Annotated in this window: 35 protein-coding genes and 2 pseudogenes; 22 read left to right on the forward strand and 15 right to left on the reverse strand. The window is 37.7% G+C overall.

The window, feature by feature from the left end:
* The 3 genes and pseudogenes from H6G25_RS18035 to H6G25_RS18045 all read left to right on the forward strand — a co-directional run.
* Positions 1-155: pseudogene (locus tag H6G25_RS18035) on the forward strand (photosystem II D2 protein (photosystem q(a) protein)); the annotation flags it as partial.
* On the forward strand, positions 139-1521 hold the full coding sequence (gene psbC / locus H6G25_RS18040) for a photosystem II reaction center protein CP43 (protein WP_190393683.1): 1383 nt from the start codon (positions 139-141) through the stop codon (positions 1519-1521). The pseudogene H6G25_RS18035 and the gene psbC, both read left to right, overlap by 17 nt.
* A 160-nt stretch (positions 1522-1681) precedes the next feature.
* Positions 1682-2677 carry a hypothetical protein gene (locus tag H6G25_RS18045; protein WP_190393684.1) on the forward strand — a complete coding sequence of 332 codons (996 nt, stop codon included), beginning with the start codon at positions 1682-1684 and terminating at the stop codon, positions 2675-2677.
* A 401-nt stretch (positions 2678-3078) separates the two neighbouring features.
* Here H6G25_RS18045 and lptC read toward each other — a convergent pair whose 3' ends face one another.
* From lptC to metG, 3 genes are all read right to left on the reverse strand, one after another.
* Positions 3079-4299, reverse strand: coding sequence for an LPS export ABC transporter periplasmic protein LptC (gene lptC / locus H6G25_RS18050; protein ID WP_190393685.1), 1221 nt, complete (start codon positions 4297-4299; stop codon positions 3079-3081).
* Between the two features lie 24 nt (positions 4300-4323).
* Positions 4324-4953 (reverse strand): NYN domain-containing protein, encoded by a 630-nt coding sequence (locus H6G25_RS18055; RefSeq protein WP_190393686.1) that lies wholly within the window; start codon positions 4951-4953, stop codon positions 4324-4326.
* A 216-nt stretch (positions 4954-5169) separates the two neighbouring features.
* Positions 5170-6765 (reverse strand): methionine--tRNA ligase, encoded by a 1596-nt coding sequence (metG, locus tag H6G25_RS18060; protein ID WP_190393687.1) that lies wholly within the window; start codon positions 6763-6765, stop codon positions 5170-5172.
* A gap of 794 nt (positions 6766-7559) precedes the next feature.
* On the opposite strand from metG, the gene H6G25_RS18065 reads away from it, so the two are divergent.
* Positions 7560-8375: an alpha/beta hydrolase gene (locus H6G25_RS18065; RefSeq protein ID WP_190393688.1), complete on the forward strand. Its 816-nt coding sequence runs from the start codon at positions 7560-7562 to the stop codon at positions 8373-8375.
* 343 nt (positions 8376-8718) lie between these two features.
* Here H6G25_RS18065 and H6G25_RS18070 read toward each other — a convergent pair whose 3' ends face one another.
* Entirely contained in the window at positions 8719-9108 is a 390-nt protein-coding gene (locus tag H6G25_RS18070) for a DUF1815 family protein (protein ID WP_190393689.1), read from the reverse strand.
* Positions 9109-9549: 441 nt separating this feature from the next.
* Positions 9550-9636 (reverse strand): annotated as a pseudogene (locus H6G25_RS18075) (IS200/IS605 family transposase); the annotation flags it as partial.
* A gap of 617 nt (positions 9637-10253) precedes the next feature.
* Here H6G25_RS18075 and dapB point away from each other — a divergent pair.
* The 3 genes from dapB to nifJ all read left to right on the forward strand — a co-directional run bounded on the left by dapB (position 10254) and on the right by nifJ (position 15668).
* Complete coding sequence (gene dapB, locus H6G25_RS18080) at positions 10254-11090, forward strand: 4-hydroxy-tetrahydrodipicolinate reductase (protein ID WP_190393690.1); 837 nt, start codon at positions 10254-10256, stop codon at positions 11088-11090.
* A 92-nt stretch (positions 11091-11182) separates the two neighbouring features.
* Positions 11183-11878 (forward strand): phosphate ABC transporter permease, encoded by a 696-nt coding sequence (locus tag H6G25_RS18085; RefSeq protein WP_190393691.1) that lies wholly within the window; start codon positions 11183-11185, stop codon positions 11876-11878.
* A 181-nt stretch (positions 11879-12059) separates the two neighbouring features.
* On the forward strand, positions 12060-15668 hold the full coding sequence (gene nifJ, locus H6G25_RS18090; RefSeq protein ID WP_190393692.1) for a pyruvate:ferredoxin (flavodoxin) oxidoreductase: 3609 nt from the start codon (positions 12060-12062) through the stop codon (positions 15666-15668).
* Between the two features lie 276 nt (positions 15669-15944).
* Here nifJ and H6G25_RS21365 read toward each other — a convergent pair whose 3' ends face one another.
* A complete protein-coding gene (locus tag H6G25_RS21365; protein WP_242035017.1) occupies positions 15945-16235 on the reverse strand; it encodes a putative toxin-antitoxin system toxin component, PIN family in 291 nt (96 codons plus the stop codon).
* A complete protein-coding gene (locus tag H6G25_RS18100) occupies positions 16213-16449 on the reverse strand; it encodes a hypothetical protein (protein WP_190393693.1) in 237 nt (78 codons plus the stop codon). Before H6G25_RS18100 ends, H6G25_RS21365 begins: the two co-directional genes overlap by 23 nt.
* Positions 16450-16620: 171 nt before the next feature.
* On the opposite strand from H6G25_RS18100, the gene H6G25_RS18105 reads away from it, so the two are divergent.
* Positions 16621-17202, forward strand: coding sequence for a Uma2 family endonuclease (locus H6G25_RS18105; RefSeq protein WP_190393694.1), 582 nt, complete (start codon positions 16621-16623; stop codon positions 17200-17202).
* 232 nt (positions 17203-17434) lie between these two features.
* Here H6G25_RS18105 and H6G25_RS18110 read toward each other — a convergent pair whose 3' ends face one another.
* Genes H6G25_RS18110 through H6G25_RS18120 form a run of 3 tightly spaced genes read right to left on the reverse strand, consistent with a single transcriptional unit; the run spans position 17435 to position 20953 of the window.
* A complete protein-coding gene (locus H6G25_RS18110) occupies positions 17435-18220 on the reverse strand; it encodes an Rpn family recombination-promoting nuclease/putative transposase (RefSeq protein WP_190393695.1) in 786 nt (261 codons plus the stop codon).
* Between the two features lie 46 nt (positions 18221-18266).
* Positions 18267-20483: a tetratricopeptide repeat protein gene (locus H6G25_RS18115; protein WP_190393696.1), complete on the reverse strand. Its 2217-nt coding sequence runs from the start codon at positions 20481-20483 to the stop codon at positions 18267-18269.
* Positions 20484-20524: 41 nt separating this feature from the next.
* Positions 20525-20953 (reverse strand): hypothetical protein, encoded by a 429-nt coding sequence (locus tag H6G25_RS18120; protein WP_190393697.1) that lies wholly within the window; start codon positions 20951-20953, stop codon positions 20525-20527.
* Between the two features lie 242 nt (positions 20954-21195).
* Between H6G25_RS18120 and H6G25_RS18125 the strand changes: the two genes are divergently transcribed.
* Together H6G25_RS18125 and H6G25_RS18130 are read left to right on the forward strand one after the other, a co-directional pair.
* Positions 21196-21492, forward strand: a complete 297-nt coding sequence (locus tag H6G25_RS18125) for a hypothetical protein (RefSeq protein ID WP_028082402.1) — start codon at positions 21196-21198, stop codon at positions 21490-21492.
* 5 nt (positions 21493-21497) lie between these two features.
* On the forward strand, positions 21498-21902 hold the full coding sequence (locus H6G25_RS18130) for a type II toxin-antitoxin system VapC family toxin (protein ID WP_190393698.1): 405 nt from the start codon (positions 21498-21500) through the stop codon (positions 21900-21902).
* A gap of 90 nt (positions 21903-21992) precedes the next feature.
* Here H6G25_RS18130 and H6G25_RS18135 read toward each other — a convergent pair whose 3' ends face one another.
* Entirely contained in the window at positions 21993-23426 is a 1434-nt protein-coding gene (locus tag H6G25_RS18135; RefSeq protein WP_347239219.1) for a DUF697 domain-containing protein, read from the reverse strand.
* 626 nt (positions 23427-24052) lie between these two features.
* On the opposite strand from H6G25_RS18135, the gene H6G25_RS18140 reads away from it, so the two are divergent.
* The 9 genes from H6G25_RS18140 (at position 24053) to H6G25_RS18180 (ending at position 29881) form a co-directional block, all read left to right on the forward strand.
* Positions 24053-24298 (forward strand): hypothetical protein, encoded by a 246-nt coding sequence (locus tag H6G25_RS18140; RefSeq protein WP_190393699.1) that lies wholly within the window; start codon positions 24053-24055, stop codon positions 24296-24298.
* Positions 24299-24335: 37 nt separating this feature from the next.
* Complete coding sequence (locus H6G25_RS18145) at positions 24336-24770, forward strand: nitrogen fixation protein (protein WP_174782609.1); 435 nt, start codon at positions 24336-24338, stop codon at positions 24768-24770.
* A 160-nt stretch (positions 24771-24930) separates the two neighbouring features.
* The gene (locus tag H6G25_RS18150) at positions 24931-25257 is read left to right on the forward strand and encodes a Nif11-like leader peptide family natural product precursor (protein WP_242035018.1); all 327 of its coding nucleotides are present in this window, start codon (positions 24931-24933) and stop codon (positions 25255-25257) included.
* Positions 25258-25436: 179 nt separating this feature from the next.
* Entirely contained in the window at positions 25437-25796 is a 360-nt protein-coding gene (locus H6G25_RS18155; protein WP_190393700.1) for a Nif11-like leader peptide family natural product precursor, read from the forward strand.
* 185 nt (positions 25797-25981) lie between these two features.
* A complete protein-coding gene (locus H6G25_RS18160; RefSeq protein WP_190393701.1) occupies positions 25982-26344 on the forward strand; it encodes a Nif11-like leader peptide family natural product precursor in 363 nt (120 codons plus the stop codon).
* Positions 26345-26445: 101 nt separating this feature from the next.
* Positions 26446-27705, forward strand: a complete 1260-nt coding sequence (locus H6G25_RS18165; RefSeq protein ID WP_190393702.1) for a nif11-class peptide radical SAM maturase 3 — start codon at positions 26446-26448, stop codon at positions 27703-27705.
* Positions 27706-27721: 16 nt separating this feature from the next.
* Positions 27722-27925 carry a hypothetical protein gene (locus tag H6G25_RS18170; RefSeq protein ID WP_190393703.1) on the forward strand — a complete coding sequence of 68 codons (204 nt, stop codon included), beginning with the start codon at positions 27722-27724 and terminating at the stop codon, positions 27923-27925.
* A gap of 286 nt (positions 27926-28211) precedes the next feature.
* Positions 28212-29219 carry a DUF4351 domain-containing protein gene (locus H6G25_RS18175; protein WP_190393704.1) on the forward strand — a complete coding sequence of 336 codons (1008 nt, stop codon included), beginning with the start codon at positions 28212-28214 and terminating at the stop codon, positions 29217-29219.
* A 494-nt stretch (positions 29220-29713) separates the two neighbouring features.
* Positions 29714-29881, forward strand: a complete 168-nt coding sequence (locus H6G25_RS18180) for a hypothetical protein (RefSeq protein WP_190393705.1) — start codon at positions 29714-29716, stop codon at positions 29879-29881.
* A gap of 183 nt (positions 29882-30064) precedes the next feature.
* Here H6G25_RS18180 and H6G25_RS18185 read toward each other — a convergent pair whose 3' ends face one another.
* Positions 30065-30802 carry a peptidylprolyl isomerase gene (locus H6G25_RS18185; RefSeq protein ID WP_190393706.1) on the reverse strand — a complete coding sequence of 246 codons (738 nt, stop codon included), beginning with the start codon at positions 30800-30802 and terminating at the stop codon, positions 30065-30067.
* Positions 30803-31398: 596 nt separating this feature from the next.
* Between H6G25_RS18185 and H6G25_RS18190 the strand changes: the two genes are divergently transcribed.
* A complete protein-coding gene (locus H6G25_RS18190; RefSeq protein ID WP_190393707.1) occupies positions 31399-32490 on the forward strand; it encodes a T3SS effector HopA1 family protein in 1092 nt (363 codons plus the stop codon).
* Between the two features lie 198 nt (positions 32491-32688).
* On the opposite strand, the gene ppc is transcribed toward H6G25_RS18190, so the two are convergent.
* On the reverse strand, positions 32689-35700 hold the full coding sequence (gene ppc, locus H6G25_RS18195; RefSeq protein WP_190393713.1) for a phosphoenolpyruvate carboxylase: 3012 nt from the start codon (positions 35698-35700) through the stop codon (positions 32689-32691).
* Between the two features lie 605 nt (positions 35701-36305).
* Between ppc and H6G25_RS18200 the strand changes: the two genes are divergently transcribed.
* Positions 36306-39512: a glycoside hydrolase family 15 protein gene (locus H6G25_RS18200; protein ID WP_190393708.1), complete on the forward strand. Its 3207-nt coding sequence runs from the start codon at positions 36306-36308 to the stop codon at positions 39510-39512.
* 158 nt (positions 39513-39670) lie between these two features.
* Here the strand turns inward: H6G25_RS18200 and H6G25_RS18205 are convergent, their stop codons facing one another.
* Positions 39671-41947, reverse strand: a complete 2277-nt coding sequence (locus H6G25_RS18205; RefSeq protein ID WP_190393709.1) for a DUF1796 family putative cysteine peptidase — start codon at positions 41945-41947, stop codon at positions 39671-39673.
* Positions 41948-42183: 236 nt separating this feature from the next.
* Between H6G25_RS18205 and H6G25_RS18210 the strand changes: the two genes are divergently transcribed.
* Positions 42184-45216 carry a valine--tRNA ligase gene (locus tag H6G25_RS18210; RefSeq protein WP_190393710.1) on the forward strand — a complete coding sequence of 1011 codons (3033 nt, stop codon included), beginning with the start codon at positions 42184-42186 and terminating at the stop codon, positions 45214-45216.
* 147 nt (positions 45217-45363) lie between these two features.
* Here the strand turns inward: H6G25_RS18210 and H6G25_RS18215 are convergent, their stop codons facing one another.
* Positions 45364-47355: an AarF/ABC1/UbiB kinase family protein gene (locus H6G25_RS18215; RefSeq protein ID WP_190393711.1), complete on the reverse strand. Its 1992-nt coding sequence runs from the start codon at positions 47353-47355 to the stop codon at positions 45364-45366.
* Between the last annotated feature and the right edge of the window lie 816 nt (positions 47356-48171).

Genomic DNA, 48171 nt, shown 5'->3' on the forward strand with positions numbered 1-48171 from the left:
AATTACGGGCAGCAGAAGACCCAGAGTTTGAAACTTTCTATACCAAAAACATTTTGCTGAACGAGGGTATCCGCGCTTGGATGGCTCCTCAAGATCAACCCCACGAACAATTTATATTCCCCGAGGAGGTATTACCACGTGGTAACGCTCTCTAATAGAGTCATTAGTGGTGGACGCGACCAAGAATCCAGCGGTTTTGCTTGGTGGTCTGGTAACGCGCGTTTAATCAACTTATCTGGTAAACTACTTGGCGCTCACGTAGCCCATGCTGGTTTGATTGTCTTCTGGGCTGGAGCAATGACCTTATTTGAAGTTGCTCACTTCGTTCCCGAAAAGCCCATGTACGAACAGGGCTTGATTCTTCTCCCTCACCTAGCCACACTTGGTTGGGGCGTTGGCGCTGGTGGTGAAGTTATTGACACCTTCCCCTATTTCGTCTCTGGTGTACTTCACCTTATTTCCTCCGCCGTTTTAGGTTTTGGTGGTATTTATCATGCCGTTCGCGGTCCTGAAACCTTAGAAGAATATTCTTCTTTCTTTGGTTATGACTGGAAAGACAAGAACAAGATGACCAACATCATCGGCTTCCACCTGATTATCTTAGGTTGTGGTGCGTTGTTGTTAGTGCTGAAGGCTATGTTCTTCGGTGGAGTTTATGATACCTGGGCTCCAGGTGGTGGTGATGTGCGTGTGATTACTAACCCCACACTCAACCCAGCTATTATCTTTGGTTATCTGATTAAAGCTCCCTTCGGTGGCGAAGGCTGGATTATCAGCGTTGATAACATGGAAGATGTTATTGGCGGTCACATCTGGATTGCTTTAATTTGTATTTCCGGTGGTATTTGGCATATCTTCACCAAGCCTTTCGCTTGGGCGCGTCGTGCTTTTATTTGGTCTGGTGAAGCTTACCTTTCCTATAGCTTAGGCGCTCTTTCTATGATGGGCTTTATCGCCTCCGTCATGGTTTGGTATAACAACACTGCATACCCCAGCGAATTCTTTGGTCCTACTGGTCCTGAAGCTTCTCAAGCACAAGCTTTAACCTTCTTGATTCGTGACCAACGCTTAGGTGCTAACGTCGGTTCTGCTCAAGGTCCTACCGGTCTAGGTAAATACTTGATGCGCTCTCCTACAGGTGAAATCATCTTTGGTGGTGAAACCATGCGCTTCTGGGATTTCAAGGGTCCTTGGTTAGAGCCTCTCCGTGGTCCTAACGGTCTTGACTTAGAAAAAATCAAGAACGACATTCAGCCTTGGCAAGCTCGTCGTGCTGCTGAATACATGACACACGCTCCACTGGGTTCTTTGAACTCTGTAGGTGGTGTGGCTACCGAAATTAACTCCTTTAACTATGTGTCTCCACGCGCTTGGTTAGCTTGTTCACACTTCGTTTTAGGATTCTTCTTCCTTGTTGGTCACTTGTGGCACGCAGGCCGCGCCCGCGCTGCTTCTGGTGGTTTTGAGAAAGGTATTAACCGAGAAACAGAACCAGTAATGTTTATGAATGACCTTGATTAGGTTGTTTTCATCTTCATTTAATCACTGACAATATCATACTTTTTATAGCTCTTGTGTCACAGCAAGAGCTTTTTTTATATTTTTTTGATATTTTTTTTGGTATTTTACACATTTGATATAATATGTAACGTAACAAATAAATTTTACTAAAGGTCAGATAATGAACAGGTTCAAATTCGGTACGTCTGTATTGACAGTCGCGGCTGGTTTAGCAATGGGAACATCAATGAATCAGATGGTCATTGCTGAAGAAGTTGTTGCAGAATCAGTTACCCAGCCAGCAGTCACAAATGAGGTTATTGCCACATCAATTACTCCTGAAAAAACTGAGACTCTTCCTCAACCAGGAACTTTCACTCATAATGCTAGTGATTTACTGGCCAAAAAACCACTGGATTTAGGTGTATTTTGTAAAAATTATCCTTTAAATTCCCGCTGTACTAATCAACCTGTCACCATACCCGCAACAAAACCGGAAGAAGTTAAACCTAAACCTACGGAGGAAAAGAGCGAAGTTCCAGCAAAAACTAGCGGTTGGGCAATTACACCTGAAATTAGTACATTAGGTATTGGTGCAACAGTCACCAAATCCATAACACCTAATATTAATGCTAAAGTCGGGATTAATGGCTTAGGCACAAGTAGAGATATTAACCTGTCTGATGTTGATTATAATGCCAAACTCAACCTGTTCAATGTATCCACCCTGGCTGAATACTATCCTTGGAAAAATGCCGGTTTCCGTTTGACTGGAGGCTTGGTATTTCAGGACAATAATATAGAAGGAACTGGCAAAGCCAAAAATGGTGGAACAATTAATATCAATGGTGTGGATTATAATACCACAAATGTTCTTACTTCAGTGAAAGCCAAGGTTTCTTTCGGCAATAGTGTCGCACCGTATATTGGTATTGGTTGGGGTAATGCTGTCAAACCTGGTAAACGTTGGGGATTTTCCACAAATTTGGGTGTAATGTTTCCCGGCTCTCCAAAAGTAGAAATAACACCTGGTTTTGGTCCAGTGGCATTGGCAACACCCACTTTACAGCAGGAAATTAATCGTAACATCGAAGCGGAAAGGAAAAAACAAGAAAGCGATCTTAATTGGTTAAATGTTTATCCTGTTTTTTCCCTTGGTGTTTCTTATCAATTTTAGATAAAGATTTGGGGTGTGTCAGTTGTTGAAAATCTGTTTTAAAATCTGGTTACTATTACAGACTTATCAGATTTGATGCACCCTAAAAGGTGAATTGACAATTTATCTTTTGCAAGATGGGGAATATTTGGAATCTGAGAGAAGTTTAGTATTTCCTAGTTTATAAATTCGGGATTTACCACAAATAATTGAGCAAAATCGGCCAAATGGTAGAAGGGCAATTAGAAAGTCAGTCAGGGAATGGGTGAGCATTCAGAAAAATATGGAAAAATGAAAAAAATTTGAATATCTTTAGTTAATTTTGACAACAATGATGTATTATAATACTAATCAATATACGCTTGTTTTGTGTTTAGGATAGATTTTTATATGAGAAGATGATTTCTCTCTCGACTTCCTGATCACCTATTTTCCTGGGGAACAATTTCTGTCACTACCTTCTGTCCAGAATTACCACCTTTAACAACAATATTTTCTGTGTCTAAATTACCGACGGCTGTTTCTCCTTGAAAAGTTAATTTTGGTTCAAACTGGTGATAAATTACATTTCCTTGGGCTTCTAACAATTTTTTATTTATATACCAAGTCAATTGATTGGATTTTAAAGACTGACGATGCTCACCAACCGCATTCACATTACCTGTGAGATACACCGTATTTTCTGGTATTTTAATTTTTCCTTGATTAGCTGTGACAGTTAGATTCTCAGCAGCTTTGAAGATACGAATGGGAGAATTTGTTGTAATATTTTCTTGCTTAATATTCCATGTTATAGAATTACTTGTAATTTGCATTAATGGATCTATGAACTCTAATTTAGTCTGTGGTTGAAGAATTGCAATTTGAGTTTTTAAGTTAATTTCGCCAGCATTACCTTGACTGCGCCCAGAGATTTTGTTATCTTTATATTGTTCTATTTGAATGGGGCGATCGCTAAATAATTTTTCCTGGTTAATCTGCCATATTAAATGCTCAGTTCGCATTTGTAAATGTGGATCTTTAGATGTTGCGACTACTCTCCCTGAAAATTCTACCCTTTGTTCACGGGTTTTTACCTTGGCCTCCTGGGCGGTGACTTGTAATTGTTTATGGCTACCATTTAACTGATTACGGACAATTAATAAATCTTCTTGAGGTCGCCATTCTAACTCATTACCATTCAAAACAATACCATTACGGGGATCCGTAGCCACAATTTTACCTTGAAGAAAAAGTTGCTTACCATCTTGCTTGATGTCAGCCTTTTCTGCTTTAATTTGGTAAATAACTTTTCCATCTTGGTAGAGTTCCCCTTCAGGACTTTCGGCCTGACCCATTTGTTTGTCTGTAGTATATTTTGCTTCTTTGGCTTTAACCTTCCAAATTGGCCTACCTACCTCATCAAATTGTTCTAAAGCCACACCAAAAAAAGTTAACTTAGTTTCATCCTCCTTTGGAGATGAAATATTAGTTTTTGACGGGGTAGATGTGGATGGTTGACCGCAAGCAGATAACCATAAAGTCAAGCACAATGTCAAAGGCAGGTACAACCAATTTTTTGATAATCTAAACTGTGAAAATGAATAGACCTGGGGAGAATGACCTTTGCTTCCCCTGTGACTGTTTTGAATCTTGTCTTCCATTCTCCCTACTTTGTGAATACTGCATTATTCTGGAATTTCTAGGTGTCTGTTACTGTCTCTAGGATCGTCCAAAAACCCCATACTAGACAATGGCCGATATGGATAACTTTGACGAGGATTTTTTTGAATGTCCTCCTTGATGGCTTCTAAATCAATATAGCGATCGCTAACATTAATTAAACTATCACTGGTCATAGAGCGCAAGCTTACCACCTCTACTCTAACACCTCTATAGCTGACAGAATTAACAGCATAGGCTAAATCGCCATCACCGCTAACTAAAACTGCGGTATCATAGGAATCTACCAAGGCCATCATATCAACGGCTATTTCTACATCTAAATTTGCTTTTTTAGAACCATCTGGTAATTGTACCAAATCCTTAGCAATGACTCTATAACCATTGCGACGCATCCACAACAAAAATCCTTGTTGCTTCTCGTTTGTCCTGTCTACTCCTGTATAGAAAAAAGCCCGTAATAGCCTTGATCCCCCAGTTAAACGGCACAATAACTTAGTATAATCAATTTCGATTCCTAGTTGTAGCGCTGCATAAAATAAGTTTGAGCCGTCAATAAAGATGGCCACCCGTCCCCGATTTTCTAAAACTTGTTCTGGCGTAAATACCGAGTCGTTTTCAAAATTATTCAACATTGTTGTCATACCTTGTGTTGTTATCCCTGTTATGATAGAAATCTCTAACTACCTAATTGTTAGAATTGCTTATGATAAGTCTCCGGGGAAAATACACTAGAAGTAATAAAATCAGCAGCAAAACCACATTAATTATCTACTTCCTTAATTAGCTATCAGCTAAATGTAAAACCCCGAATTTTCTTGAAGGAATTAGCAGTTCCCAAAATTAATCTTTTATTTTGATGTTTCTATCCGTTTAAAAACTGGTTTAGGAGTTCCTAATAGTTGTTGATCGGATAATATTCCCCATGTGGAATGGGTGCTAAAAGGGGCTAAAATTGCACTTTTTTTTTGTTCATTAAAATTAATCCCCCAGCCTAATTGCTGATAAATATCACTGCTGATATTAGGAATAATTGGGGAGAGGAGATAAGCCGCTAGTCTCACAGATTCCAAAACCGCATATAACACCACTTCCACTTCTTCCTGTTTACCTTGTTTATATAATGACCAAGGAGCTTGATCATCAATAAACTTGTTACTGGCTTGTACCAGAGACAAAGTATAGTGACAGGCTTCGTTGAAAGCTAAAGCTGTATATGCTTGTTTCACCTTTGCTCCCAATTCTAACCCCATCGCTTTTAAAGGATTTTCAGCCGGAATAGCTGATTGGTTGATGGATGGTACTTGACTAGAGCAGTATTTCTTCACCATATTTAAAGTGCGATTTAACAAATTACCTAAATCATTCGCCAAATCTGCATTCAAAACATTAATGAACCTTATTTCATTAAAATCGCCATCCTTCCCAAATTCGATTTCCTTAAGGAAGTAATAACGAATGGCATCACTACCATAATTTTCAACCAAAATGATAGGATCAAGGGTATTACCCAGAGTTTTACCCATTTTTTGACCGTCTTTAGTTAAAAAACCATGTCCAAATACCCTGTCTGGTAAAGGTAAACCCGCTGACATCAGCATTGCAGGCCAGTAAACAGCATGAAAGCGTAAAATATCTTTACCAATCAAGTGAAGATTAATTGGCCACCATGTTTGTAAAGCATTAGCTAGGGTTGGTTCTGCCTCTGGTTCTAACAATGCTGTTACATAACCCAGCAAAGCATCAAACCACACATACAATGTATGTTTAGAGTCAACAGGTACGGGAAAACCCCAATCAAGATTTACCCGGGAAATCGAAAAATCTTGTAACCCTTGAGCGACAAAATTGAAAACTTCATTCCTTCTGCTGACAGGTTGGATAAAATCTGGGTGGGATTGGTAAAACTCCTCTAGCTGGGTTTGATATTTAGACAAGCGGAAGAAATAGTTCTGCTCGTCTCGCCACTCTACTTGTTTGTTAGTATGGATGGGACAGTGTTTATCTTCGAGCAAATCCCGTTCTTCCTTAAATTCTTCACAGGAGACACAGTACCAACCTTTTTGTTCTCCTTGGTAGATGTCACCATTTTTCCAAACTCGCTGAAAGAACTCATTGACTATCGCCTGGTGACGAGGTACACTCGTACGACTAAAGCGATCATATTGAATATCAAGTGCATCCCATAATCTGGTAAAGCTGGGGACAATTTCATCACAAAAATCCTGCGGTGCTTTTCCTAAACTGGCTGCTGAACGCTGGATTTTTTGTCCGTGTTCATCTGTACCTGTAATTAGTAAAACTTGATTTCCCTGTAAGCGTTGAAATCTGGCTATGACATCTGCTGCTATGGTTGTATAAGCACTGCCAATATGGGGAACATCGTTGACATAATATAGCGGTGTTGTCAGTGCAAAAGTATTTTCTGTTTTATTCATTAGATTCATGGATAATAAAAGCAAATTATTAATCAGTCAGTTTTCTCTTTTAACCATCTAGATTATCTAGACAAAACTAAGCAATTATATAATATTGCTACTGTTTTTTCAAATTTCTTCTAAGAGGCAACAAATTTACGGACTGAAGAATAATTATTCAATTACTTCTATAAATTCATCTGATTTATTGACCAGTTAAGTAAGTTGGCGTTAAACAATCAATATATGTAACGAAATGTAAATCTACAACAAATACCTTAGGAATAGGTTATTTCATGGTTTTTACAAAACTAAATGTATATTGATTTGATCATGCCGACTTACTTAGAGAAACTAGTTACTAATAATCATGATAAAACTTGTTTATTTCATTGGTAGTCACAGAAAATACACTAATCTAAGTTCCAGCGTTGAATACCCTTTAATCTTTGATTTAACCTGCATCTTTCACAATTTTCATGAAATATTTACTAAATAACAGCGTCACTTAATCAACAGCTTATTTAAACTGATTTTTAAATTTTTAATTGTTGATTTTTAATTCCGCCATGTAATATGCCATATTGTGTGTAATGCCAGGGTGACACCATTGTTGATGGGGAGGATTTAACGCTTTTGCATACTTATATATGATGAAGACAAATCGCCATAAATTCTGTAATCATGGTTTCATAGTGAATTGTTTTTTGTCTGGAAAAGTTGATTTTAGACAGGGAGGAAAAGATCAAAATTACTTCCTAATCCCCATCTGGATAACGGAAACGGTAAAATTAAAGATAGAATATACGAAAAAAAGCACCAAAATGCCAGCAGTTGACCTCAAACCTTGTTTTTTGACTCCAAAACCAGTACAATCAGATGCTCCTTTATTTATTTATTTACCGGGAATGGATGGGACTGGTCAATTGTTAAAAACCCAAATCCCTGAATTATCACTAGGTTTAGATATTCGTTGCTTGGCTATATCCAAAAACTATCTTGGTACTTGGGATGTTTTGTCCAGAAATGTTTTAGATTTGATTCATGGCGAACTGGAAAAAAGCCGTCAACGGCCAATATATCTCTGTGGAGAATCCTTTGGTGGTTGTTTAGCAATGAAAGTAGCAACCCAATCACCGCATTTATTTAAGCGTATTATCTTAATTAATCCCGCTTCTGCTTTTTTGCAAGACCCTTGGTTTAGTTGGATATCCCGGCTTACTCAGTTTGTCCCATCACTATTATTTAATGTTGGTTCATTGGGTTTGTTACCATTCCTGGCTTCATTAGAACGCATTTCTGAAGGCGATCGCCAAATACTTCTTGCAGCCATGCGTTCTATTCCGCCAGAAACTATAAACTGGCGCTTGTCACTGTTGCGAGATTTTCAAGTTGACAAAAAAGATTTACAACAGCTAACACAACCAATTTTACTGATTGGTAGTGGTAGCGATCGCTTATTACCTTCCGTCAATGAAATCGCAAGATTGGCTAGGATTCTACCAAATACCAAGATATTTATCCTCCCAAATAGCGGCCATGCTTGTTTATTAGAGAAAAATGTGAATCTCTATCAAATTCTCAAAGATAACGGTTTTTTAGAGGCTAACATAAATAGCGATTGGTTTGTTGGCTTGTGAAGTCCATAGGATCGCCGCTCCGACATACCTCCCCATCAATCAGTCCGAGGATTCCTTAACATTTCTAGGACTTACGCACAAGTCACGGAATAATGAACCACGAAGGAACGAAGAGAACGAAGAAAAGAGGGTTTGAGAGATATTTTGCGTAAGTCCTGATTTCATTGGGTTGTGCTATCGAAATAGTATTATGATCCCTCAATGTTCGCTTGTACCCATTTTACCACAAAGCCGTCCTAGAAGGACGGGGCTTGTATCCCATATTTTGGGTCGGAATGTTCATAAGTCATTCTCTAAGGTGGTAGGAAATAGTAACTGGAAACCCAATTTGAGTTTCACGTTGCTAGGAGTGGGTTTTTGCTCTTCCCGATATCTTCTGTAAAATGCGCTTACTTATTACGGGTGAATATTTAGTATCTCCAAGCCTTTGCATAGACTGCTTAATCAGGTTGGCCAGTTCTTCTAATTGGTTAATCGCTTCCGCGCCTTCCAGTTTCATTAATTCACGATCATCACGCATTTCTGTCCAAGTAATCCCATAATCTGATACTAAAAAGCGAATTAGATGATTCTCTCCTAAGCTCACCATAAAAGATGCACTATTCATCTGATTGCCACAAGTATAGCAGGAAGCGGGATAACCATACCGTTCTAGTACAGTCGCCAGAGCTTGCAGGTTCATGACTAAATCTTGCACAAATTCTCTATGTTCGTTTGCTAGTCTTAAAAACATTTTTGGCCTCCAAATACCATATTCCTTGGACTTTCTTTTATATTTTCTTTAGATTTTCTCACGCACTGGCATTATAGGATATTTTTTGATAATATTCAGTTCTCGGTGAGTTCATTAATTATTGACCCTGTTTAGGTTAGTGGATAACGATTTCTGAAGAAGTATCAGGTTATTCAATTTCCCCAGGTACTCCGAACGGACATACATCAGTTACTAGTGTTATGAAGTACAGGTATTAATGATAAAACTCTTGTGGTGTGGGCATCTTACGCGCTAATAGTATATCTCAGATGGCTAGGCCACAGGAGCTATCAGGCGAAATTCGCCGTAATTACAAGGGTTTACATTGTGGACTCCGTTTTTTGCCCTAATTTTACTTGATCAAACCGAGATACTTCTTTTAGTCTAACTTAAATTCACTGATAGTCAAGTTGGTTAAAACTAGGATGGCTTTTCCTGATTCTTAATATACTCCTTTAATATTTCTAGTGGCGCACCGCCTACCGAAATAGCAAAATAACTGGGACTTCATAGAAATTATTCGGCGTTGCTGAATGTGGGATGAAAATGATTTTTGATGATTTCAAAACCCTTGTAGAGACGTTCTTCATGTAGGGATTCTCGTCTCTACACCTAAATTCATACCTGGTTTCAGCAACGCCGGAATTCTTTATGGGGGGGTTTTTATATGCATCTTCTCCATATCTGCGACTAGATACGCCTTTTAACGCATTTACTCTGATAAACAGATAACGTCTATTTTCCCTGCTTGTTTCCTTACCTCCATTACCAATAAATAAATTTGGTATCTTAAAAATATAGGCTGAGGTTAGGGCAAAGTTAAATACGATAATTGTTATTCTTAATACCGTATTTGATGAAAACAAGTAGTTTAACACAATAAAACCAAACTGTGTAAAAAAACGTAAAATCGCTGAAAACTTCATTTGACTCTTGCATAAGTGCCTCTTGTCTCAAACAACTGTGCTATAACAACGATTTTTAACGCCAACCTACTGAATCCATTCAGTTTTAATTTCTGAGTCAAAATTATAATATGGCATTTATTATGATGCCCATGATTATAAGACTGGGATTCATGAGACAATTTCCTTGTTGAATTTAAAATAATAATTGTTAAATCTATGAGCAATCAAGCTTCTATCCCAGTTATTGTTAATGGTGCGGCTGGTAAAATGGGACGTGAGGTCATCAAAGCAGTAGCCCAAGCATCTGATTTGACTTTACTGGGTGCAATTGACACTACTCCCCAACATCAAGGTAAAGACGCTGGAGAACTAGCGGGTTTAAGTGAACCCTTAGAAGTACCAATTAGCAATCAATTAGAACCTATGTTGGCCTATGTGGCTGGGGAAAGACAGATGCAGCCAGGTGTACTAGTTGATTTCACTCATCCTGATGTAGTATATAACAATATTCGCAGTGCGATCGCCTATGGAATTCGTCCAGTTGTGGGAACTACAGGTTTAAGTCCCGCACAAATTCAAGAATTAAGTGATTTTGCTGAAAAAGCCAGTACCGGTTGTTTGATTATTCCCAACTTTTCCATTGGTATGGTATTACTACAAGAAGCGGCTGTTAGAGCTTCTCAGTATTTTGATCATGTAGAAATTATCGAACTCCATCATAACCAAAAAGCTGATGCTCCCAGTGGTACAGCCATTCAAACTGCTCAACTTTTGGCAGAAATGGGTAAAACCTTCAATACTGCTATGGTGGAAGAAACGGAGAAAATACCAGGAGCTAGAGGCAGTTTAGCAGACGAAGGGATTAGAATTCATAGTGTGCGCTTACCAGGACTAATTGCCCACCAAGAGGTGATTTTTGGTGCCGCTGGGCAGATTTATACCTTACGTCATGATACCAGCGATCGCGCCTGTTATATGCCAGGAGTATTATTAGCCATACGCAAAGTTAACCAGCTAAAATCTTTAGTATATGGACTAGAAAAAATACTATAAAACACTCAGCAATCATCTGTGAGAAATTTTCGATTGGCGATTTTTCCAGTCCAAAATCTAAAATCTAAAATTCAAAATCCCAAATCTAAAATATGATCGTTCCCCTAACTCGGCAAAAATTTGAACAAATTATTCCCCTAATTGCCTCTGGACCACAATATAAATACTATTGGGGGAAGTTTAGTAATTTTTTGCAGCGGCTATTAATTTCTGTAGTTACCATGGCTGTACTACTGCTGATACAATTTTTGTTTAGATTAGAATTTGGGTTAATCTTCTTTTTTGGGGTATTTGGTGCTTTCTTTTGGCTATGGTATCCCATATTACAAGCAAGTATCCGCAATGGAAAATGCCGCCGTTACAAATACAGTGGATTTTTCCGGGGAAGAGTGCTAGATTGGTGGATTACAGATCGGTTAATGGGCAAACAGGAAACTGTCAACAGTAAAGGTGAGTTAGTAATTATTGAAAACCGCGAAAAGCGGATTAATCTAGAAATAGGAGACGACACAGGATTTAGTGTTGAATTTGAAGCTCCACTACGTCCTGCCCACAAAGCCATTACTCGTGGTCAAATCGCTGAAATGGTGGTAATGTCAAATCGTGCTGATTTAAGCACAATTGAAGAATTTAGTGATATATACATTCCTAGTCGTGACCTCTGGGTAAGTGATTATCCATATCTCCGCCGAGACTTATTTAATGAAGTTAGTATGCGTTTACGTGCAAACCAAGAAAGAAGACCTCGCCGTCGTCCAGGAAGACAAGGGGGGGTAGAGAATAGGTAATTGGTAATAGGTAATTAGTCCTTATATATCCGTTTCCTTGGGGTGTGATTGTTTGTTTAATCAATAAAACTGTAGAAAATATCACAAATTGACTTCCTAACTTTAGCTATTTCTAATGCTTATCTTTTTGGTTTCTTTGCATACAGTTGAAACAACCACAAAAGACTCAGGAAGAAAAATCATGAACAAATATTATGCCACAATTGATGGTAACGAAGCTGTTGCCCGTGTAGCCTACAAATTAAACGAAGTTATCGCTATTTATCCTATCACCCCATCTTCAAATATGGGTGAATGGGCTGATAGTTGGATGTCCGAAAATAAACCAAATCTTTGGGGTACAGTTCCCAGCGTCACCCAAATGCAAAGCGAAGGAGGGGCTGCTGCTGCCGTCCATGGGGCATTACAAACGGGGGCATTAAGTACAACTTTCACCGCTTCCCAGGGATTATTATTAATGATTCCTAACTTGTACAAAATTGCCGGAGAATTAACTAGTTTTGTCCTTCATGTTTCTGCCCGTTCCTTAGCTACCCATGCGTTATCTATTTTCGGTGATCATAGTGATGTTATGGCTGCTAGGGCGACTGGTTTCGCTTTTTTGTGTTCGGCTTCTGTCCAGGAAAGTCATGATTTTGCCTTAATTTCTCATGCTGCAACTTTAGAAACAAGAGTGCCATTTTTACACTTTTTTGATGGGTTTAGAACTTCCCATGAAGTGCAGAAAGTTGAATTATTAACAGATGAAAATTTACAGGAATTTATTTCTTTAAAATCAATCTTAGCACATCGTCAAAGATGCTTAACTCCAGATCATCCAGTATTACGAGGAACGGCACAAAATCCTGATGTTTACTTTCAATCTCGTGAAGGTGCAAACCCTTATTATCATGTTTGTGCCGATATTGTTGAAAAGATTATGGATAAATTTGGGAAACGCACAGGTAGATATTACAAACTCTATGAATATCATGGTGTACCAGACGCGGAAAGAGTAATTATTATCATGGGTTCTGGTTGTGAAACTGTCCATGAAACTGTAGATTATCTCAACAACGCAGGGGAAAAAGTTGGAGTTATTAAAGTGCGACTTTTCCGCCCTTTTGATATTGCTAGATTTATAGAAGCATTACCCAATAGTGTCAAATCTATTGCAGTTTTGGATAGAACTAAAGAAGCCGGCAGTGCAGGAGAACCATTATATTTAGATGTGGTGACAGCTATTTATGAAGGCTGGAAAAAAACTACATTTCCAAAAATTGTTGGGGGGAGATATGGACTTTCTTCTAAAGAATTTACGCCCGCAATGGTCAAGAGTATTTTTGATAATCTTAGCCAAATTAAACCCAAGAATCATTTTACAATTGGGATTAATGATGATGTTAGTTTCACCTCTTTAAATTTTGATGCCAATTTCTCTACAGAACCGGATCATGTAGTTCGGGCAATGTTCTATGGTTTGGGTTCAGATGGTACAGTGGGTGCAAATAAGAACTCTATCAAAATCATCGGTGAAGGCACAGAAAATAACGCCCAAGGTTACTTTGTTTATGATTCCAAAAAATCCGGTTCAATGACAGTTTCTCACCTGCGTTTCGGACCTGAAAAAATTCGTTCAACCTACCTCATAGACAAGGCTAATTTTATCGGTTGTCACCATTGGGGATTTGTGGAAAGTATTGATATTTTAAAAGCTGCTGCACCAGGGGCGATTTTATTGTTAAATAGTCCTTATGATGTAGATACAGTTTGGGAAAATCTCCCCTTAAAAGTAAAACAGCAAATTCTCGCCAAAAATCTCAAAGTTTACACTATTAATGCCAGTCAAGTGGCGAAAAATAGTGGTATGGGGCATAGAATTAACACTATTATGCAGGTCTGTTTCTTTGCTTTGGCGGGAGTATTGCCAGAAAAAGAAGCAATTGCTAAAATCAAACAGTCCATAGAGAAAACTTATGGCAAAAAAGGTGTGGAAGTTGTCCAGAAGAATTTAAAAGCTGTAGACAACACCCTAGAAAATCTCCATGAAATCGAAATTCCTCTGGTGGAAATAGGTAATAAGGAAAATTACCAATTAGCAATTACCAAACCCCAATTTGTCGAGAATGTTCTCAGTAAAATTATGGTCTGGGAAGGTGATGATTTACCTGTGAGTGCTTTACCCGCTGACGGAACTTTTCCCAGTGGGACTGCAAAATGGGAAAAACGTAACGTGGCGGCAGAAATACCAGTTTGGGATAGTGATGTCTGCGTTCAGTGTGGTAAATGTGTGATGGTTTGTCCCCACGCGGCTATTCGCGCTAAAGCCTATCCAGTTAATGAATTAGTCAACGCACCGACAACTTTTAAATCAACTAACGCCAAAGATAAGAGTTTTGCTAACCAGAAATTCACTATTCAGGTAGCCCCAGAAGACTGTACAGGCTGCGAAATTTGTGTTAGCGTCTGTCCTGCCAAAAACAAAGCCGAACCCACCCGCAAGGCGATTAACATGAGTCCACAATTACCCTTGCGGGAACAAGAACGAGAAAATTGGCATTTCTTTTTGAGTTTACCAAATCCTGACCGGAAAACTTTGAAAGTAAACCAAATTCGACAACAACAATTACAAGAACCATTGTTTGAGTTTTCCGGTGCTTGTGCTGGTTGTGGAGAAACCCCCTACCTTAAATTATTAACACAATTATTTGGCGATCGCTCACTCATTGCCAACGCCACCGGTTGTTCTTCCATTTATGGGGGAAATTTACCCACAACTCCCTGGAGTCAAAATGATCAAGGAAGAGGTCCGGCTTGGTCTAATAGTTTATTTGAAGATAACGCCGAATTTGGTTTTGGTTATCGTTTATCCATAGACAAACAAGCGGAATTTGCCGCAGAATTATTATCACAATTAAGTAATGAAATTGGCGATAATTTAGTTAATGCCATTCTCAAGGCCGAACAAAAAACCGAAGCTGATATTTGGGACCAGCGGGAAAGAATTGTCATCCTCAAACACAAATTAGATCAAATATTGAACAATGTAGAGACGTTCCATGGAACGTCTCTACAATTAAATGAAACATCTCTACAACCGAACAACAAAACCTCTCTAGAAAAGACGAAAATCCAAAATCTAAAATCCTTAGCTGATTATTTAGTTAAGAAAAGTGTGTGGATAGTTGGGGGTGATGGTTGGGCGTATGATATAGATTTTGGAGGAATTGATCATATAATTTCCACAGGTCGCAATGTGAACATTTTGGTCATGGACACAGAAGTTTATTCTAATACCGGAGGACAATCTTCTAAAGCCACACCCAAAGCCGCAGTAGCTAAATATGCGACTGGAGGTAAACCTGCACCCAAGAAAGATTTAGGTTTAATGGCCATGACTTATGGTAATGTTTATGTTGCCAGCGTCGCTTTAGGTGCGCGAGATGAACATACACTCAAAGCATTTTTAGAAGCGGAAGCTTTTGATGGTCCATCAATCATAATTGCCTATAGTCATTGTATTGCTCACGGGATTGATATGACCACTGGTTTACAACAGCAAAAGGCGTTAGTAGACTCAGGAAGATGGTTATTATATCGCTATAATCCGGCATTACAAGACCAGGGTAAAAATCCCCTCCAATTGGATATGAAAGCGCCTTCTGAATCGGTGGAAAAGTCAATGTATCAGGAGAACCGCTTTAAAATGTTGACGAAGAGTAAACCGGAGGTGGCGAAATTGTTGCTAGAACAAGCGCAAGCAGAAGTTAATGCTAGATGGGAAATGTATCAATATTTAGCGAATAGGTAAATCTTCATTGTAGGTTGGGTTGACGCAAGGAAACCCAACATTACCAACATCAATTGTATAATTTCTGTAAAAGTTCTTGATAAGTGACAATTTCAGTATTTTCAAATTTTGCAATCACTAATAAATCTTGATCACCTGTGACTAAAAAGCATCACTATCTTTTGCTAATCCTAAAAGATAATTATCTTTCGCATCTCGACAAATAAACAGGACTTACGCAAAATAGAACGAAAGTAGGGGTAATTCATGAATTACCCCTACGAAATAATCAGGGTTTCAGTTACATCTTGCGTAAGTCCTAATAAAAAATTCTGATGTTGTATTTATAAATACACCAATAGTGCTTAAAAGTTGAATTAATTCGTGAACTTTGTGAGACGGGAAATATTTTTGTAATTTAGGACGTTGAGTGACTAAAGTAATTTCTTCTAATATTTGCTCAGAAATTATTAATTGAATTGCTTCTTCAACTAAAAGGTTTTTTAATTCTTTCAATTCCTTACCAATCAAAAAACTAATCCAAAGATTAGTATCAATAATTATCTTAACTGTTATTTTTTCCAGCATAAATTTGAGAACGGACAATTTCCACTTCTTCTGTAATTTCTTCTAATGACAATTCATCAGTTTGAAATATTTCTAATAACTCTGTTAATTTATTATTCAATGTTTCTTTTTCTAACTCTTTACTAAGTAATAATTTTTCGGAATTAGAAAGTTGTTTAACTAAGCTAAGAATTTGATCAAATGTCAAGGGAAGTTGATAGGTATTTTGTAACATAGTGTCAATTCTCCTTTTCTGATATAATATATTATTCACCAATTTTTATGATTATACTGGTGTTAGCTTGCAGTTTTCACCGATATCATCTAAAATAATATAAAATTTACAACCTGAAAAATGTATCTACTGTAGTTATCATCAAAATATGAGATAGCAAAAAAATAAACTATGCAAACTCAACAACGTTACTACACTACTGAAGAATATTTAGCACAAGAAGAACTTGCAGAATTTCGCAGCGAGTACCGAAATGGAGAAATAGTACCAATGACAGGGGGGTCTCTTAATCATAACCAAATTGCCGGCAATGTTTATGCCTTTTTGAAATTTGCACTGCGGGGTAAAAGTTGCAAACCATACATCGGTGATTTGCGATTATGGATTCCGCGTTATCATCAATATACTTATCCAGATATTTTAGTGATTGATGGTGAACCACTTTTTCAACCGCAACGTAAAGATACTATTCTTAATCCTTGTTTAATTGTTGAGGTTCTGTCTAAATCTACACAAAATCACGACCGCACTGATAAATTTCGTTATTATCGCTCAATTCCTGATTTTCAAGAATATGTGTTAATTAGCCAATATGAAATCAGCATAGAACATTATAAAAAAGCCGAAGATGATGCTTGGTTATTTCGTGCTTATGAATCTGATCAAGATAAAATCTTTTTAGGTGCTATAAATTTAGAAATTCCACTGTTAGATATTTATGAAGATGTGAATTTTAAGTTACAGGAGGATTGATAAAAATGATTTTTAAAGATTTGGATATAAAGGATTGATATTTTCATTAATCAAATATTTAATGATCATTTCCTCATACTTTCGCTTGTCTTTCTATTTTAAGTTGACGGAGTTTTTCTGATACTGGTGGGGGATTAAGGCGATCGCTCATCTTCGTTCGTTGTGAGGTATACATGATTCCTACGGAGAGCGATCGCACCCTTTACTGAAAAATCACTACAAATGCTCAGTTTTACAATGATTGAATTTCTTGTTGTAAAGCTCGAACTTGTTCAACAGATAATTCAGTAACTTCAGCAATTTGCTCTAAATTCATGCCGATTCGTAATAAATTTATAGCCAATTTTCTTGTTGTTTCAGCCCTACCTTTAGCTTTACCTTTGGCTTCACCTTCTTCGAGGATGTCTTGATAAATTACTGATTCGCGCATAATCTCACTCCTGAAAATTTTCTTGATCACATTTCTATTTAACACCAACCCAGCTAAAATACTGCTGGCAGCAGCTATATCCCTTTGTTGTTGTTGATCTTTAATTTTTTCGACTGCTTGTGCTACTTGGCTCAATACCATTCTAGGATCTTCTGTCTGACTTAGCACGGCAAATGGTAATAAACCGGGCGCGGTCATAAATTGTTCTGTTGGTTGTTCCCATAGACGGATTACTTCAAACTCATGGTGGGTTTTGTTTAATCTGAAACTATTCTCATGGACTAATTCAGAATCTGTTTTTCTCAAATAAATCACTACTTGGCGCATCTCTTTGTCAGGAAAACGCCGATAACCTCTAACTCGATAATCTAACATCCTAAAGGGTATATTTTTATTACCATCGGTCTGAAACTCAATATGTAATATTAAGTTCTCTGATTGTAATAAAATCAACGAATCAGCGCGAATTGGTTCGTTTGATAATTTTGTTGGACTCAGTTCTATTAATTCAACTGGTGAACCTAGTAACCATGTGGCTAAGTCTGCTTGGAAGTTTTCGGCGAGATATTTACAGATGTTGTCATACATTTGATTTAACAGCCTTGAATTTACATTAAATTTCTATCAGATATGTTTACAGTTTATGTGATCGCCGAAACCAACCCCGTACCCAACGCCACAACTGCCGCAACCAACCCCAAAACCCACGCGGAGAAACTACAGGCTTTTGTGGTTGAGAAAGACCCTCAATTGCATTGTTACAATCTTGCACATCGGTATCAAGTCCCATTGTCTGAAATAGTTCCCGCGCATTGCGATAAGCCCCCAGTGCATCTTGTTCCCTATCCACTTTTTCTAAGGACAGACCTAAATTAAACCAAGCATTTGCTTCTCCCCGAACATCCCCTATCTCCCTTTTTATATCCAAAGACTGCTCATAAAATATAATTGCCGTTTGGTAGTCTCCCAGAGATTTGTGAATTTCGCCTAAATTGTTTAAGCAACTACCTTCATCTAATCTAGCACCTGTTTCCCTGGATATTTCCAAAGACTGCTGATAGAAATTATCTGCCTGTTCGTATTGTTTCAATAAGTTGTAAGCATTTCCTAAACCAAGGTAGCAACTACCTTCACCTAATCTATCGCCTCCTATTTCCCTTTTTATTTCCAAAGATTCCTCGAATAACTTAATTGCCTCTTCGTGATAGTTGGGAGAGTTGTGTTCTTCACCTAAAGAGTTGTAAACGTTGCCTAAGACATTTAAGCAAATACTTTTATTTAAATAAATATTTTTATTTAGAGTATTAACCGGAATATTCGCTATTTTCAAACACTGCTGGTATAACTCAATTGCTTTTTGGTAATCCATCCGTGAGTATTGGTAAAAATTTCCTAAACTGATTAACAGATTAGTTTCTCCTAGAAAATAGCCTATTTTTCGAGCTATTTCTAAACCTTCTTTGCATAACTCTAACCCTTGTTTGTATTTACCGAAAACCAAGTAAGCATTGCCTAATTGAATGACAGAATCTAAATAATTACAGTTGTTTATATTCCCAATTTCTTTCCATTTACTTACCAACTGCCCATATAATTCCACTTGGTTGGCATAATAACCCCGCAAAGTCAAAAAATCATTGCAATGGCGAATTGCCTCAAATGCTGAATCATAATCTGCTAATTGGTAAAAATGATAAAAGATTTCTAAATATTCCTGAATATCATCTTTAGTTTGCCAAGGTTGTTGTTTAGCAATTGACTGATAATAATTAATAGCTTGTTGATGTGCTTCTGTCTGATCACCGGCTTTATATCGCGCATATACCAAAACCACAGGCTGAAACTCAAACCATCTGCCATCATCAATCAATTTTTCTGATAAAAAAGAACGCTTGACAAGATTTCTTAATTCTCTCTCAATCTCTGTTTCTGAACTTCCTGGACATACAGCTACCGCAGCTTTACTATTTACCGCACCACGATAAACACTAATATTTTGTAATAGAGACTTTTGCAACTCATTCAAACGCCCAAAACTGGCATCTAATACCAACACCATCCCCACATTTTCCCGACGGTGCTGGCCAACTACTTTTTTATCCGTCAATAATTGCTGCAAATTTCCCAAACCTAAATTTTCCAATCTTTTTAAATGTGGGTCTTGGGGATATTCTTCTATTAATAAATCTGCCACAAATCGCAACAGCAAAGGATAACCATCTACTAATTTGACAAATTCCTCTAAATTTCCTTGAATACCTAAAGCTGTTAATAGTGCTACCCCATCTGCAATTTTTAAACCTGATAAGGGTAGCCATTGAAATCTTTTCGGTAATTCTGGTCTTTCTCTAGTGGTGACAATTACTTTACTTTTAACCCCACACTCTACCCAAGTTGTAAAAAAGTCCTCATAAAATTGACTTCCCCAAGTTCCATCAGTTTGTAAGAGACTTTCTAAGTTATCAATGATCAATAAAAATTCATCGGATTGTAAACATTTCACCAAAGTTTGTACTAATTGTGTTTCTTGTTCTGGGACTTTATAACCAAAATCTTGTAAAACTTGAGTAGCCACATCAGTAAAAATAGCCCCATAACTCACATCAGCCCAAAAACGTTTTGTAAAACCCTTTATTTCTTCATCTTGATAAATCTTAGTGGCTAACATTGATTTACCAGTACCACCAATACCTTCAATGCCAATGAGAGAAATATTTTGATTATTTAACCATTGTTTTAAATTGGCAATTTCTGCTGTTCTTCCTTGCCAATTAGCCAAATTTCTGCTAGGGTTTCCCGCTTTGAGAATCCCCGGTGATTCTGGTTTGGTGCTGCTTTCTATTAACGCCAATATTTCTTGCTGTGCAGCACCAAAAACAGCAATATTGGCAGTTACTTTGGGCTATTAATTCTCCTCATATCATAAGTTGGGTTATTAACATCCCGTCCTGTATTAAATTGTGTACTCTCATCATAAGCTTGAGCATTAACACTAGAAGAACTATCATCAGATTTTTGTGTTTGTAAAATCTTAGTTATTTCTTTAGCTAATTCTGTATCTGCTTCTAAAATCTCCCTTATTTGTACCCGGAAAGCTGCTTGTAAATCATCATCATCTGGGTTTTGTTGAGCCTTCGTAGCAGCTTTTTTAGCTTCTTCCTTAGCTTCTACCTTCGGCCATAACTTATCCCAAATCATTTTAGCCCGATTCCAAACATCCTCACCAACTTTCTGGGAAGCACCTTCTGCGGCTTTATTACCCATAGTCAGTAGAAAAGGCAGACAGGGGGTGATTAACTTAACAATTGCAACGATATCCATGAATTTATGCGGTTTAACTACTGTTAGTTATACAGAGTCATGGTAGCACATTCCTAACGGACTCAGGGATAAAACTAAAAAATATTACAGATATAAATACAGATTCAATATGAATATTTTCTAATTATTCACTCGTTAGCAAGAAATTAATATTGGAGTAATAAACAGACATCAGATAAATAAAAAATGCTACAATATATAACATCTATGAATATCATTTACATTTCTCTGGAGGAAATATTATGTTATCAACAGAACTTCAACAAGAATCAATGAAAACAAGAATTGAGAAAATTGTGGCTATTTTAATGGAAGAACGTCCTTTATTTAAGGAAGAACTTAACGCAGAGGAAATGATTCAGCATTTATGTAATTTATTTCAGCAAAACTTACCTATTGATGAGTTTAATAGCATGGAAGATCAGGAATTAAAAAAGCATTGTAGCGGAATTATGGTGTTAGAAGCGGTAGCGGGAACTTTAAATGAATTAACTCCCGAACAAATAGCAATTTTTGATGAAATGATTAAACGGAAATAAAGAACATGGCGTATTTATTAGATACAAACATTGTTTCCTTAGCACTGCGGAATAACTTTAAAGTAACAGCAGAAATAGCGCAATTAAAATCTCAAAGACAAATATTGAGTATCAGTTGCGTTACTTACTTTGAAGTTAAAAGAGGATTATTTGCGGTAAAAGCAACTAAACAATTGGAAAGATTTGATAATTTCTGTAAGGATTATCAAATCATTTTTTTGGACGATTTAGCAATTTTAGAAAAAGCCGCAGAAATTCATGCAAATCTCAGATTAAGAGGATTACCAATCCAAACAGAAGATATTTTAATTGCTGCGACTGCTATCGTTAAAGGGTTTATTCTAGTTTCTCATGATAGTGATTTATTGAGAGTTGAGGAATTAACTTTAGAGAATTGGTTAGAAGAATAGGTTTTATGTACATTTTATTATGAGAAATAGAAATAGATCCCCGATTTCTCTAGGAAGTCGGGGACATGGGTATTCAGTATTTTAAATTAATCAACTTAACCCACAGTTTGGTTTTGCTTCCGGTAATAACCGCTTGACACCTTGCTTGACAAAAGCTTCCAAAACAGCCATTTTCTGATTTTGCTGGAATACAGTTTGTAAAACTTGGCGTAATTTCTCCAGATTTAAGGCATCTCCCGATTCTAAAGCAATTTCTTGCTCTTGGAAATATTCTATTAAGCTTAATCCTGCTACTCTGGTTAGGTAAGCAGCGCTGACTCCCTCTACCATTCCCCCAGCGACAAAGGTAGCAACATTAGTTTTGAGAATACCTGTTACAGCTTTAGTTGAAAGTTCCACCAAACCTAATTTCAACATTAAACTTCCCATAGTTCTGGCTACTTGTTGCCCTTGCTCTAAGGAAATTTTCTGCTGATAAATATTACCCAAGTCTATCACCATTTGCGCCGTAATAGCCGCAGTTGCGAGAATATCCAACGCAGGTACAGGGTTAGCAAAAGCTGCCGCCGCTGCAATCCACTGATATTTTTCTATAATAGGCATAGAATAATCGCGCCTCATAGAATTTAAACAACTTTTAGCTTCAGCTTTCAGCAATAATACCTTACGATTTGTAGTATTATAAACTAGCTGTTCTCCTTGTTGTCCGATAATCTCCCTTAATTGTTGTGTTAGCTGCTGGATATCTGGTGTTTGTTGTTCCATCCATTCCTGAAAAGAACCATCTTCTTGATGTTTTCGCACTTTCACATCTACAGGAGAGGCCGCAGTCCCAACTACATTTGAGCATACCCGCTGTTTTAATGATTGTAGAACCGTAGCGCGTTCTGAAGGTTGATACTGATCCTGTTTGTTGAAAACCAGCAATGTCGGCTGTTTTGCGGTTTTTAACTGTTCCCAAAACTGAAATTCTGAATCTGTCAAATCACCGTTGGTGAGAAATAAGACAAAATCAGATTTCTGGATTTCCGATAAAGTAACGACACCAGAATTTTCACTAAGTGCCGAAAATAAAGCCGCTGTCTCCGTAAAGTGTAAGGACATTCCTGGTAAAATTGAGGCATTTTCCAGAGCTTTAATAACCGTACTTTTACCCACGGATTTTCCACCAATAACCGCAACCGTAATTTCCTTTCTTTCTAATTCTAAAGGAAATTTAGCGATATTTTCCCAGAGAATTGCTAGGTCAGGATGACTGGGTGCTTCTTGGGCAATTTGATTAATTATTACCTCTGTTTGAGCGATCGCCTTGACTACAGATCCTGGGTCTACAAGTATATCATTTAGTTGTTCACCTAATGGGGGCTGATTTTTCCGCAATAACCATAAACCCCCCCCAACAGCCAAAGCGGTCAAAATTCCGAACTCTCCCACTTGAACTATTGAATCATGCCAACTGTCTAACATCCACAGGGAGAACGATAGTCCTAGTCCTCCCACTAATATTGGTCGCTGTAACTTCACAATTTGTGATTCTCCATGCCAGGAAAAGGCTTTTACTTCATTCTAAAACTTTTGTTATCAAAACTAGCTCCTTGAATAACAGTTTAACCGCTTTGACCAAAGTATCAACGGCGAATTAACTTAATTGAAACTAATTAAATTAATCCTTTGGTTTAAATCTTAAAATATACGTAGGGTGGGTTAGCGACAGCGTAACCCACCATCTGATTAATTAGTAATGTAAAATAAATTACATATTTTATGGGATTTAGGCTTACAAGAGCTAATACATATATCTAAATTATTAAATAATTTAGGGATCTATTTATATTTAATTTAATAAGAAAAAGTGACAAAATTCCTACAGTAGTGCAACAATTATGTCCCTTTTTTTGGCTATTTTTAATCCGTGATTGTCTGTTTTTTAGTGATATTTTCAACCTAAAATGGCAAATTTACGGATAATTGTGCGTAAAATGCTGTTATCATCAAGCTATTGAAGGTGAGAAAACTGAAACAATTATGTCACTTTTATTTTGTCTAAATCTCTAGACAGAGGTTTTTATTTTGAATAAGATGTAGTGGGGCAACAAAGAATAACAACCTTAACAAATTAATTCACCTACAGACATCTGAGGCAAATTAACATGAATAATCATCGTCTTGAAATCAACGACCTAATTGATAGTGCTGTTAATAATGCAGTAGCGCGTCGTAATGAGGCTCTAGCATCTGTATCTGATGAAGAAGCTAAAAACGTTTCTGGTGGTAAAGCAGCTATTACCACAAGCGGTAGGATACCCCCCATAATAATATGTGGAATAATCAGGCCTCCTAGCACAATAGGGCTAATCGCAGTCACAACTACACTCCCAACTCCCACTCCCAGATAATGTGGCATAAAAATCCTCTTATTTGGAGGCTAAATGGATGAAGGAAATTGCTGAAAAAACTACACTCTGCCCTAGTGCTAGACCAGAACCAGGGGAAAGTTTTGTTTTCGGTATCATTGGTGGAACAGTAGCAGAACCTCGTGTAGCTTATCTGAAACAGCCTCAACCTATCACAGATGAACTAATAGCTAAAGTTAGTCCTGTGACACCAGCGGAAGTGTTTCGTACAGCTTCAACTTGTGCCACAAATGGTTGTCAACATTTTGATGGGAAAAATTGTGGTTTAGCTACACGAATTGTCGAAAATTTACCGACAGTAGGAGAGGAATTACCTCCCTGTTCTATACGTCGTGATTGTCGTTGGTGGCAACAGGAAGGTAAGGCGGCTTGTATGCGTTGTCCGCAAGTAATTACGGATAATTACAATGCTTCTGAATTGTCAATTCAAGTAGCCACACCAACGGCTCGTTAACTTAATATTTTGCACCATAATCTGATGGGAAAAATAAGATCCTAAAAAGCTGATTATTAGCTAGTATGGGGATTTTCTGCCTACCCTTTTTGAGAAGGTGCAAGATATGAATTTAATATCTGAATTAGGGAATTTTACCAATATCTGAAAGGAGAAAAATATGTCTTTAGAAAATGTCAAATCTTTCTATGAATATCTGGAAGATAATGAAGCTTTCCGCGATCAAATCAAAGCTGCTGAGAATAAAGAAGAGTGTAGCCAAATAGTTAAAGAAGCCGGCTTTGATTTTACTTTAGAAGAATATGAAGAATATACTTATCAACTTTTAGAATCAGCTAATTCTGAAGATGAAATTCAAGATTTAGGTGAAAAGGAATTAGCAGCCGTTTTTGGTGGAATAATTGGAAAACCCAAAACACCCATATATTTACAATGTTACGGATTGCCACCACGAGATACATTATCAGGAGGAATATTTCTTGCCTAGAACTCTATTTCCGAACTGAAAAATTAATTTTTTGGGGGATACAAACAAATCAAATTGATTATCAAATAGGCTAAAAAGCCTGGAGGTTAAGTTTTAGCAATTGACAGAAAAACTTAACCATCTTTCAGCTAAATAATTAAAGCCAAAGATATTTTCTAACTATCTGAAAGGAGAAAAATATGTCTTTAGAAAACGTCAAATCTTTCTACAAACACCTGGCAGATAATGAAGCTTTCCGCGATCAAATCAAAGCTGCTGAGAATAAAGAAGAGTGTAGCCGAATAGTTAAATCAGCCGGCTTTGATTTTACCTTAGAAGAATACGAAGAATACACTTATCAACTTTTAGAATCAGCTAACTCTGAAGATGAAATTCAAGATTTAAGTGAAAAAGAATTAGCAGCCGTTTTTGGTGGAATAACTGGAATAACCAGACCCGTACAACCAAAGTATGGAGGCGTGAGGCCACCACAAAAATGGCCACCTATACAGATGCAGGCGATGTATGGAGTTGTTATTGGTAGACTTCCAAATTGGTGAGGGTAAATGTCCATTTTTGAACTGAAAAATTAAGTTTTTTGGGGATACCAACAAATCAAATTGATCATCAAATAGGCTAAAAAGCCTGGAGGTTAAGTTTTAGCAATTGACAGAAAAACTTAACCATCTTTCAGCTAAATAATTAAAGCCAAAGATATTTTCTAACTATCTGAAAGGAGAAAAATATGTCTTTAGAAAACGTCAAATCTTTCTACAAACACCTGGAAGAGAATGAAGCTTTTCGTGACCAAATCAAAGCTGCTGAGAATAAAGAAGAGTGTAGCCGAATAGTTAAAGAAGCTGGCTTTGATTTCACTTTAGAAGAATACGAAGAATATACTTATCAACTTTTAGAATCAGCTAATTCTGAAGATGAAATTCAAGATCTAGGTGAAAAGGAATTAGCAGCCGTTTTTGGTGGAATAACTGGAAATAATTCAAGAATTAGACCAATAATTCAACCATTATATGGAGTCGTGTGGCCACCACAAGGGAAATGGCCACCTGTACAGGCGATGTATGGAGTTGTTAGAGGTGACACTTTTTAAGGGTAAATGTCCATTTTTGAACTGAAAAATTAAGTTTTTAGGGATGGATAAAAAGCCAATTTATTCATCCTTTACTCACAAAATTGATTGAGGATATTTCCATGACTTATCACCGAATTAGCTATGCAGTGTGGGAAATTACCCTTAAATGTAATCTAGCTTGTCAACATTGTGGTTCTCGCGCTGGACATACCAGGACAAATGAACTTTCTACAGCAGAAGCTCTTAACTTAGTCCAGCAAATGGCCGAAGTAGGAATTACAGAAGTTACTATTATTGGAGGTGAAGCATTTCTTCGTCCCGATTGGTTAGAAATTGCCCAAGCAATTACTCAAGCTGGTATGATTTGTGGTATGACCACCGGGGGTTATGGTATCACCTTAGAGACAGCCCACCGCATGAAAGCAGCAGGGATTCAAGTAGTTTCTGTATCCGTTGATGGTTTAGAAGCTACTCATGACCGGATTCGCGGTAAACAAGGCTCATGGAAATGGGCATTTCAGACCATGAGTAACCTCAAAGAAGCGGGTATTCCCTTTGGTTGTAATACTCAAATTAATCGGCTCTCAGCCCCAGAATTTCCCCAAATTTACGAACATCTCCGCGACGCGGGTATTTTCGCTTGGCAAATTCAATTAACCGTACCTATGGGGAATGCAGCGGATAATAGCGAGATTTTATTACAACCTTATGAACTTTTGGATGTATATCCAATGATTGCTCGTGTTGCAAAACGAGCCAAGCAGGAAGGTGTACAAGTGCAACCGGGAAATAATATTGGCTACTACGGACCCTATGAGCGATTATTGCGCGGGGGGGATGCGTGGTCATTTTGGCAGGGATGTAGCGCCGGACTCTCGGCTTTAGGTATTGAAGCGGACGGTGCTATCAAAGGTTGCCCATCTTTACCGACAACAGCTTATACAGGAGGTAATATCCGCGACCATTCACTGCGGACAATTATTGAAGAAACAGAGGAACTGAGATTTAATCTTGGTGCTGGTACTCCCAAGGGAACAGAACACCTATGGGGTTTTTGCAAAACTTGTGAATTTGCGGAACTTTGTCGTGGTGGTTGTAGTTGGACTGCCCATGTTTTCTTTGATAAGAGAGGTAATAATCCTTACTGTCATCATCGCGCCTTAACCCAAGAAAAAAATGGCATTAGAGAGCGTGTTTTTCGGCAACGTCAAGCCAATGGAAATCCCTTTGATAATGGCGAATTTGCACTAATTGAGGAATCTATTAATACCCCTTGGATAGAAAATGACCCACTGCATTTTACGGCTGAGTTAATTCAATGGCCAAAAGGGTGGGAAAAAGAACCAGAGTTAGGCAAATCTTTAGTTAATTCCCACTAAAATTCTGTTGAGAATCATGAACAATATTTCCCCCGATTCTATCACTTTAGAAGATTCAAATACCTTTGTAAAATCTGAAACTGATTCAGATATTTCACAACCTTTATTACCTCGTTTGAGTTGGGATAATCAGATTACTTATTTGCGACTTATTTTTAGGGCTAAAAGAGCTTTAGACCGAATTGAGAAAGAAGCGGGTATTGTCAGGAGTGAAAGCTGATGAAATCTAACATTTAATTGCAAGCAATTAAATTTACAGCACTTTAATTTTACCACAAACCTGAAAATTTAAAGATTCAGGTTTATTTTATTTATATACCCATCCTAAATAAGACATAAATACCTCTTTTTTCTCTACCTCTGCGTCCTCTGTGTCCTAGTAGGTTCGTTCCCAAAAATCCCTTCACAAACCAGGGAGAATGTCTATATCTATAATTCAGATTATATAACTTTTATTCAGTAACTAAGAATTTGAGGTAAGATAAATAATCATCTGCCATTAATTCATGACCAATATTATTCATAAACGGGCTGATTTTGATAGTCCATGGAAAGAAATTCTCACCGCATATTTTCCCCAAGCAATGCAATTCTTTTTTCCCGAAACCTACGCATTAATTAACTGGGAACGTCCTTATGAATTTCTCGATAAAGAATTTCAACAAATTACCCGTGAAGCCGAACAAGGAAAGAGATATGCTGATCAATTAGTCAAAGTTTGGCAAATTCAGGGTGAACAATTGTGGTTATTAGTCCATGTAGAAATTCAGGGAAAAAAAGAAGATAATTTCGGTCAACGGATATTTACCTACAATTATCGCATTTTTGACAGTTTTGGTCAACCCGCAATCAGCTTGGCGATTTTATGTGACACCAACCGTGAATGGCGACCGAGTAATTACGGTTACAATTATCCCCAGACAAAGTTAAATTTTGAATTTGGTAGCATTAAACTGTTAGATTATGAACAACGGTGGCAAGAGTTAGAAAATAGTAAGAATCCTTTTGCTACAGTGGTTATGGCGCATTTGAAAACCCAGCAAACGCGCTCATATCCCCAAGAACGCAAAATCTGGAAATTCAGTTTAATTCGCAGGTTATACGATTTAGGCTTACAAGAGCAAGATATTCGTAACCTGTATCGCTTTATAGACTGGGTAATGATTTTACCAAAACCATTGGAAAATCAATTGTGGTCGGAGTATAAACAATTCGAGCAGGAGCGAACTATGAGATATATTACCACTGGTGAGCGCATAGGTTACGAGCGGGGAATAGAAGAAGGACGACTTGAAGGTAGACAAGAAGGTAGACAGGAAGGTAGACAGGAAGGTAGACAGGAAGGAGAACGGTTGGTTATTTTAAAACTGCTTAAAAAGCGATTGGGTGAATTATCACCGGAAACGACACAGCTTATTCAATCTCTTTCTGTTAATCAGTTGGAAAATCTAAGCGAGGCTTTACTAGATTTTAGCAGTATGGCGGATTTACTTAATTGGTTGCAATTAAATTAATCCTCTTGTTGAAGTCTTCAAATATACGTAGGGTGGGTTAGCGACAGCGTAACCCACCATCTGATTAGGTATTTATGTTAAATAAATTACATATCTTATATATTTTGTGCTTATAAGAGCTAATACATATATCTAAATTGTTAAATAAGTTAGAGATTTGTTTATATTTAAGTTAATAGGCAAAAGTGACAAAATTCCTACAGTAGTGCAACAATTATGTCCCTTTTTTTAGCTATTTTTAATCCGTAATTGCCTGTTTTTTTAGTGATTTTTTTAACTTAAAATAGCAATTTTACGGATATTTGTGCGTGAAATGCTGTTATCATCAAGCTATTGAAGGTGACAAAACTGAAACAATTATGTCACTTTTATTTTGTCTAAGTCTCTAGACAGAGGTTTTTATTTTGAATAGGATGTAGTCGGGAAATGAAAAAAGTACAACATTTCCTGTTTTCTAGATTTTTTGACTTTTTAAAACCAAGGAGAATACGAAGATGGCTAAGATTCAAATTGCTGACTTGCATAGTGAAAATGTTGTTGAACTGACTGCTGAAGAACAATATTTAATTCAAGGTGGTTTCTTCTGGATACCTTTTTTGATTAAGGCGGCTGCTGCGGCTGTAAGAACGTATAGCGCTGGTCGTACTTTTGGGTGGTGGTAAATTAATAATAATTTCCATCCTGTTTAGTTAAGGATTTTGGTAGGTTGGGTGGAAAGATAGTGAAACTCATAAAATCCTTAAAAATGTCCACTTTTTTCCTCAATCCAACCTACGTAATTTAATTTTCTGATGTAAATGGTGGGTTACGCTGTCGCTAACCCACCCTACATTTTTGTGATTAAATCACTCCAAATTCACATTAATCTCTGTTTGATTAACCTGTTTTTTGATCCAACTTAATAGTAAATCGCTAACAATTTCCTGTCGCAATGTATCATTCAATTCCGGCTGAATAATCTCCTCAACAAAAATTAAATGTACTCCTTTAGAAGTAATTATCGGTTTAATTACCTGTGGGGGTTTGGCACCAAAGACAGCAGCAGATATTTCTGGCTTTAAATCCCGACGATTTAATACTCCTAAATATCCTCCCTGACGACGTAATTCTACATCTTGAATATATTGGTGAGCTACATCATAAAAACTCATTTCTCCTTCTTTGACTGCATAAAAAAGTTCTATTGCTAGATCTTCATCATTAAATACAACTTCATACATGACCACACCAGCATAATTTAACTGATTTTCAAAGAAGAAAGGTTCGATTTGATCAGAAAATAAATGCTTGCTTAACTTACCAGTAACCACACCAGTATAGACTATATCTTCAAAATCATCTATAGATAAACCATGTTTTTCTAACCATTCCCAGGTGTCATTAGCACTGGTCAGGTCATTATTTAATCGCAGAAAATCCGCTGCTTTTTGTAATTCTTCAACTTCTACTTTTATCCCTGCTTCTTCCGCAGCATTTATAATCACTTTTCGGCTGATAATTTGCTCAACTAACTCAGGTATTTTACAGGATAATTTAATTTGTTGTAAAATGTCTGATTGGGTAATGGTGATGCTTGCTGACATAATTTGCTCCCTAAATACATAAATTATACCCCACCCTAACCCTCCCCTTAGCAAGGGGAGGGGAAAGTTTTTAATGTATACAGCACTTCCCGATGTTATGAGGTACAAGAACCCCACCCCCAACCCCCTCCAATATCAAAAGTTTATCCTTTTCTTCCCCCTGCAGCGGGGGGGATTGAGAGGGGTGCAGGGGGCAAATGAAGTATCTCATAAGAGCGGAAACCTCTGTAAATGGCGGGGAGAGGCTTTGAAAATCCCATTTTAGCTAAAAAAATACACATTACCACAGAAAAAGAGAAAAATACGTAAGTGATAACTTCCAATAGATTAAGACCATGCTTAGAACCGACATTCCGCACTTCATTTTAAAGACCTTTCCCGCAATTTTAGAACACCGTCCTGATTTTTTGCAGCGGTACAGTTTACAGGATTTACTTTAATTCAACAGATTCAAGTCAATTGTCATCCTTCAAGTTGCTAAAACTTTATTAAATCGTACTTTACAATCAATACCAACTATTTTTGGATCTGCTGCTGTTGAATTAAATCGTTTTCATAGTTCCGCTGTTTCAGTCGTTCTGTTCCTCATAAAGATTATGCAATTACTAGAAAATACCGCCACTGGACAATTATTAGAAGTTCTCGAAAATATTGTTGAGAAAGTTGAGATTAAACCGAATTTTTCCATCTGTCATCCTGATTATAAACCCTTGGAATTACCAAGTGCAGTAATTGAACGTTTCCAAAAAATGCCTACCAAAATGCAGCAGAAATATCTGAGTTTACAACTGCGAAGTTTTATTTATGGCATTTATTATAACGGTTCGATGCAAACTGCACTAGCATTAGATGGAGAAGAAAATAACTTAGCTCTAGACTTAGAAAATAATACTGTTTTAGGGGTAGATTTGGGATTTTATGAACAGTTGCACAAAAGTAACTGTGGAGAAGGGTATTTTGATTCTGGTTGGGCTGTAATTAAAGAAGAAATTGATGGTAGTCTAGCAGTAACTAAGGGCGGTTTAAGGTTACATATTCAGCCCGATAAACATTTAAAAAACCTTGAAAAATTGCCTGTAACTGGTGATGTAGTAGCAATTCTTTTACCAAAAAATCGAGTCCAAAATGGTTTTTATATGGCTGTTGGTAATCAGGGATTTGCTCCTATTGATGATAGTAACTCTCACCCTATAACTGTACGAATTTATTTTAATTTAACTCCTCAAGGTGCGGTAGAGGTGATGGGTAATTTAACACAGGGATTGAATAATTTAGCAATTCCTTTTAGTTTCAAAGTTTTGTATAATCCTCAAGATTATGGACGACATGATTCAGGAGTTTTGTATTTTGATAAAAGGGATTATCAAGCAGTTAGGCAAGTTTTGCAGGTTGTTTATCAAGAAAATAAAGTACATTTTCATTCAGAAATTCCTCTATTTACAATGCTGCTTGCACCAGGGTTAGGTTTAGCTGAAGAACCAGATCAAAAGTTTGCTGAAAAAGAAAGTTTTGGTATGAATCGTTGTCAAATTGTGGCCAATGGCTTATTAAAAGCTTGGTATCAAGGAGATAATTCAATTCAGGGAAGAATGCAAGCTATTTGTGAGCAATTTTCTACTTTGGGAATTGATTTACAACGAGTTTATTTGAATGCTAATTCTGATGATATTTATCATGTTTTGGACTAACTTCTTCGTTTTCTCGTTCCCAGTCTCCGACTGGGAATGCTACCTAGAGGCTCTGCCTCCATAACTTAGTATCAATGAAGGCAGAGCATTAAGTAATTCCTTTCCATACTCTGTATGGGAAGGAGAGCTTTTGTTTCGCGCAAAGGAGCAAAGGAAGAAATAGAATGAAAATTTCTGTCTCTTCCTTATTGTATTGTATCAACCAGTATTTCTCATTCCGGCTGCAATACCGTTAATGGTTAATAATGCACCTCTGAGTAATTCTCCTTTGCTGTAACGAGAGTGAATTACACCAGTTGTAGGTGCATTTTTCGACTGACGTAGGCGTTTTAAGAGGGAAACTTGGATAAATCCTAAAGGGACAATTGTGCCATTTCTTAATTGTACAGAACGTTGTAAAATTGGATCACCATCTAAGAGTTTTTCGTGTCCGGTGATTTTTAAAACTAAATCTCTAGTGAGGAAAAATTCCCGAGAAATTTGTTCAAACACATTCTCAAATCTAGTTTTGTCTTCAGGGTTAGATAATTCATTGACATAATGACGTGCCATTTCCATGTCCACTTTTGCTAAAGTCATTTCTGCTTTAGAAATCACCATTTTAAAGAATGGCCACTTGAGGTAAAAATAGCGCAGTAATTTCAAATGTTGTTCTGGTTCTTCGTCCAGAAATTTTTGTAAAGCTGTACCAATTCCATACCAAGAAGGTAATAAGAAGCGGGTTTGTGTCCAACTAAATACCCATGGGATAGCTCGTAAACTGCTTAAATCTTTTTTACCAGATGGACGACGGGCCGGACGAGAACTAATTTGTAATTGGCTGATTTCTTCTATGGGTGTAACCTGGTGAAAGAAGTCAATAAAATCAGGTTGCTCATAAATTAGGTTACGATAGTGCTGACGAGAAGCATGAGCTAATTCTTCCATGATCTCATTCCAAGGTTCAATATCATCAAACCCTGTCCCCAATAAACTCGCTTGAATTACTGCTGTGGTGATAGTCTCTAAGTGATATAAGGCTAAATCTAATAAGGAGTATTTAGAAGCTAATACTTCCCCTTGTTCGGTGATTTTGATCCGGCCGCTAATACTGTTACCCGGTTGGGCTAAAATTGCTTCATAAGCAGGACCGCCACCGCGACCTACAGACCCCCCGCGTCCGTGGAAAATCCGCAGATTTACACCATAACTTTCAGCAATTTTCTGGAGTGATTTTTGGGCTTTATGAATTTCCCAGTTACTACTTAAAAAACCAGAGTCTTTATTACTATCAGAATACCCTAGCATTACCTCCTGTAAGTTAGGACTGAGTGTAGCAATAGATGGATTTGTTTGTGCTTCTGTATTGTTAATTGCAGCGTAGCCTCCAGCCAGCATAGCACGATACAAAGGCAGTTCAAACAGTTGTCGCATTACACTTCTGGAACGTTGTAAATCTTCTACGGTTTCAAATAGAGGCACAACGCGAATTGTCCCCACCGCAAGTACAGGGTCAAATAAGGTTGATTCTTTGGCTAATAGTAAAACTTCTAGTACGTCGCTGACTTCCCGGCACATACTAATAATATAAGTTTGACAGATATTGATACCAAATTCCTGTTGCAGCGATCGCAAAATGCGGAAGGTTTGAATAACATCATTGGTTTTTTCGGAAAATGGTAATTCAGCGGGAATCAATGGTCTACGAGTTTGCAATTCTGCGGTTAACCAAGCTATTCTCTGTTCTTCGGATAATTCATGGTAAGATTGCGGTAAAAGCTGCAAATATTCCAGAATTTCATTAATTGCGTCAGCATGACGAGAAGATTCTTGACGAATATCTAATTGTGTGAGATTAAAGTCAAATATTTCTACTTGACAAATCAGATTTTCTAACTCTCGACAACTTAAACCTGTTTCCCGCAAGTTGCGTTGAATTAATAACAATTCCGCTAAAAATTCTGTACCGGACCGGTACTTATGTGCATCTTCATTTTGCGGCGTTTCTCGATTATATAAGGCTAAATTTCGATCTCGTGTATTTTCTAGTCTTTTCAGTATATAAGATAACTTTAAACGATAAGGCTCTTGACGAAACCTTAAAGCTAAAGAGTCATAAACGCTACTTAACTGTGACTGATCTAACTCCAGAGATTCCAGTAAATCTGGCAATACATCACTCCACTGCATAGACACGCTCAGTAATGTTATCAACTCTTTCACAGATTTAATATACCGGTCTAAAACCATTTTCCGTTGATAACAGGCGGTTTTCCATGTTACTTCTGGTGTCACGGAGGGATTACCATCTCGGTCTGAACCTACCCAAGAACCAAAGGAGCAGAAATTTGTCCCTGGTGGTTGTAACCAGGGAAAAGTTTCCTCTAGGGAGTATTTAAAGCGTTTATATAATTGTGTAATCCCATCAAATAAAACCTCTTGAAAGTAGTGAAGGGCATAGTCTACTTCATCTAAAACCGTCGGTTTGAACTGATGCAACTCATCCGTACGCCACCAGAGACGAATTTCTTCCAGTAACCTCTCTTTGATTTCTGCTGTTTCCCAAGGATAACTACCAGCATGACTTATGCTATCATCCATTTTTTGTAGAAGATGTACCACCTGACGCTGTTTATCTCGGATAGTATGACGGACAATTTCCGTCGGGTGTGCGGTGAAAACCAAGCGGATATCCAGTTGAGAAATCAGGCGTTGAATTTGTTGTGGGGGAACATTCAACTGAAATAATAGGGGAAATAAAGCCGCAAAACTGCCTTTTTGCTGAGTTTCCGGTGTCATTAAATCGCTACCTACTTCTTTCGTAATCAGTACATCTTCCTCCCGTTGGTTAGTAGTATAAATGATACTGGGAAAAAGTTTTTGTTCAGGTTGAATTGCATAGCGGGTTAATTGCTGTTTTTGCTCGTATTCCTGCTCAATAATATTAATTAGCTGAAAATAGAGCGCAAAAGCACGGGCGGCGCGAATAGCCTCATTGATATTCAATTGTTCAATCAATTCTACGGCTGAGGCGGCTTGGTGATGTGTGGCTTGTCCTTCCGGGGAACAGAGATTCCGCAGTTGACGTAATAAATCTACCATTTCCTGACCACATTCTTGCCGGAGAACCGTTTCCCACAATTCCTCTACTACTTGTAGACGGTGACGTAAGAATAATTCCGAGTGTAGCACCGGAGAATCAATATTTTCAGCTTTCATACTTTTGATCATACTCATAAGATACTCAAAATGTCTAATCTACCTTGTTTTGAGTATCCAATATTAAGCTGTTAGCTTTTTTAGGAACTACTCACAGGTTAATTTTACTTTTAACTGCTTTTGGTTTATTTTCAATAGGAAGAGGTAATTTGAATAAACCACTTCGCTAAATGCCTACTCATCATTTTAAGATAAAGTTCGCCTGCACTCAACAGCAAACAGGAGAAAAGCTATTTTCAGAATATTTACCCTGTTGTCACTGACTCAAACCATGGGAACTAGAATACAATACAGGGGACAGGGAACAGGGAACTATGAAATTCCCAAATTGAACCTTTAAAACTCTTACCTTTGCGTCTTTGCGCCTTTGCGTGAGACTAAAATTCATACCCTGAGTCAGCAACGCCGTTTTTTTATTCATTACAGGGAACAGGGAACAGGGGACAGGGAACAGGGAACTATGAAATTCCCGAATTGAACCTTTAAAACTCTTACCTTTGCGTCTTTGCGCCTTTGCGTGAGACTAAAATTCATACCCTGAGTCAGCAACGCCATTTTTTTATTCATTCACCGGACACCAACAAAGTTAAATTTTTTACCAGTTTATCATCAGCATAATGAACATATCTACCACATTAACAACCCGCTTAGACTTTTATTATCAAGAAATCAAAACAATTATTTTAGCGCGTCAAAATCCCATCACTGGTTTATTACCTGCGAGTACCGCTGTAACCGCTCATGGTGATTATACAGATGCTTGGGTGCGAGATAATGTGTATAGTATATTAGCGGTTTGGGGTTTAGCTTTAGCATATCGCAAATTAGATAGTGATGGTGGTCGCACTTATGAACTAGAACATAGCGTAGTCAAATTAATGCGGGGTTTGTTATTCGCTATGATGCGACAAGCTCATAAAGTAGAGAAATTTAAATATACACAATCCTTATTAGATGGACTTCACGCTAAATACAATACATCCACAGGTGATATTGTAGTTGGTGATGATGAATGGGGACATTTACAACTTGACGCTACATCTATTTTCTTGTTAATGTTAGCAGAAATGACCGCCAGTGGATTATCAATTATTTTTACATTAGATGAAGTTAACTTTGTTCAAAATCTAGTTTATTATATTGGTAGAGCTTACCGGACACCAGATTTTGGAATTTGGGAACGGGGTAATAAAATTAATCATGGTAATGCAGAATTAAACGCCAGTTCTTTGGGAATGGCTAAAGCAGCTTTAGAAGCAGTAAATGGACTCAATTTATTTGGTGTTTATGGTAGTCAAACCTCAGTAATTCACGTTTTACCAGATGAAATTGCGAGAGCAAGAATCACCTTAGAATCATTATTACCCAGAGAATCAGGTTCTAAAGAAATTGATGGGGCGTTATTAAGCATTATTAGTTATCCCGCTTTTGCTGTCGAAGATGATAAATTACGAGAGCGAACCTTTAAAGAGATTGTGAGTAAATTAGCCGGAAAATATGGCTGTAAACGCTTTTTAAGAGATGGACATCAAACAGTTTTAGAAGACACCGAACGTTTACATTATGAACCTGGTGAATTGAAAGAATTTGAACATATTGAATGTGAGTGGCCATTATTTTTCACTTATTTAGTTCTTGATGGTTTATTTCGCGGTGAACAAACACAAGTTGAGAAATATCAACAACTTTTAAAATCACTATTGGTAGAACAAAATGGATTACAACTATTACCAGAACTGTATTATATTCCTGAAGAAAATATAGAAGCAGAAAAATTAAATCCCCAAACTCAATTAAGATTACCTAACGAAAATATTCCCTTAGTTTGGGCGCAAAGTCTATATTATTTGGGAGAAATGTTAAGCGAGGGTTTAATTTCCTTGGGAGATATTGATCCTTTAGGTAGACATTTAAGCATAGGGAAAAAACGCAATTCCTTAGTACAAATTGCTTTAATAGCCGAAGATGAAGAATTACAAAATCAGTTAGAAATATATGGAATTGAAACCCAAACACCTAACCAATTAGCACCGATTCAAGTTAGAAAATCTGAAGAACTTTCGCAAATTTACACCCAAATTGGTAGAAATGATCAATTAGGTTTAACAGGTCGTCCCCTGCGAAGACTGAGAAGTTTAACGACATCAAGATTTTTTAAAATTCAAGATCAAACAGTTGTATTTTTACCATCATTTTTAGATTCTCAGCAATTTTATCTAACTCTTGATTATCACTTTTTAGTAGATCAAATTAGAGGAGAATTAGCTTATATTCAAAAATATTGGAGTGATTTAGGTCGTCCGACTTTGACCTTAATGATTACTCGGACAATGCTAGAAACTGGTGCAGAAGCACTATTAGAATTAATGCAAGAACTCAAAGATGGTATTTGTCATGGAGTGCAGGTAAAATTAGGAAAATTAAATCAATTAATGCTGACAGCCGCAATTCAAAAAATTGATTTTTTGTCAGATATAACATTATCTCAATCATCAGTAATTAATCAAAAAATTCGTTGTAATTATCTGACTTCCCATTTAGAAAAAAGTTGGTCCTTGGGACATACTCAAGAATTTAAAATGGAATGCGAAACCAACTTAAATTTATTATTACAATATTTGCGTTCATCGGAAAATATTTATGAGCAGATTGAATTACTGCAAACATTAAGTCGCTTACAGGGTTTAGAATTTAATACAGGTTATGGAGGTCCAAATCATAAAGTCACTGTAGCTGATTTACTGGATGAAGTTTACAACAAAGCCGGCGATTTAGGGATTTGGGCGGTGGTACGACGGGCTGCGGGTTTACGTCAAATGCTTGATATTGGCTTATCAGACGCGGTAACGAGTATTTTGGTACAAGGAAAGCAAATTGCAGTCGGGAGGGCTTATAGTCAGGCTTCTTTGATGGTTGTTCCCATGTCTGCAAATGAAATTGCTGAGAAAATCAATAACTTCTGTCGTGAGGATATCCGCGACCGGGTTTTAACACAAGAAATTCTCATTTATCTTGGTGTTTTAATCAAATCTGAACCAAAATTATTTCGCGGTTTTATCACATTAAGAGTCGGTTATCTGATTCTTTTAATTACTAGCGAAATAGCTAGAGAATTTAATCTCACCCAAGATGAAGCTTATGAAAAATTAATGGAGTTATCACCTTTTGAAGTGAAAATGCGTTTGCGTCAAGTGTTAACCGGATATAGTGGTGTAAGTAATTTATTGCGTCAACAGGAATCATTGCACGTCAAACAAAAAGAAAGTGATATCGCTTGGGTTGTGTTACCTGTAAATAGTGAAGAAATAGAAGTTCCTCCCCATGGTTGGCGCAGATTTCGTCAAGCAGAAGGCGCATTAAATCGTGTACCCAAGAACTTTTTTAAACAAGTTTGGCTATTAATGCAGCATTGCAAAGGTGTAGTTATTGGTGATAAATTAGAACGACGGAATCGTTTAGAAAGTGAAATTATGCTTTCAGAAATGACCGCAGGAGAAAGAAATTTTGCTTTATTGGTTGAACATTTACTGAATAAAATTGAAGCCCCTGAATATCGTCAAGTCAATGTAGAAGCCCTGATGGAATTGGCTACAATCGTGGCTAATAACCCGAACTTGCAAATTGAAGAATATATCGTTTTAGATGTGTTAATCGGTCACGCAGTGCGGTTAGCGTGGTTAGAAAATCATCCCCATCGTCAAGATAATTATGATGAAGATAAAGCTCATGCCTGGCCATCATTTTATAATAGTTCTCCTCAAGATTGCGCTAATTATATTTTGAAGGCCTTTAGATTCTTAACGGAGTTTGTGAAAGATATTTGATATGATTAAATAGGGCTTGCTGAAAAAGTTGTCTGTGAGAGGATGTTTGAAAAGTTTTTAATAGACATCTCCGAAAAATATTGTAGAGACGTTCCTCATGCAGGGATTCTCGTCTCTACACCTAAATTCATACCTGGTTTCAGCAACGCCGTATTTAGTTAGTTCTTCGGCGGATTTGGTGGACACCAAAACAGGTTTTTACTCGACACACCCAAAGATTCTAAAATCCCCCGCATTACATCTGTACAGTACATCCAATGCCCCAAATCATCATACATTCGATCAGGATTAAACTCAAAATTGTAATGCAATACATGAGGCAGATTTGAGAACTCATCAGAAGATTGGGGAGAAAGAATCAACAATTGAAACGGCTTACCTTGACATTGTTTTTCCAGTTTATTAAGTAAATCAATTACTCCACCTCGGTCAGCAATACCCGTACGGACAAAAAGCACCTCGTCACAGTGCTGGAGTGCGTACCAAAATCTTTCAGAACGTGCCGTATAACGAACCCGCATCCTTTCATAAACGGGAGACATATCATTAACAGGGTCTTCCGTATCTTCGACTTCATGGGCAAAAGATAATCCCCCCCATTTACTGTGGTAAATTCTGCGTTCCTCGGAATTGTAATGCAGCAAATGAGGATTCCACATATCATAAAAACCATTTTCAATGATATCTGCAATATCTGCAATTTTGGTAGTGCGAGTCAAATCAAAAGGAAAAGCCGGACCGTCGTATTCCATCTTATACAATAACATTCGCACCGCACAGCGATCGCCCAAAGGCAGAATCGCCACCCGACTAATTTCTGCTAATTTGCATTTATATTGCAAAAATACCGCTGATTTGGGTGGTGCTTTTACCCGACTTTCCAAGCCATCCTGACCAATCATCATTGTCCGAAAAGGTGCATCAGGATAAAAAGGATCTTCGTATACACCTGACGGCATAGCTTTTAATGCTTTGCGTATCTCTGGCCACATCGGCTGGATATTGTATTCATTATCTGATTCGTTGATAATCCAGATGTGATATTCATCTTGTTGTAAAATTCCCAGATGCCCATCATAAAACAAAACTTGGGAGTTATTCGGAGCAAAGAGATGGAAAGCGGCGTGATATTCCAGGTCAGCACCAGGGGGAATATTAACAGTTGTGGAAATAGTTCCATTCTCTTGCACAGCAAAGAAAGGCAGTATTCCTTTCTCGGCATTTAGGGATAACAACTTAGCAATGTAAATACCTGGGATTAATCCCGCCTGATTTTGCAGACCAGTTTGTAATTCTTGCCAATAGGGAGCGATAGTATAATTATATTTTGATGGATTTCTAACCCGCAAACTCTTCTCCTCCATAGAGGCACAGACATAGAAACCTGCATTATCAAGGTAGATAGGAACTTCGTTCGGTTGCCAAAAGCGTTGTTTTTCTTTTGTTAATTCGTCTTTGTCAATTTGGAACAGGCTTAGGTCTATTGCCTCATACATTAGCCGATGCCCGATGGTATTAGGATGAGACGGGTCAAAAGATGTCCCCTCTTGCCAACGTCCATGACCGTTATCTACTGCTGCTAACCAATCCAAAATCGGTACACCCCAATTTAACATTCGGTTGTGGGTATCCTTCAACAGCCAATCATGTTCGGGGGAATAATCACCATGGGGATATACTCCCCCTAAAATTGGACGTGCGCCCAGTGTCCGGGTCATTTTTACCAACTGCTGCAAACCACTTTCAAACCGTCGCTGTACTGCCCTTCTTTCGTGAGGAGAACAATAGGCTAACCCTTCGTTACCCAACGATAAAGCAATAATTACTACATCTGGTTTTTCTGGGGTAACTACTGAGGCAAATCTGGCGATGGTTCTACTGACATTTGCGCCTGACTCTGATAAATTTATGACTTGATGCCCATATTTTTGTTGTAAATCCTGTGCTAACAGCCAAGCCCAGCCTTTCAATAACCAAGCTTTATGTCCCAAGGCTACAGAACTGCCAATCACCACAATTTTCAAACTGTCCAGACCGCCCGACTCTTTTTTTAGGGCTTTATTGTCAGTAAAATCTCTGAAATAACCAAAGGCATAAGGTTGTAAATAACCATAAGCACCATCATCGACAACAATAGTACCGGACTGTTCTTCAGGGTTAATTGGTAGCCAGCGGTTTGCACCCATAGCTTCCCATTGTCCATGTCCTTTAGCATCAATGCGTACATACTTATATTCGACTCTTTGGTAATTATTTAAGGCCAAAGACGGCTGAAAATTAATTTCTTGATCTGTCCACCATAAAGGATAGCAATCGCCACTGGTACGGAGATGAACACATTTGGTAATGTCCCACAATCCCAATTCGGGAGTAGAACCGACGATACCAATGGATTCACCAGCTTGTGTATATGCAGTAACCTGGAATTGATACATGGGTTTTTGCTGATGTAGGGATACAATACTTTATGGAAAGGCTGAATCCTTGCAGATACTTTGACAGAATATCACGTATCACACCTAGCGAGGATGAAAAATATGTAGAAAATTACCCAGGTTGTCAATTAATTAACCCTACTGGTCAAATTCGCCAACTCAATCACAAAGATTTTTTAAGCCTGTGGCAAAATTTAGTAAAGTTGTCATAGAATTATTATTCTATTATTCTCAACATGACTGTAACTATTCCTAATCTCCCTAGTCTTTACGAAGCTTTCTCCACAGAAGCCAAATGGCAAAAATTCTGGGAAGATAACCAGGTTTACAAGGCCGACCCCAACCACAAAGGTGAACCCTACTGCGTTGTTATCCCTCCACCTAATGTTACTGGTAGTTTACACATGGGTCACGCCTTTGAAGGAGCTATCATTGACACCCTGGTGCGTTACCACCGCATGAAAGGACGCAATACCCTCTGGTTGCCGGGAACTGACCACGCTAGTATAGCAGTGCAAACGATTCTAGAAAAACAACTCAAGGCCGAGGGGAAAACTCGTCATGATTTGGGACGGGAAAAGTTCCTAGAACGGGCTTGGCAATGGAAGGCGGAATCTGGTGGTACAATTATTAATCAGTTAAAACGGTTAGGGGTATCTGTAGACTGGACTAGGGAACGCTTTACTTTAGATGAGGGTTTATCAAAGGCTGTTTTAGAAGCGTTTATTCGTCTCCATGAAGAGGGTTTAATTCACCGTAGTAACTATTTAGTCAATTGGTGTCCTGCTTCGGGTTCGGCTGTATCTGATTTGGAAGTAGAACCTAAAGAGGTAAATGGTAATTTATGGTACTTCCGTTATCCCCTCAGTGACGGTTCTGGTTTTCTGGAAGTGGCGACAACTCGCCCAGAAACTATGTTAGGTGATACGGGAGTGGCAGTTAACCCCAATGATGATAGGTATAAACATCTGATTGGTAAGACCGTAACTTTACCGATGATGAACCGAGAAATACCCATTATTGGTGATGAATTGGTGGACGCGACCTTTGGGACGGGTTGTGTTAAAGTGACTCCAGCCCATGACCCTAATGATTTTGAAATGGGTAAACGTCATGATTTACCGTTCATTAATATTATGAATAAGGACGGTACACTGAATGAAAATGCGGGGGATTTTCAAGGTCAAGACCGCTTTGTTGCTCGTAAAAACTTGGTCGCTAGGTTAGAAATTGAAGGCGTTTTAGTTAAAGTTGAAGAATATAAACATACAGTACCTTATAGCGATCGCGGTAAAGTCCCTGTTGAACCGCTCCTTTCTACCCAGTGGTTTGTCAAAATCCGCCCTCTGGCTGATAAAACCTTAGATTTCCTCGATACCCAAGATTCCCCGGAAATAGTCCCCCAACGTTGGACTAAAGTTTATCGTGATTGGTTGGTAAATCTACGTGATTGGTGTATTTCTCGTCAATTGTGGTGGGGGCATCAAATCCCCGCTTGGTATGCTATTAGCGAAACTGAAGGGGAAATTACGGATACAACTCCTTATTTTGTCGCCCGGAATGAAGCAGAAGCCTTAGAAAAAGCTAAAATCCAATTTGGGGAAGATGTCCAATTAATACAAGACCCCGATGTTTTAGATACTTGGTTTTCTTCGGGACTGTGGCCATTTTCAACTTTAGGTTGGCCGGAAGAAACGGAAGACCTAGCCACATATTACCCGACTACTACCCTAGTGACTGGTTTTGATATTATCTTTTTCTGGGTAGCAAGAATGACAATGATGGGTACACATTTTACTGGGAAAATGCCCTTTAAAACTGTGTATATTCATGGTTTAGTTCGGGATGAAAATAATAAGAAAATGTCGAAATCTGCAAATAATGGTATTGATCCTTTATTGTTGATTTCCAAATATGGAACGGACGCTTTACGGTACACCTTAATTAAGGAAGTTGCTGGCGCTGGTCAAGATATTCGTTTAGAATATGACCGGAAAAAAGATGAATCTATTTCGGTAGAAGCTTCTCGCAATTTTGCCAATAAATTGTGGAATGCAGCCCGATTTGTAATGATGAATTTGGACGGACAAACTCCAGCCCAATTAGGTCAACCAGTTACCACAGAATTAAGTGATAGGTGGATTCTTTCCCGTTTTAACCAAGTTGTTAAACAAACAAATCATGACATTGATAATTATGGTTTAGGAGAAGCAGCAAAGGGACTTTATGAATTTATTTGGGGTGATTTCTGTGATTGGTATATTGAGTTAGTAAAATCCAGATTACAGAAAGATGCAGACCCTATATCTCGCAAAATTGCCCAACAAATCATCGCTTATGTTTTAGAAGGGATTTTAAAATTATTACATCCCTTTATGCCTCATATTACTGAAGAAATCTGGCAAACTCTCACCCAACAACCAGCGGAAAATCCCCAACTGTTACCTTTACAATCCTATCCTGAACCCGATTATCATCTGATTGATTCAGCATTGGAAACCCAGTTTAATTTATTAATTGACACAATTCGCACAATTCGCAATTTACGAGCAGAAGCAGATATTAAACCAGGGGTAAAAATTACTGCAAATTTGCAAAGTGAAAGCGAAAATGAAAGGTTTATTCTCACTGCGGGACAGGCTTATATTCAGGATTTAGCCAAAGTTGAAACATTGACAATTGTTGATAATAATCCTATTGTGATTCCCGCAGAAACTCCACCAGTTGAAGATAGTAAATATTGGGGTGGAATCACGACCGTTGCTTTAATTATTCTTGGGTTTATCGCTTTGCGAGTAGCTTTATTTGTGGCAAATACTGCGTTAGATATTCCCATTTTTGGCACTAGTTTTGAACTAATTGGTTTGGGTTATGTCGGTTGGTTTGCTTTCCGCTATTTACTCAATGCTGAAACAAGAAAAGAGTTATTTGCAAAATATTTTCCAGCTAGTGAAACACCAACTGAACCACAAGTTTTACCAACAGTAACCGAGAATGAAAAAGAAAATTCCATTGCGGGTGTTGTCGGTACTGTACAGGTAGTAATTCCCTTAAAAGGAGTTGTAGATATTGAAGTTGTGCGAGCTAAATTGGAGAAAGCTTTGCAAAAAGCCCAAGCCGAAGCCCAATCTTTGACTGCTAGATTAAGCAATTCTAAATTTGTGGATAAAGCTCCCGCAGATGTGGTACAAACTGCCAGGGAGACTTTATTAGAAGCACAAAAACAAGCAGAAATTTTACGTCTACGTCTTGAGACATTATCTGGGTGAAGAGACTTCCAATTAAAAAAATACCCAAAAATTTCTTGTGGTGCGGGCCGAAAAGCCCGCTAATAATACAAGGATTGCTGGAGCGAAGATTGGATAGCGAGGCGCTGCTGCAAGCAGTTCATCTTTTTTGTGGAGTTCTCTTAGACATTATTCAGATGCTAATAATTCCCGAATTATCCGAGTTACGGCTTTTTGAGTGACGCGATTAGCAATTTGTTGACCTAAACGCTGCACTCCTGGATTAACCATGATTTGGGCTAATTGCGGGGCTATTTTAGTAGCATCAAAACCTTTAGTTTCTCGCAGAATACCAGCAATGCGTTTAATATATTCTAAGGTTTGTTGTTGTTCAACTGTTGCTGATGGGATTTGATTTACTGCTGTTAATCCTACCCTTTCTCGGAGTATATAGGTGAAGTTATGTAAAGCATTTTTACTAACAGCATCTACACTATTGAAAAATTCATCAACTAATCTATCACGAATAAATGAACCGCGTTCTGAAGCAAGAAATTCTACTCCTTGATTGAGGACTAAGTTAAGATCATATTCCTGGTTGCTGCGGGCATTTTTTAACAAGTTTTCCAAACGATTCCAGCGGAATTTACCATCTTTAAAAAGTAACTCTTTTAATGATGTTCTTAATTCATCTGCGGGGTCTGTTAATAACCGTTTAGCAACATAAGGATAGGCTTCGCTGAGAACTTTGAAGTTGGGATCTATATAAATTGCAATTCCTTCTAAAGTGACAAGAGAACGAATAATTAAAGCGTAATAAGGTGGAACACGGAAAGGATATTCATACATTAAAGCCGATAAATCATCGGTAATACTTTTAATATTCAAATCCGCTACACTTGCACCTTCCGCGTTAGCAAATACCTTAGCAAAAGCCGGAACAATAGGGGTAAGGTCCGTTTCTGGAGTCAGAAATTCTAGCTTTACATAGTCCTTTGCTAAACTATCAAATTCTCGGTTAACAACATGAACAATTGCCTCAATTAAACCATAACGTTGGGCTGGTTTAACTTCGCTCATCATCCCAAAATCAAGATAAGCTAATTTACCATCCATAGTAGCTAACAAGTTACCTGGGTGGGGGTCAGCATGGAAAAATCCATGTTCTAATAATTGACGCAAGGAACACTGAACACCAATTTCAATTAAATACCGCGCATTGATTCCTAAAGCCGCAATTTTTTCTGGTTGAGTTAATTTTAAACCGTTAATCCATTCCATCGTTAAAACCCGACGGTTGGTGTATTCCCAGTAAATTTTTGGTACATAAATATCCTTCATGTTACCATATAACTCAAAAAAGCGTTCGGCATTTTCCCCTTCATGAATATAATCCATTTCTTCAAAAATGCGATCGCCCAATTCATCTAAAATCCCGACTAAATCACTACGCACCCGCTTGACTTTGCGCTGTACCCAACCAGCCAGATTTCGTAAAATATACAAATCTATAGTAATTCGTTCCCGTAAATCTGGACGTTGAACTTTAATCGCTACCTCTTCCCCAGTTTTCAATTTTCCTTTATATACCTGTCCCAAGGAAGCAGCCGCAATGGGTTGAGCAGATAATTCTGCATAAATTTCTCCCGGTGGCGCTCCTAGTTCTTCTTCTATAAACTGGTAAGCTATTTCATTAGGAAAAGCCGGTAATTGATCTTGCAGTTTAGTTAATTCTTCTAAATAAACTGGTGGAACTAAATCTGGTCTGGTAGATAAAGCTTGACCGATTTTAATGTAAGCCGGACCGAGTTTTGTTAATAATTTTCTGAGTTGAATGGCGCGACGTTGTTCATTTTTTACCAAAATTCCCCATTGCTTATCCCACCATAAGCCAAATGCAAAGGAAATTGTTGGTTTAAGAACCGTCAAAATCCGCCCTAAAACTTGCAGAAATCGTCCACTATATTGTTCTTGTATTTCCACAGGATCATACAGCACTGTCTCTGGTTCAGATCCTGTTGTCACTCGCGGCTTATGTCTCGGCTGTCTGGAGACTTCCGCTGACTTGATTACTAAAGTCTCTGCACTTTTTTCCGCTATGACTTCAATTACGGACAATTCGCCTCCGCGACTGTCCTCCTGAATTGTTCGAGAACTAGGGGGAAGTGTCTTAACCATCATGAAGAAGCCACCAGTTAAATCAACGTTGTTAAATATTGTAACAATATCTTGTCTTTTAGAAATATTTTTGTCAATTATTATATTTTATGTTTTTGTAAGCTACAGCGAGTCTTAATTTGATACATTACGATTAAGAAGATTATGATAGTAGTTTTTTGCTCTCGCAGAGCAGCAGAGGAGGCGGAGAAAAGAGAAATATAGAGGTTTTTATCTAAATTTGGGACTTTTTTATTTGCAAGTCTCTTTTTAAATTAGAAGATTGATTAAATAATTTGGATATTTTGTTCTAGAGATATAAGTTATTTATATAAGATTTTGGGAAAAAATCACTTTCTCAATAAACAGGGGTCTATTCTCATGAATATTGAGAATTTTGTCAATAATTTCACGAGTTTTGGTAATTTCAGCCAAGGGACTTGACAGTGTTTTGAGTTTCGGGTATGATGATGTTATTGGTGGGAAATACTGCGCCCATATATATAGAGTTTTGAATTACTAAGATTATTATTTCCAAAATAAATCTCCGCAGTAGGGAAATAATAACCACAAATTCTGAAATTACAAGATTGATTAAATAATTTGGATATTTTGTTATAGGGATATAAGTTATTTATATAAGATTTTAGGAAAAAAGAACTTTCTCAATAAACAGGGGTCTATTCTCATGAATATTGAGAATTTTGTCAATAATTTCACGAGTTTCGGTAATTTCAGCCAAGGGACTTGACAGTGTTTTGAGTTTCGGGTATGATGATGTTATTGGTGGGAAATAGTGCGCCCATATATATAGAGTTTTGAATTACTAAGATTATTATT

Origin of the sequence: Dolichospermum sp. FACHB-1091 (assembly GCF_014697585.1) — a bacterium.
Classification (GTDB): Bacteria; Cyanobacteriota; Cyanobacteriia; order Cyanobacteriales; family Nostocaceae; genus Dolichospermum.

Bases quoted from the DNA above. Each gene is read 5' to 3' on its own strand.
- H6G25_RS18170 (WP_190393703.1), top strand. From the start codon at position 27,722: ATGAACAATATTTCCCCCGATTCTATCACTTTAGAAGATTCAAATACC.
- H6G25_RS18150 (WP_242035018.1), top strand. From the start codon at position 24,931: ATGTCTTTAGAAAATGTCAAATCTTTCTATGAATATCTGGAAGATAAT.
- H6G25_RS18215 (WP_190393711.1), bottom strand. From the start codon at position 47,355: ATGATGGTTAAGACACTTCCCCCTAGTTCTCGAACAATTCAGGAGGAC.
- H6G25_RS18165 (WP_190393702.1), top strand. From the start codon at position 26,446: ATGACTTATCACCGAATTAGCTATGCAGTGTGGGAAATTACCCTTAAA.
- H6G25_RS18180 (WP_190393705.1), top strand. From the start codon at position 29,714: ATGGCTAAGATTCAAATTGCTGACTTGCATAGTGAAAATGTTGTTGAA.
- H6G25_RS18105 (WP_190393694.1), top strand. From the start codon at position 16,621: ATGCAAACTCAACAACGTTACTACACTACTGAAGAATATTTAGCACAA.
- H6G25_RS18070 (WP_190393689.1), bottom strand. From the start codon at position 9,108: ATGTTTTTAAGACTAGCAAACGAACATAGAGAATTTGTGCAAGATTTA.
- lptC (WP_190393685.1), bottom strand. From the start codon at position 4,299: ATGGAAGACAAGATTCAAAACAGTCACAGGGGAAGCAAAGGTCATTCT.
- H6G25_RS21365 (WP_242035017.1), bottom strand. From the start codon at position 16,235: ATGCTGGAAAAAATAACAGTTAAGATAATTATTGATACTAATCTTTGG.
- H6G25_RS18190 (WP_190393707.1), top strand. From the start codon at position 31,399: ATGCAATTACTAGAAAATACCGCCACTGGACAATTATTAGAAGTTCTC.
- H6G25_RS18200 (WP_190393708.1), top strand. From the start codon at position 36,306: ATGAACATATCTACCACATTAACAACCCGCTTAGACTTTTATTATCAA.
- metG (WP_190393687.1), bottom strand. From the start codon at position 6,765: ATGAATCTAATGAATAAAACAGAAAATACTTTTGCACTGACAACACCG.
- H6G25_RS18155 (WP_190393700.1), top strand. From the start codon at position 25,437: ATGTCTTTAGAAAACGTCAAATCTTTCTACAAACACCTGGCAGATAAT.
- H6G25_RS18185 (WP_190393706.1), bottom strand. From the start codon at position 30,802: ATGTCAGCAAGCATCACCATTACCCAATCAGACATTTTACAACAAATT.
- H6G25_RS18140 (WP_190393699.1), top strand. From the start codon at position 24,053: ATGAATAATCATCGTCTTGAAATCAACGACCTAATTGATAGTGCTGTT.
- H6G25_RS18205 (WP_190393709.1), bottom strand. From the start codon at position 41,947: ATGTATCAATTCCAGGTTACTGCATATACACAAGCTGGTGAATCCATT.
- dapB (WP_190393690.1), top strand. From the start codon at position 10,254: ATGAGCAATCAAGCTTCTATCCCAGTTATTGTTAATGGTGCGGCTGGT.
- H6G25_RS18130 (WP_190393698.1), top strand. From the start codon at position 21,498: ATGGCGTATTTATTAGATACAAACATTGTTTCCTTAGCACTGCGGAAT.
- H6G25_RS18110 (WP_190393695.1), bottom strand. From the start codon at position 18,220: ATGTATGACAACATCTGTAAATATCTCGCCGAAAACTTCCAAGCAGAC.
- H6G25_RS18100 (WP_190393693.1), bottom strand. From the start codon at position 16,449: ATGTTACAAAATACCTATCAACTTCCCTTGACATTTGATCAAATTCTT.
- H6G25_RS18210 (WP_190393710.1), top strand. From the start codon at position 42,184: ATGACTGTAACTATTCCTAATCTCCCTAGTCTTTACGAAGCTTTCTCC.
- H6G25_RS18175 (WP_190393704.1), top strand. From the start codon at position 28,212: ATGACCAATATTATTCATAAACGGGCTGATTTTGATAGTCCATGGAAA.
- H6G25_RS18045 (WP_190393684.1), top strand. From the start codon at position 1,682: ATGAACAGGTTCAAATTCGGTACGTCTGTATTGACAGTCGCGGCTGGT.
- H6G25_RS18125 (WP_028082402.1), top strand. From the start codon at position 21,196: ATGTTATCAACAGAACTTCAACAAGAATCAATGAAAACAAGAATTGAG.
- H6G25_RS18160 (WP_190393701.1), top strand. From the start codon at position 25,982: ATGTCTTTAGAAAACGTCAAATCTTTCTACAAACACCTGGAAGAGAAT.
- H6G25_RS18065 (WP_190393688.1), top strand. From the start codon at position 7,560: ATGCCAGCAGTTGACCTCAAACCTTGTTTTTTGACTCCAAAACCAGTA.
- H6G25_RS18145 (WP_174782609.1), top strand. From the start codon at position 24,336: ATGAAGGAAATTGCTGAAAAAACTACACTCTGCCCTAGTGCTAGACCA.
- H6G25_RS18055 (WP_190393686.1), bottom strand. From the start codon at position 4,953: ATGTTGAATAATTTTGAAAACGACTCGGTATTTACGCCAGAACAAGTT.
- H6G25_RS18085 (WP_190393691.1), top strand. From the start codon at position 11,183: ATGATCGTTCCCCTAACTCGGCAAAAATTTGAACAAATTATTCCCCTA.
- H6G25_RS18120 (WP_190393697.1), bottom strand. From the start codon at position 20,953: ATGGATATCGTTGCAATTGTTAAGTTAATCACCCCCTGTCTGCCTTTT.
- ppc (WP_190393713.1), bottom strand. From the start codon at position 35,700: ATGATCAAAAGTATGAAAGCTGAAAATATTGATTCTCCGGTGCTACAC.
- nifJ (WP_190393692.1), top strand. From the start codon at position 12,060: ATGAACAAATATTATGCCACAATTGATGGTAACGAAGCTGTTGCCCGT.